42 protein-coding genes, 1 tRNA gene, 1 rRNA gene and 1 pseudogene (1 of these 45 only partly in view) are annotated in these 49,544 nt (G+C 63.3%); 21 read left to right on the top strand and 24 right to left on the bottom strand.

Annotation, left to right across the window (positions count from 1 at the left end):
* Positions 1-201 (bottom strand): 16S ribosomal RNA (locus tag PCJ49_RS14025); the annotation flags it as partial.
* 842 nt (positions 202-1,043) lie between these two features.
* Here PCJ49_RS14025 and PCJ49_RS14020 point away from each other — a divergent pair.
* Positions 1,044-2,183, top strand: a complete 1,140-nt coding sequence (locus PCJ49_RS14020; RefSeq protein ID WP_269911442.1) for a glycerate kinase — start codon at positions 1,044-1,046, stop codon at positions 2,181-2,183.
* A 13-nt stretch (positions 2,184-2,196) separates the two neighbouring features.
* Here the strand turns inward: PCJ49_RS14020 and hmpA are convergent, their stop codons facing one another.
* Positions 2,197-3,366 (bottom strand): NO-inducible flavohemoprotein, encoded by a 1,170-nt coding sequence (gene hmpA, locus PCJ49_RS14015; RefSeq protein ID WP_269911441.1) that lies wholly within the window; start codon positions 3,364-3,366, stop codon positions 2,197-2,199.
* A 232-nt stretch (positions 3,367-3,598) separates the two neighbouring features.
* On the opposite strand from hmpA, the gene PCJ49_RS14010 reads away from it, so the two are divergent.
* The gene (locus PCJ49_RS14010; protein ID WP_269911440.1) at positions 3,599-4,030 is read left to right on the top strand and encodes an Rrf2 family transcriptional regulator; all 432 of its coding nucleotides are present in this window, start codon (positions 3,599-3,601) and stop codon (positions 4,028-4,030) included.
* A gap of 14 nt (positions 4,031-4,044) precedes the next feature.
* On the opposite strand, the gene PCJ49_RS14005 is transcribed toward PCJ49_RS14010, so the two are convergent.
* Together PCJ49_RS14005 and PCJ49_RS14000 are read right to left on the bottom strand one after the other, a co-directional pair.
* On the bottom strand, positions 4,045-4,953 hold the full coding sequence (locus PCJ49_RS14005; RefSeq protein WP_143271177.1) for a LysR family transcriptional regulator: 909 nt from the start codon (positions 4,951-4,953) through the stop codon (positions 4,045-4,047).
* 96 nt (positions 4,954-5,049) lie between these two features.
* Positions 5,050-5,139, bottom strand: a tRNA-Ser gene (locus PCJ49_RS14000).
* 392 nt (positions 5,140-5,531) lie between these two features.
* Here PCJ49_RS14000 and rplU point away from each other — a divergent pair.
* The 5 genes from rplU to PCJ49_RS13975 all read left to right on the top strand — a co-directional run bounded on the left by rplU (position 5,532) and on the right by PCJ49_RS13975 (position 9,806).
* Positions 5,532-5,843 (top strand): 50S ribosomal protein L21, encoded by a 312-nt coding sequence (gene rplU, locus PCJ49_RS13995; protein WP_089290617.1) that lies wholly within the window; start codon positions 5,532-5,534, stop codon positions 5,841-5,843.
* 37 nt (positions 5,844-5,880) lie between these two features.
* On the top strand, positions 5,881-6,168 hold the full coding sequence (gene rpmA, locus PCJ49_RS13990; RefSeq protein WP_089290616.1) for a 50S ribosomal protein L27: 288 nt from the start codon (positions 5,881-5,883) through the stop codon (positions 6,166-6,168).
* Between the two features lie 168 nt (positions 6,169-6,336).
* Positions 6,337-7,392 (top strand): GTPase ObgE, encoded by a 1,056-nt coding sequence (obgE, locus tag PCJ49_RS13985; protein ID WP_269911439.1) that lies wholly within the window; start codon positions 6,337-6,339, stop codon positions 7,390-7,392.
* 105 nt (positions 7,393-7,497) lie between these two features.
* Positions 7,498-9,150: a M28 family metallopeptidase gene (locus PCJ49_RS13980; protein WP_269911438.1), complete on the top strand. Its 1,653-nt coding sequence runs from the start codon at positions 7,498-7,500 to the stop codon at positions 9,148-9,150.
* Positions 9,151-9,311: 161 nt separating this feature from the next.
* Positions 9,312-9,806: a hypothetical protein gene (locus tag PCJ49_RS13975; protein ID WP_269911437.1), complete on the top strand. Its 495-nt coding sequence runs from the start codon at positions 9,312-9,314 to the stop codon at positions 9,804-9,806.
* Positions 9,807-9,846: 40 nt separating this feature from the next.
* Here the strand turns inward: PCJ49_RS13975 and ubiM are convergent, their stop codons facing one another.
* A complete protein-coding gene (ubiM, locus tag PCJ49_RS13970) occupies positions 9,847-11,037 on the bottom strand; it encodes a 5-demethoxyubiquinol-8 5-hydroxylase UbiM (RefSeq protein WP_269911436.1) in 1,191 nt (396 codons plus the stop codon).
* A 280-nt stretch (positions 11,038-11,317) separates the two neighbouring features.
* Here ubiM and PCJ49_RS13965 point away from each other — a divergent pair, with 280 nt between their 5' ends.
* Together PCJ49_RS13965 and PCJ49_RS13960 are read left to right on the top strand one after the other, a co-directional pair.
* Positions 11,318-13,654, top strand: coding sequence for an Orn/Lys/Arg decarboxylase N-terminal domain-containing protein (locus PCJ49_RS13965; protein WP_269911435.1), 2,337 nt, complete (start codon positions 11,318-11,320; stop codon positions 13,652-13,654).
* 60 nt (positions 13,655-13,714) lie between these two features.
* Positions 13,715-14,350 (top strand): GNAT family N-acetyltransferase, encoded by a 636-nt coding sequence (locus tag PCJ49_RS13960; protein ID WP_269911434.1) that lies wholly within the window; start codon positions 13,715-13,717, stop codon positions 14,348-14,350.
* A gap of 66 nt (positions 14,351-14,416) precedes the next feature.
* Here the strand turns inward: PCJ49_RS13960 and PCJ49_RS13955 are convergent, their stop codons facing one another.
* From PCJ49_RS13955 to PCJ49_RS24695, 9 genes and pseudogenes are all read right to left on the bottom strand, one after another.
* Positions 14,417-15,034 (bottom strand): hypothetical protein, encoded by a 618-nt coding sequence (locus PCJ49_RS13955; RefSeq protein ID WP_269911433.1) that lies wholly within the window; start codon positions 15,032-15,034, stop codon positions 14,417-14,419.
* Complete coding sequence (locus tag PCJ49_RS13950) at positions 15,031-15,375, bottom strand: thioredoxin family protein (protein ID WP_200819932.1); 345 nt, start codon at positions 15,373-15,375, stop codon at positions 15,031-15,033. Before PCJ49_RS13950 ends, PCJ49_RS13955 begins: the two co-directional genes overlap by 4 nt.
* An 81-nt stretch (positions 15,376-15,456) precedes the next feature.
* Positions 15,457-16,923 (bottom strand): metalloprotease TldD, encoded by a 1,467-nt coding sequence (tldD, locus tag PCJ49_RS13945; RefSeq protein ID WP_269911432.1) that lies wholly within the window; start codon positions 16,921-16,923, stop codon positions 15,457-15,459.
* Positions 16,920-18,272 (bottom strand): metallopeptidase TldD-related protein, encoded by a 1,353-nt coding sequence (locus tag PCJ49_RS13940; RefSeq protein ID WP_269911431.1) that lies wholly within the window; start codon positions 18,270-18,272, stop codon positions 16,920-16,922. Before PCJ49_RS13940 ends, tldD begins: the two co-directional genes overlap by 4 nt.
* A complete protein-coding gene (locus PCJ49_RS13935) occupies positions 18,269-20,059 on the bottom strand; it encodes an ABC transporter ATP-binding protein/permease (RefSeq protein ID WP_269911430.1) in 1,791 nt (596 codons plus the stop codon). The genes PCJ49_RS13940 and PCJ49_RS13935 overlap by 4 nt, the downstream gene beginning before the upstream one ends.
* Positions 20,060-20,079: 20 nt before the next feature.
* Entirely contained in the window at positions 20,080-22,386 is a 2,307-nt protein-coding gene (locus tag PCJ49_RS13930; RefSeq protein WP_269911429.1) for a TonB-dependent siderophore receptor, read from the bottom strand.
* Positions 22,387-22,813: 427 nt separating this feature from the next.
* Entirely contained in the window at positions 22,814-23,779 is a 966-nt protein-coding gene (locus PCJ49_RS13925; protein WP_269911428.1) for a LysR family transcriptional regulator, read from the bottom strand.
* Positions 23,780-23,818: 39 nt separating this feature from the next.
* On the bottom strand, positions 23,819-24,124 hold the full coding sequence (locus PCJ49_RS13920) for an Lrp/AsnC ligand binding domain-containing protein (protein ID WP_347710436.1): 306 nt from the start codon (positions 24,122-24,124) through the stop codon (positions 23,819-23,821).
* A 42-nt stretch (positions 24,125-24,166) separates the two neighbouring features.
* Positions 24,167-24,223: pseudogene (locus tag PCJ49_RS24695) on the bottom strand (hypothetical protein); the annotation flags it as partial.
* Positions 24,224-25,141: 918 nt separating this feature from the next.
* On the opposite strand from PCJ49_RS24695, the gene PCJ49_RS13915 reads away from it, so the two are divergent.
* The gene (locus tag PCJ49_RS13915) at positions 25,142-25,831 is read left to right on the top strand and encodes a thioredoxin domain-containing protein (RefSeq protein WP_269911426.1); all 690 of its coding nucleotides are present in this window, start codon (positions 25,142-25,144) and stop codon (positions 25,829-25,831) included.
* A 34-nt stretch (positions 25,832-25,865) separates the two neighbouring features.
* Here PCJ49_RS13915 and PCJ49_RS13910 read toward each other — a convergent pair whose 3' ends face one another.
* Entirely contained in the window at positions 25,866-26,348 is a 483-nt protein-coding gene (locus PCJ49_RS13910; protein ID WP_089288371.1) for an Lrp/AsnC family transcriptional regulator, read from the bottom strand.
* A 226-nt stretch (positions 26,349-26,574) separates the two neighbouring features.
* Here PCJ49_RS13910 and PCJ49_RS13905 point away from each other — a divergent pair, with 226 nt between their 5' ends.
* The gene (locus PCJ49_RS13905) at positions 26,575-27,636 is read left to right on the top strand and encodes a PLP-dependent cysteine synthase family protein (RefSeq protein WP_269911425.1); all 1,062 of its coding nucleotides are present in this window, start codon (positions 26,575-26,577) and stop codon (positions 27,634-27,636) included.
* 73 nt (positions 27,637-27,709) lie between these two features.
* Here PCJ49_RS13905 and PCJ49_RS13900 read toward each other — a convergent pair whose 3' ends face one another.
* Both PCJ49_RS13900 and pip read right to left on the bottom strand, forming a co-directional pair.
* Positions 27,710-28,759: a hypothetical protein gene (locus PCJ49_RS13900; RefSeq protein WP_269911424.1), complete on the bottom strand. Its 1,050-nt coding sequence runs from the start codon at positions 28,757-28,759 to the stop codon at positions 27,710-27,712.
* A 99-nt stretch (positions 28,760-28,858) separates the two neighbouring features.
* A complete protein-coding gene (gene pip / locus PCJ49_RS13895) occupies positions 28,859-29,809 on the bottom strand; it encodes a prolyl aminopeptidase (RefSeq protein WP_269911423.1) in 951 nt (316 codons plus the stop codon).
* A gap of 206 nt (positions 29,810-30,015) precedes the next feature.
* Between pip and PCJ49_RS13890 the strand changes: the two genes are divergently transcribed.
* Both PCJ49_RS13890 and PCJ49_RS13885 read left to right on the top strand, forming a co-directional pair.
* Positions 30,016-30,261 (top strand): hypothetical protein, encoded by a 246-nt coding sequence (locus PCJ49_RS13890; protein WP_269911422.1) that lies wholly within the window; start codon positions 30,016-30,018, stop codon positions 30,259-30,261.
* A gap of 358 nt (positions 30,262-30,619) precedes the next feature.
* Positions 30,620-31,012: a MarR family transcriptional regulator gene (locus PCJ49_RS13885; protein ID WP_089288736.1), complete on the top strand. Its 393-nt coding sequence runs from the start codon at positions 30,620-30,622 to the stop codon at positions 31,010-31,012.
* A gap of 264 nt (positions 31,013-31,276) precedes the next feature.
* On the opposite strand, the gene PCJ49_RS13880 is transcribed toward PCJ49_RS13885, so the two are convergent.
* Genes PCJ49_RS13880 through PCJ49_RS13870 form a run of 3 tightly spaced genes read right to left on the bottom strand, consistent with a single transcriptional unit; the run spans position 31,277 to position 34,607 of the window.
* Positions 31,277-31,927, bottom strand: coding sequence for a TetR/AcrR family transcriptional regulator (locus tag PCJ49_RS13880; protein WP_269911421.1), 651 nt, complete (start codon positions 31,925-31,927; stop codon positions 31,277-31,279).
* Between the two features lies 1 nt (position 31,928).
* Complete coding sequence (locus PCJ49_RS13875) at positions 31,929-33,515, bottom strand: DHA2 family efflux MFS transporter permease subunit (RefSeq protein ID WP_269911420.1); 1,587 nt, start codon at positions 33,513-33,515, stop codon at positions 31,929-31,931.
* Between the two features lie 3 nt (positions 33,516-33,518).
* A complete protein-coding gene (locus tag PCJ49_RS13870) occupies positions 33,519-34,607 on the bottom strand; it encodes an HlyD family secretion protein (protein WP_269911419.1) in 1,089 nt (362 codons plus the stop codon).
* Positions 34,608-34,882: 275 nt separating this feature from the next.
* On the opposite strand from PCJ49_RS13870, the gene PCJ49_RS13865 reads away from it, so the two are divergent.
* Complete coding sequence (locus PCJ49_RS13865; protein WP_269911418.1) at positions 34,883-35,296, top strand: hypothetical protein; 414 nt, start codon at positions 34,883-34,885, stop codon at positions 35,294-35,296.
* Positions 35,297-35,389: 93 nt separating this feature from the next.
* Positions 35,390-36,757: a hypothetical protein gene (locus PCJ49_RS13860; protein ID WP_269911417.1), complete on the top strand. Its 1,368-nt coding sequence runs from the start codon at positions 35,390-35,392 to the stop codon at positions 36,755-36,757.
* A gap of 49 nt (positions 36,758-36,806) precedes the next feature.
* On the opposite strand, the gene PCJ49_RS13855 is transcribed toward PCJ49_RS13860, so the two are convergent.
* The 4 genes from PCJ49_RS13855 to PCJ49_RS13840 form a co-directional block, all read right to left on the bottom strand.
* A complete protein-coding gene (locus PCJ49_RS13855; RefSeq protein WP_269911416.1) occupies positions 36,807-38,300 on the bottom strand; it encodes an ankyrin repeat domain-containing protein in 1,494 nt (497 codons plus the stop codon).
* A 108-nt stretch (positions 38,301-38,408) separates the two neighbouring features.
* Positions 38,409-40,226 (bottom strand): potassium/proton antiporter, encoded by a 1,818-nt coding sequence (locus PCJ49_RS13850; RefSeq protein WP_269911415.1) that lies wholly within the window; start codon positions 40,224-40,226, stop codon positions 38,409-38,411.
* A 173-nt stretch (positions 40,227-40,399) separates the two neighbouring features.
* Positions 40,400-41,575 carry a GGDEF domain-containing protein gene (locus PCJ49_RS13845; RefSeq protein ID WP_269911414.1) on the bottom strand — a complete coding sequence of 392 codons (1,176 nt, stop codon included), beginning with the start codon at positions 41,573-41,575 and terminating at the stop codon, positions 40,400-40,402.
* 262 nt (positions 41,576-41,837) lie between these two features.
* A complete protein-coding gene (locus PCJ49_RS13840; protein WP_269911413.1) occupies positions 41,838-43,205 on the bottom strand; it encodes a pentapeptide repeat-containing protein in 1,368 nt (455 codons plus the stop codon).
* A gap of 296 nt (positions 43,206-43,501) precedes the next feature.
* On the opposite strand from PCJ49_RS13840, the gene PCJ49_RS13835 reads away from it, so the two are divergent.
* From PCJ49_RS13835 to trmD, 6 genes are all read left to right on the top strand, one after another.
* Positions 43,502-45,022 carry a PAS domain-containing protein gene (locus PCJ49_RS13835; protein ID WP_269911412.1) on the top strand — a complete coding sequence of 507 codons (1,521 nt, stop codon included), beginning with the start codon at positions 43,502-43,504 and terminating at the stop codon, positions 45,020-45,022.
* 291 nt (positions 45,023-45,313) lie between these two features.
* The gene (gene ffh / locus PCJ49_RS13830) at positions 45,314-46,672 is read left to right on the top strand and encodes a signal recognition particle protein (protein ID WP_269911411.1); all 1,359 of its coding nucleotides are present in this window, start codon (positions 45,314-45,316) and stop codon (positions 46,670-46,672) included.
* Positions 46,672-47,805, top strand: coding sequence for a GNAT family N-acetyltransferase (locus PCJ49_RS13825; protein ID WP_269911410.1), 1,134 nt, complete (start codon positions 46,672-46,674; stop codon positions 47,803-47,805). The genes ffh and PCJ49_RS13825 overlap by 1 nt, the downstream gene beginning before the upstream one ends.
* Positions 47,806-47,986: 181 nt before the next feature.
* Positions 47,987-48,340, top strand: coding sequence for a 30S ribosomal protein S16 (gene rpsP / locus PCJ49_RS13820; protein ID WP_089288579.1), 354 nt, complete (start codon positions 47,987-47,989; stop codon positions 48,338-48,340).
* A gap of 60 nt (positions 48,341-48,400) precedes the next feature.
* Positions 48,401-49,033, top strand: coding sequence for a ribosome maturation factor RimM (gene rimM / locus PCJ49_RS13815; RefSeq protein WP_269911409.1), 633 nt, complete (start codon positions 48,401-48,403; stop codon positions 49,031-49,033).
* Positions 49,034-49,037: 4 nt separating this feature from the next.
* Positions 49,038-49,544: the 5' portion of a tRNA (guanosine(37)-N1)-methyltransferase TrmD gene (gene trmD / locus PCJ49_RS13810; RefSeq protein ID WP_269911408.1), read on the top strand. Its footprint extends 345 nt past the window's final position; only the first 507 of its 852 coding nucleotides appear in the window; the start codon lies at positions 49,038-49,040; its stop codon lies beyond the right edge, outside the window.

Genomic DNA, 49,544 nt, shown 5'->3' with positions numbered 1-49,544 from the left:
GGGCTGCTCCTTTGGCGATAAATCTTTCCCCCGTAGGGCTCATCCGGTATTAGCGTTCGTTTCCAAACGTTATTCCGAACCAAAGGATACATTCCCACGTGTTACTCACCCGTGCGCCACTCATCTTGCGATGCGTTCGACTTGCATGTGTTAGGCCTGCCGCCAGCGTTCGTTCTGAGCCAGGATCAAACTCTCAGGTTTTATGCGACCAGCCAGTCACCGAAATGACCAGCGATCTCAAAGACGGGTATCGTACTAAACAACACCTTACCTAAGCATTCATCCGGCCATCCACTGTCACCAATGGACAGCGTTCAGAGCATGCTTGCTTGCAAGATGCACATTCAACGATACCCGAAAAACGAGCCTGACTTCCGCTCATTCCCCGGACACGCCGCCTGCGCATCCCTTCTCTCAATCGATTTACTTGTCCAAGAACCCGGCCCAAAAGCCGAAAACCCTTCATCCCGACCGGAAACCCAGTCGACACCGGCACCCACAAAAGCAGGAGGTTCATGCCGCGCAGCCAACCAGCGCACTCGCCAGAGACTGCAAATCCATCGTCGGCAGCGGCGCCGCCGTCGTTGGTGGAGCGCTTTCTAAACACCTCCAACCAACCCGTCAACCGTTTTTTTCACCGTTCCAAACTTTTTTCTCCGCAGCGCCGAAGCGCTACAAAAAGCACAGAACCAAACCGGTCAACGGACCATCAAGCAAAACATCCACCAGACCCAAGTCTGGCGAACAGCTCACCCAACAGCACGATAGATCATTCCACTTGTCCGAAGGCCGAAACCTTCCAAGAACCGTCGGTGATACTGGCCAAAACCACCACCACCCCGCCCCACAACTTGACAAACCATCCGGCCCGCCGTCGTGGGAGGCGCTGTATAGGCGGGGACGAACGACGTTGCAACAGGTTTTTTGAAGAAAATTGCTGCCCTTCTTTTTCGGCATCGGGCGACGGGACGGGAAGCGGAAAGCCGCCGTGGCGTTGTCGGTGATATAAGGAGGTGAAGCCCCCCATCAGGAAGGAACCCCCGATGAAAATCCTGATTGCCCCGGATTCCTTCAAGGAAAGCCTGGCCGCACAGGCCGTGGCGGAGCAGATCGCGGCCGGCATCCGCGACGCCCTTCCCACCGCCGACTGCCGGATCGCCCCCATGGCCGATGGGGGGGAAGGGACAGTGGCGGCCATGGTGGCGGCCCTGGATGGGCAGATCCGCCAGATCAGTGTCACCGGCCCGCTGGGGGAACCGGTCATGGCCTGTTATGGGGTGAGCGGCCAGACGGCCATCATCGAAATGGCTGCCGCCGCCGGTTTGGCGCTGGTGCCACCGGCCCGGCGCGACCCGTCGCAGACCACCAGCTTCGGCCTCGGCCAGTTGATCCGCGACGTGCTGGACCAGGGGGCCCGGCACCTGATCATCGGGATCGGCGGCAGCGCCACCAATGACGGGGGTGCCGGCATGGCGCAGGCGCTGGGGATCCGGCTGCTGGATGCCGAAGACAGGGATTTGCCATTTGGCGGCGGTGCGCTGACGCGACTGGCGCGGCTTGATATGACGGGGCTGGATGCACGGCTGCAGGCGTGCCGGGTGGAGGTGGCCTGCGATGTGGATAATCCCTTGATCGGGCCACAAGGGGCATCGGCCATTTTCGCACCGCAGAAAGGGGCGGATGCCGCCATGGTGCAGCGGCTGGATGCGGCGCTTTCCCATCTGGCCGAGATTATCCGGCGACAGAGGGGGCTGGATGTGGCGAATCTGCCCGGCGGTGGGGCCGCCGGCGGCCTGGGCGCCGGGCTGCACGCCTTCCTGGGCGCAACGCTGCGGCCAGGGGTGGATATTATCAGCCAGGCCATCGGCCTGCAGGACCGGATCGCCTGGGCCGATCTGGTCATCACCGGCGAAGGAAGGCTGGACGGGCAGAGCCTGCATGGCAAGGTGCCAGTGGGGGTGGCCCGGCTGGCAGCAGCACAGGGCAAGCCGGTGATCGCCATCGCCGGCAGCCTGGGGGATGGGGCCGAGCGGCTGCGCGAAACCGGCATCTGCGCCATGGTCAGTTGTGTGCCCGGCCCCTGTACCCTGGAAAAGGCGCTGGACGATGCGGCAGCGAATATCCGCCGCACCGCCCGCACAATGGCTGAGTTGTTGCGCCTGGGGGCGGGGATCAACCCCTGAGCCCCCTCACCGTTCAGCCCAGCGCTTCCGCAGGCCCGAAAAACTCAAAATGGCGGCGCTCCGCCGGCACGCCAATGGTGGCCAAAGCCTTATTCACCAGGGCCATGAAGGGTTTTGGCCCCAGGAAATAGGCATCCGCCGTTGCCGGCACCCAGGCGCGCAACTGCTCCAGGGTCGGCCGGCCCGCCGGGTTGCCAGGGGTGCCCCCTTCCTCATGCACCAGATGGGCGGTGAAACGGCCATGGTCCCGCGCCCAGGCGGCCAGCAGGGGACCAAAAGCCTGGACGGCCGGATTGCGCGCATAATGGATGAACAGCACGTCGCGCCCGCCAGCCGCCAGCGCCGCCTCTGCCATGGCCAGGGTGGGGGTGATGCCGACACCGCCGCTGATCAGCACCAGCGGATCGCTTCCCGGCTGCAAGGTGAAAGCCCCGGCCGGCGGGAAGACATCCAGCACATCCCCCACCCCCAGCACCTGATGCAGATGGGTGGAGACGAGCCCGCCTGGTTCCCGCTTCACGCTGATGCGCAGGTCGCGCCCATTGGCCGCCTGGGACAGGGAGTAATTGCGCCGCACCTCCTGCCCATCGATCACCAGCCGCAGGCCGAGATATTGGCCCGGCTGGTGGGCCAGCACCGGGCCGCCATCCACCGGTTCCAGATAAAAGGAGGTGATCTCGGCACTTTCCGGCTGCTTGCGGGCGATGCGGAAGGGCCGCGCCCCGCGCCAGCCACCGGCCGCCTGGGCCAGCTTGTCATATTCGCCGGCTTCCGCGCCGATCAGCAGATCGGCCAATTGTCCATAGGCCGCCGCCCAGGCATCAATCACCGCATCCGTGGCAATCTCCGTCCCCAGCACCTCCCGGATGGCGCGCAGCAGGCAGGAACCGACAATCGGGTAATGTTCGGCCTGGATCTGCAGCGCCACATGTTTCTGGATGATCTGGGCCGGCAAGGCGCCCAGCGCGCCCAAATTGTCGATATGCCGGGCATATTGCAGCACCGCATTGGCCAGGGCGCGCGGCTGGGTGCCGCTGGCCTGATGCGCCTGGTTGAACAGCGGCCGCACCGCCGGATGTTCAGCCAGCATGATCTTATAGAAATGTGTGGTCAGCGCCTCCCCGCCGCTTTCCAGCAGCGGAACGGTGGCCTTGATAATCACGGTCTGGTCGGGGGTGAGCATGGGGGTCATCCTTGGATTGCGGGCGCAAAAAGCCCGTTCCCGCCGGCACAAGGCCGAGGGAATGAAATGAAGCCAGGAAAAGCAGAAATGCCCGATCAGGGCGGATCGCGGCGGGCCGGTGGCGCGCCAATCATGGCCGCCCGCTTCATCCACACTGCAAATCATGCATCTGAGATGCTATATATCAGGAAGCGATATAAGATGCAATATAGATGCATGTTTAGGAGCGGCCGTGCGCCTGACCCGATTTTCTGATTACGCCGTGCGCGTCATGCTGTTTCTGGCGGCCCATCCCGACCGGCTCTGTTCCATCGGGGAGATCGCCAACGCCTATGAGATTTCGCAGAACCACCTGATGAAGGTGGTGAGCGATCTGGCCACCCATGGCTATATCCTGTCATCGCGCGGGCGCAGCGGCGGCATCCGGCTGGGAATGCCGGCCGGGGAGATCAATATCGGCAAGCTGATCCGCCATACGGAAGGCCAGATCGATCTGGTGGGCTGTGCGGAATGCAAACTGGCGGGGGCCTGCCGCCTGCCGGGGCCGCTGGATCTGGCGCTGGATGCGTTCTTCGCGGTGCTGGAACGCTATTCCCTGGCCGATGTGCTGGGGGATGATGCCGGGTCGCGGCTGCTGGGCCGGTTGGGGCCGCCGCATGATTAAGGGGAGGCCACCCCTTAAAAAGTACCGCCGCCTTCCACATGGCTGCGGGCAAAGCGCCGGGCCTCTGTCACCAGGGCAGCGGTCAGCGGCGTCATCGGTTCCCGGTTGGGCACCACCAGCCCGATCGTGTGTACGGCATCCGGCTCCACAATGGGGATGGCGCGAATCGGGTCGGTCAGGCCCAGGGTGCTGGCCAGCACCTCCGGCATCACGCTGGCCCATTTGCCGGTGCGCACATGGGAAAACAGCACGATCATCGAATTGCTCTCCAGCGTCGGCGCCGGGCGGGCCCCGGCGCCGAGCAGCAACCGGTCGATGATGCGGCGGTTCTGCATGTCCGGCGTCAGCAGGCAGAGCGGGATATGCCCCACCTCCGCCCAGGTGACCTGATCGCGGTCGCCCAGCGGGCTATCGCGGGAGGTGAGCAGACGGTAATGTTCGCGGTAGAGCGGGATGGAACGTACCCGGCCCAGCGGTTCATTATCCAGATAGGTCAGCCCGGCATCGATCTCCAGATTCTCCAACATGCCCAGCACCTCCTGCGAGGTGCGCGACAGGATGGAGAAATGCACCCCCGGATGGCGTTCCCGGTAAGGCGTGGTCAGGGCCGACACCATGGCCAGCGCGGTGGGGATGGCGGCCAGCCGCAAATGCCCCATCAACCCATGGCGCAGGGCATGAACCTCCTGCCGCATGGCGCGGGTATCACTGACGATGCGCCGCGCCCAATCCAGCACGCGGTCACCCTCCGGCGTCAGCCCCATGAAACGGGCACCGCGATTGACCAGCAGCACGCCCAGCGTGTCTTCCAATTGCTTGATGCCGGCGGACAGGGTGGGCTGGGTGATGCCACACGCCTCTGCCGCCTTGCCGAAATGCTGTTCGCGGGCCAGCGCGATGAAGAATTCCAGCTTGTCGATCACCGCAAAACGGCTCCGGTCGGGGGCGAAGGCGTCAGCGTGGCATCGCAAAGCCGCTGGGGCAAGCCAGGAGATGTAGAGGATAATGGCTGGATTGAATGGCGGAGAGGGTGGGATTCGAACCCACGGTACCCTTGCGGGTACTTCGGTTTTCGAGACCGACGCGTTCGACCACTCCGCCACCTCTCCGCATAACCCCGCGTGAGGCCGTATCGGGGATGGTCAATCCCGGCCGTCGCTGCGAAGTGGCGGGGAACCTACACAAAGCCAAAGGGTGATGCAACAGGTCTTTTCATGATATCTTCAATACGCTCCGATGCTGGTCGGTGGGGGCTATGACGCACCGTTACCATCGCGCCGATGGCTTCATGCGATCCTGCGGCGGCACCCCTGCATCGGATGAAGGGCCAAAACCCTAGGCAGAGAGTCGGTTCCCGGTTGACAGGGCCGTCATGGCGGGTATATTCCCGCGCCTCTGGAACGGGGCTCTTTCGGGTCGCCGATTTCCTTTGTGCGGCTACAATGAAAGGGACCGCCCCAATTGCGGGGTTTCCCGGATCTTTGAAGAAGTGGTGGTTAGAATGTTCGCAGTCATCCGCACCGGCGGTAAGCAGTACAAGGTCGCGGCCGGCGACGTCATTCGTGTTGAAAAGCTGGCCGGCGAGGCTGGCGCCTCGCTGAAGCTGGACGAAGTGTTGCTGGTGAGCAATGCTGGCACCACCACTGTCGGGTCGCCGCTGGTTGCCGGTGCCGCTGTGACGGCCGAAGTCGTTGCCCAGGACCGCAATGACAAGATCATCATCTTCAAGAAGAAGCGTCGCCAGAACTACCGCCGTAAGAACGGTCACCGTCAGGAAGTGACGGTGCTGCGTATCACCGGTATCCAGGCCTGAGCGCCTTCTTGAAGCTATCGTTTGAGGAGTAAGATCCATGGCACATAAAAAGGCAGGCGGTTCGTCCCGCAATGGTCGCGATACCGCTGGCCGCCGTCTGGGCGTGAAGCGCTTCGGCGGTGAGCTGGTTCTGGCTGGCAACATCCTGGTTCGTCAGCGCGGCACCAAGTTCCATGCTGGCGCCAATGTCGGCATCGGCAAGGACCACACCCTGTTCGCGCTGGTCGACGGCAATGTCGAGTTCAAGACCGGCCTGAAGGGTCGCACCTTCGTTGCGGTCAACGAGCTGGTTGTTGAAGACGCCCCGGCGATCGCCGCCGAGTAAGGTGTCCGCCGCCGGCCCCGGCCGGCAGCACCAGAAAAGAGTCCGGTCGGGGGAGCGGGAAACCGTTCCCCCGATTTGTTTTGTTTTTGATTATGCTTTCCAGCGTCCTCAGGCAGCGGTCCCGCGCCAAAGGCCTGTTCCTGCCGTTTTCCATCCCGTGGTGTCGTCATGAAGTTCCTCGATCAGTGCAAGATCTTCCTGAAAAGCGGTGATGGCGGGCCCGGTGCGGTGGCATTCCGGCGGGAAAAATTCATCCCCAATGGCGGCCCCGATGGCGGCAATGGCGGCCGGGGCGGCGATGTGGTGATTGAGGCGGTCGATGGGCTGAACACCCTGATCGATTACCGCTATCAGCAGCATTTCAAGGCCAAGCGCGGCGGCCATGGCATGGGCTCCTCCCGTTCTGGCGGGCGCGGGGAAGATGCGGTGCTGCGCGTGCCCGTCGGCACCCAGGTGCTGGACGAGGATCAGGAAACCGTCATCGCCGACATGACCGAGGTGGGCCAGCGAATCGTGCTGCTGAAAGGCGGCGATGGCGGCTTCGGTAACGAACATTTCAAGACCAGCACCAACCGCGCGCCCCGCAATTTCGGCCCCGGCTGGCCGGGGGAAGAGCGCTGGGTCTGGCTGCGGCTGAAGCTGATCGCCGATGCCGGGCTGCTGGGCCTGCCCAATGCGGGCAAAAGCACCTTCCTGGCGGCCGTCTCCCGCGCGCGGCCCAAGATTGCCGATTATCCTTTCACCACCCTGGTGCCCAACCTGGGCGTGGTGAAGGCCGGTGATGAGGAATTTGTCATCGCCGATATTCCCGGTTTGATCGAAGGTGCCCATGAAGGCCACGGCCTGGGCACCCGCTTCCTGGGCCATGTGGAGCGCACCCGTGTGCTGCTGCATCTGGTGGATGGCACGCAGGAAGATGTGCAGCTGGCCTATCGCACCATCCGGCGTGAATTGCGCATGTATGGCGGCGGGCTGGCCGACAAGCCGGAAGTGGTGGTGCTGAACAAGGTCGATGCACTGTCGGAAGAAGAGATCGAGTTCAAGCGCACCAAGCTGCGCCGTTCGGCCAAGAAGCCGGTGCTGGTCATGTCCGGCGCCTCTGGCCAGGGGGTGCAGGAAGCGCTTTATGCGCTGCTGAACCATATCAAGGAAAGCCGCGCCCAGGATGAGGAAGCGGCGGTCGATGCGGCCTATAAGGCCCGCTATCGGCCGATTGAAGAGTAAAAAGCAATAAAATCCCAGGGGCCGCGAGGCCCCTGGACCCCGGATATTTGCGGGGAGAGGCAAGGCCTGATAACAGGGACTGGGACCAAATGGAGTTTCCAGCCTATGAAGAAGCGTTTCCTGCTGGCATCCGTCGCCCTTTGCGCCGGTTTTGCCGCACAGGCCGCCGAACCCACATTCGATATGCAGCGGTTCAGCGGCGATATCCGCACCCTGTCCAGCGATGCCTTTGAAGGCCGCGCCCCCGCATCGGCGGGTGAGGTAAAGACCGTCGATTTCCTGATCCAGCGCATGAAGGAAGCCGGGCTGGAGCCGGGCGGGCCGCAGGGGGCCAACGGCGTGCGCAGCTGGACCCAGGATGTACCGCTGCTGAAATCCGACATTACCGGCGCACCCAGCCTGAGCCTGACAGTGAATGGTAAGGCGAAAGCCCTGAGCCAGGGCAAGGAAATCGCCGTGCGCGCGGCGCTGACCGGTGACACGGCCGTATCGCTGAAAGATGTGCCGCTGGTCTTTGTCGGCTATGGCGTCAAAGCACCAGAACGCGACTGGGATGATTTCAAGGGCGTCGATCTGCGCGGCAAAATCATGGTCGTGCTGGTCAATGACCCGGATTTCGAAGGGCCGGCAGGCCGATTCGGCGGCAAGGCCATGACCTATTACGGCCGCTGGACCTATAAGTTTGAGGAAGCGGCCCGCCAGGGGGCCATCGGCACCCTGATCGTGCATGAAACCGATGCCGCCTCTTATGGCTGGGCCACGGTGGCCAGTTCCAACACCAACACCATGTTCGACATTGTGCGCGACAAGCCGCGCAGTGCCCACAGCCCGCTGGAAGGCTGGATTCAGCGTGACGTGGCCGTCGAGCTGTTCAAGGCCTCGGGCCTGGATTTTGAAAAACTGCGCGTGGCCGCCCGCAGTGCCGATTTCCAGCCCGTGGCCCTGAAGGCCACGCTGGATGCCGCCTATCAGGTGAAGCCGGAAACCATCATTTCCAAGAATGTGCTGGGCCGGATCGCCGGCACCCTCCATGCCGATGAAACAGTGATCTATTCCGCCCACTGGGACCATCTGGGCGTCGGCGCGCCCGATGCCAGGGGCGACCGCATTTTCAACGGCGCCGTGGATAATGCATCCGGCACGGCCGCCCTGCTGGAACTGGCCCGCGCCTATAAGGCGGCCCCGGCCCCGACCCGGTCGGTGTTGTTCCTGGCGGTGACGGCGGAGGAAAAGGGCCTGCTGGGTTCCAGCTATTACGCCGCCAACCCGGTCTGGCCGCTGGCCCGCACGGTGGGTGTGCTGAACATGGACTCGGTGATCAGCCCCGGCCCGGCCAAGGATTTCACCATCTCCGGCCAAGCCAAGCTGGACCTGCTGGATCTGCTGATCGCGGAGGGGGCCAAGCGCCAGCGCACCTATACGCCCGACCCGAAGGTGGAAGCCGGCGGCTTCTTCCGCTCCGACCATTTCCCCTTCGCCAAGCAGGGCGTGCCCGCCATCTCTTACGGTGCCGGGGATGATCTGATCGAGGGGGGCAAGGCAGCGGGCAAGGCCTGGGGTGATGCCTATGTGAAGGCGAAATATCACCAGCAGGCCGATGAATGGTCCCCGGACTGGAACCTGGAAGGTACCCGCCAGGATCTGGGCCTGCTCTATGCCGTGGGTCGCAATCTGGCCGACAGCCGCATTTGGCCGAACTGGAGCCAGGAGGCCGAATTCCGCGCCATCCGCGATGCCAGTGCGGCAGAACGGCAGTAACATACCCACGGTCATCAATTATGACCGTGGGTACGGCGGCGACCGCCGCCGCGCGGCACGTGCCGCGTAGCCAAGTCGCCGGATGGCGACGCCGGCGATTGAGGGGCGGGAAATAGTGACCATCGGGCAATATTTCCCGCCACTTGTATAAGGAGAGAAAGATGACACCCGCCCCCTTTCAGACCCTGGTGCGTGTGGCCAAGGATACGCCCGGCGTGCCGGTGACGCTGGCCGATTTCAACCCCGCCTTCCTGCCGCGCTTTTTCAGCTTCGCGGTGGAAAAGGCGCTGGGTCGCTTTGCCTTTTGCCTGATCAACCCGCTGGGCCGGGTGGTGCTGTCCTATGCCGATCCTGCCACAGTGCTGACCGCCGACCGCACCGCCTTTGCCAAGGCCAGCACGGCGGTACAGATCGGCTATGGCTCCGATATCTGGGGCCAGGGTTTCAACCCGCAACTGGCGGGGATGCCGGGCCTGTGCGCCTATAAGGGCTCCCGCGCCCTGCTGGTGCCCAACGATCCGCAGCCGCTTTATCTCGGCTGTCTGGGGGTCAGCAGCGGGGCGGCCGGCGATGATGATCCGCTGTGCCAGACCCTGGCGGATTTCGTGCTGGAACAGGCCGCCCGCGCCCCGGCCAGCGTCATCGCGCTGGCATAAAGAAAACGCCCCCGGAAGTGCCGCTTCCGGGGGCTTTCTTTTACCGGTGCTGCATCAGCAGCCGGGTGACGCCCTGGCGGATCAGCGGCAGGCCGGCGGCGGCGCGCAGGGCGGCGTGGCGGACCAGCCGTTGCGGCAGCCTTTCATCGGTATAAAGCCCGACAATCAGGTTGGTGGCGGTGTAAAGCGGCCGGGTGGCCAGCCGGTGCTGCATCTCATACCGGCGCAGCAGCAGCGGTGCCGCGATATCGCGGCCCTTCTCCGCGGCCTCGCGGATCAGACCGGCCAATGTCTCCTGCCCCTGCAGGCCGAAATTGAAACCATGGGCGGTGACGGGATGCATCCCCACCGCCGCATCACCGATCAGCGCCGCACGGGTGCCGACGAAATTATGGGAATAGGTGGTGGCCAGCGGATAGACATAAGGCGCACTGACCGGGCGCATCCCCCCCAGCCGTTCCCGGTAACGCTGGGTCAAATCCTGGCCCAGCGCTGCCGGCGACAGCCGCATCAGCTGGTCCATCGCCGCCGTCGGCAGGGTCAGCACCGCCGAGGACAGCCGGCCGTTCAGCGGCAGCATGGCCATGGTGTGCCCATGTTCAAACCATTCGGTGGCGACCCCGCCATGGTCGCCATCATGTTCCACCCGGCAGACCATCATGGACCGGCCCAGCCGGTTGATCTCCGCCCCGATGCCCAGCCGCCCGCGCACGTCGGAGAAGCGCGAATCGGCCCCAACCAACAGCCGCCCGGTCAGACAGCGCCCATCGGCCAACCGCACCAGCCCCTGGTCACGGTCGGCCCGCACCTCCGTCACCGCCTGGCCGGTGATCAGGCTCAGCCTTTCCTGCCCTGCCACGCTGTGGAACAGGCTGCGGCGGATCAAATGGTTGGGCACCAGATGGCCCAGCCTGTTCTGCCCCTCCGCTTCCCCGCCAAAGCTGAGCGCGAAGGGGGAGCCGCCATTCAGCACCACCGCCTTGCGCAACGGGGCGATTTCCGCCGGATCAATGCGGTCCCAGGCGCCCAGTGCTGCCATGATGCCGGCGGACCGGTGGGTCAGGGCGATTTCCCGCCCGTCAAAGGCCGGATCGGCCAGGGCTTCCAGCGGCTGGCGTTCAATGATGGTGATATCCAGGCCACAGCCGGCCAGCGAGCGGGCAAAGGCCAGCCCCGCCGGGCCGCCCCCGATGATGATGACATCGTGATGGGTGCTGGCCTTGTCACGCATGTTCGCTCTCCTGTCCCGGCGCCGATCGATCATTCCTGAAAATCTTGTAGCGCGCGGCGGGGGGCGGGTAACTGCGTCACAGTCACCTTTTGATGCAGCGGGAAACGGTTTCAGCCATTGAACTTTTCCGCCCGTTCCGTCAGTCCTCTGCCCCAGCATTCCCGGTGCGCCGGCTGGATCATGAAGTTTCTTTGAAACTTCTTTTGCGATCACCGCCGCAACATGTTCCCCTCCTCCGCCGCGCCGGTTTCTCTAGCGTCAGTCCCACGGAGCCTCCCAGATGGATTTCTTCCGCCGCTTCAATTTCCTGGTCTGTGCCCCCGCCTTTGAGGCCGATGAGCTGGAAGGCACACGGCTGCACGACATTATCAGCGAGGTGGAGCGGCTGGGCTTTGAAGTCACCAAGGCGCGCCGCATCGAGGATGCCGAACTGGCCATCCGCACCGATGCTGCCATCGGCTGCATGGTGCTGGACTGGGGCAAGCGCTGGTCGGAAGGCAAGGCCGCCGCCCTGATCTCCCTGGTCCGGTCGCGCGGGCTGGAAATGCCCATCGTGCTGCTGGTGCGGCGCAAGCGGCTGGAAGATATCCCGGTGGAGGTGATGCGGGAGATTGACGGCTATGTGTTCCTGGCCGAGGAGACGCCGCAATTCATCGCCAAGAACCTGATCAGCCGCCTGCGCCAATATGCCGAAACCCTGAAGACCCCGTTCTTCGGCGCGCTGGTGGATTATGCCGAAGAAGGCAACCAGATGTGGACCTGCCCGGGCCATAATGGTGGCATCTTCTATAGCCGCAGCCCCATCGGCCGCATTTTCGTGGAACATCTGGGCGAGGCGATCTTCCGCGACGATCTGGATAATTCCGTCGTCGATCTGGGCGATCTGCTGGTGCATGAAGGGCCGGCCCTGCGCGCCCAGAAGGAAGCCGCCAAGATTTTCGGGGCGGAGCGCACCTATTTCGTGCTGAACGGCACGTCGGCATCCAACAAGGTGGTGCTGGGCGCGCTGGTGGCGGAGGACGATCTGGTCCTGTTCGACCGCAACAACCACAAGGCCGCCCATCATGGTGCCCTGCTGCTGGGCCAGGGCACGCCCATCTTCCTGGAAACCGACCGCAACGCCCATGGGTTGATCGGCCCGATCGATTATGAGGCGCTGGACGAGGAGAAAATCCGCGAGAAGATCCGCACCAACCCCTGGGTGAAGGATCCCGATGCCTGGAAGAAGCCGCGCCCCTTCCGCGTGGCGGTGATCCAGCAATGTTCCTATGACGGCACCATCAATAATGCCGATCTGCTGGTGCAGAAGCTGGGCCCGCTGTGTGATTACATCCTGTTTGATGAGGCCTGGGCCGGCTTCATGAAGTTCCATCCCCTGTTCCAGGGCCGTTATGGCATGGGCGTGAAGAATCTGGGGCCCGACAGCCCCGGCATCATCACCACCCAATCCACGCACAAGCAGCTGGCCAGCTTCAGCCAAGCCTCCCAGATCCATGTGAAGGACAAGCATATCGGCGATATTGAACGGCGCGTCGAACATCGCCGCTTCAATGAAAGCTTCCTGCAGCACGCCTCCACCAGCCCCTTCTATCCCATCTTCGCCTCGCTGGATGTCGGCGCGCAGATGATGAAGGGCAAGTCGGGCGAAGTGCTGTGGGACGACACCATCCGGCTGGGGATTGAGACGCGCAAGAAGCTGCGCGCCATCGCGCGGGAATTCCTGGACAAGGAAAGCGATCCCGCCCGCCAATGGTTTTTTGACCCATTCGTGCCCGATCTCACCCGCTTCGAAGGGCGGGACATGCGCTGGGAAGATGTGCCGACCGACGATCTGGCCCGCGACCCGTCGCACTGGATGCTGGAACCGGGGCGGAGCTGGCACGGGTTCAGCCATCTGGGGCCGGATTACGCCATGACCGACCCCAACAAGCTGACCATCCTGACCCCCGGTTTCGACCGGCGCACCGGGGCCTATCTGGAACAGGGCGTGCCCGCCCCCGTGGTGGCGGAATATTTGCGCGAAAACCAGATCGTGCCGGAAAAGAACGATCTGAATTCACTGCTGTTCCTGCTGACCCCCGGCGTGGAAAGCAGCAAGGCCGGCGGCCTGATGAGCGCTTTGATCTTCTTCAAGCGGCTGCATGATGATAATGCCCTGCTGGATGAGATCATGCCCGATTTCGTCCGCCGCCGCGCGCCGCGCTATAATGGCGTGCGCCTGGGCGACCTGTGCCGCGATATCCACAGCTTCTACCGCGAGCATAATATCAGCAGCCTGCAGCGCCAGCAGTTCCGCCCCGAACATCTGCCGGAAATGGCCATGCTGCCGCATGTCGCCGCCAAGCATCTGGTGCGCAACAAGGTGGATTTCGTGCCGCTGGATCAGGTGATGGGCCGCATCGCCACCACGCTGATGCTGGTCTATCCGCCCGGCATCGCCACCGTGCTGCCGGGCGAGCGGTTGACGGAACAAGCCAAGCCGATGATCGATTATATGCGGGTGTTCGAGAAGGGGGCCAACCTGTTCCCCGGCTTCGATAATGAAATCCAGGGCGTTTATCGCAAGCAGGATGCCGATGGCCGCATCCGCTTCTATACCTACGTCGTGCGTGAATAACAGGGGGCGGCCCCAGGGTATGGACCTGGGGCCACCAAGATATCAGGACCATCCTTATCCATGAATGAAACGCCAATACCAGCCGCCCCCACCCTGATCGTCCGCACCTCCACCGATGCGGATGTGGAGGCGATGCTGGCCATCTACAGCCATTACATCCACCGGGGCATCGGCGATTACGAGCCGGAACCGCTGGATGAGGATGATATCAAGCGGCGGCGCAAGAACATGCTGAACAAGCGGCTGCCCCATGTGGCGGCCGAGCTGGATGGCGTACTGGTCGGCTATGCCTATGCGGTGCCGTTCCGCAAGCGCCCGGCCTATCGCTATGCGGTGAAACATTCGATCTATGTGCATCCCGACCATCTGTCGGCGGGCATCGGCCGGCGGCTGATGCAGTTCCTGATTGATGCCTGCGCCGCAGCGGGATACCGGCAGATGATCGGCTATATCGATGCCGCCAATGAACGGTCACTGCGGCTGCATGAAAGCTTCGGCTTTGCCCGCGCCGGCTATCTGCCCGCCATCGGCTATAAATTCGGCCGCTGGACGGATTCGGTGCTGGTGATCCGACCGCTGGGCGAGGGCAGCAGCACCCCGCCGGCCCCCTTGCCGAAAAAGACCAAGGCAAAAGCCCCAGCCGCAGCGGCGGGCGGTGTCGCCCCGGAAGATGCTGTGGCACCGGTGGGTAAATAATACCAACGGTCATGATTTCATGCCGCAGGTATAAGGCGAGGGGGGGGGGCCGTGCCCCCCCCTCAATCAGCCGGCTGCCAACCGGTCCCTCAAGGTCTGAGAAAACTGGATGAAGGCATCGTTGGAGGCCGTCAACTGGCGGGTGAAACGGGGTTCCAACTCTGGCGCGGTCTTGGCGAACAGGGCCGGTATTTCATGCCGTGGCCGCTGTTCGCCATCCACATCGATGACCAGCTGATTAAGCACGGCGAAAGCCTGTTTATTATCCTCCAGCGTCCAGCCGGTGGCGCGGGATGCCTGGCAGGCCTGGACCATGGCGGCGGCGATATGCAGTTCGGTCAGGCCCGATTTTCCCGTAGAGATCGGCCAGGCTGCCGCTTCGGCCACCTGGACCAGCGCGTTCAGCAACTCATCTTCACTCTTCTGCAACAGCTGGGTCTGTTGCCGCACCCGCTGCCATTCCGCCGGGGTGGGGACATCGCCCTGGCTGTCGCGCCGATGCAGAGCCAGCAGTTCCGCCATCAGCGGGGCAATCGCATCCGGCCAGGGGTTCGTGCTTTCCAGCATCCAGACGGCCAGCGCCTGGGCAAAGCCGATATCCAGGTCTGGCCCCTGTTCCGGCAGGGGAGAGCGCAGCGCCGTCGACAGCGCCAACACGGCGGGGTGAATGATCCGTTCGTTCATGCCTGGGGCTCCTGACAGGCTTCGTCCAACATGGCGGCCAGTTTGGTGCGGGTCAGCACACCAACATGGCGCAGCTTGTCCTGCCCGCCGCGCCGCAGCACCAGCGTGGGCACGGTGCGCACACCGAACCGTTCCGCCAGACCCGGGGCCTGTTCGATATCAATGCGGGCAAAGGCGACACTGGGGGTGTAGACATCGGCGATATCCTCCAGCGTCGGCGCCAAGGCCTTGCAGGGGCCGCACCAGGTGGCACTGAAAATCAGCAGCAGCGGCGCATCGCCGGTTTGGGCTTCAAGGGGGGCGAAATCATCATCGCCGATGGTTTTGATGGTGCTCATCATGGTTCCGTTCTTGGCGGTGTTGTGTCTTGGATTGCGTTGACGCAGGGGCGTCTTTGAGGTGGTGACCGCCGACGGGGGCGGTCAGCCCCCGCGGCCCCCCACCAGCATGGCATCGATGCGGATGGTGGGCTGGCCGACGCCGACATCCAGCGATTGCCCCTGCTTGCCGCAGAGCGCGATGCCATTATCCAGCGCCAGATCATTGCCGATCATGGAAATCTGTTTCAGCGCTTCATGCCCGACGCCGATCAGGGTGGCCCCTTCCAGCGGGGCGGTCAGCTTGCCATCCTCAATCAACCAGGCCTCCGTGGTGGAGAAATTGAACCGGCCGCTGACAATATCGACCTGCCCGCCCCCAAAGCCCGGCGCGTAAATGCCGTTGCGCACAGAGGCGAGGATTTCCGCCGGATCATGCTGCCCGGCCGCCAGGAAGGTGTTGGTCATGCGCGGCATGGGCAGATGGGCATAGGATTGCCGGCGGCCATTGCCGGTGGGCTTGGCATTCATCAGCCCGGCATTCAGCCGGTCCTGCATCAGGCCGGTCAGGATACCATCTTCGATCAATACCGTGCGTTCGCCGGGCACCCCTTCATCATCGATACCCAAGGAGCCGAGCTTGCCGGGAAGGCTGCCATCATCAATGACGGTGACGCCGGGGGCGGCAATCCGCTCCCCCATGCGCCCGTCAAAGGCCGACAGGCGCTTGCGGTGATGGTCGCCTTCCAGCCCATGCCCGACCGCTTCATGGAACAGCACGCCGGCATAACCGGGGGCCAGCACCACCGGCATCACCCCGGCGGGGGCCGGCCGCGCCTCCAGATTGGTCAGTGCCACCTGCACCGCCTTGCGCACCGTCGCATCCACCCGCTCCGGGGTCAGGCTGCTCAGCGCATGGCGGCCGCCGACACCGGCGCTGCCGCGCGCCCGCCGGCCATTGGCCAGGGCCACCACCTCCACCATCATCTGCACCGTGGGGCGCACATCGGCGGCCAGCCGGCCGGCAATATCGGCCACCAGGATCACCTGATCGGTGGCCCGGATAAAGGCATCCACCCGGATGATGCGCGGGTCGGCCGCCCGCCCCACCTGATCGACCCGTTCCAGCAGGGCGATCCAGTCCGCCGCATCCCCTTCATTAACCACGCTTTCAGGCGGATAGACGGCATGATGCGGCAGGCTGGTGGCCAGCGGCACGCTGTTGGTGCCGCTGCTGCTGCGGCGCAGGCCGCTGACCGTGGCGGCCAGATCGGCCAGCGCGCCTGGATGCAGATCGGCCGAATGGGCAAAGGCGACATCGGCCCCGCTGGCCGCCCGCGCGCCCACCCCCTGGTCGATGCGGAACGATCCGGCAGCGACCTTGCCATCTTCCATCCGCCAGCTGCGGGAATGGACGGATTCCAGGAACAGGTCGGCCAGATCAATGCCCGGCCCCTGCAGCGCCCCCAGCGTGCGGGCAATATCCGTCAGGTCAATATCATGGGGGGTCAGCAGCCGCTGTTCAGCATAGCGCAGGCTGAGCCCCTGGGCCGGCGTGTCCATGGCGATCATGGCGCCCCTCCGATTTGCAGATCATGGATCAGGATGGAACCGGTCTGGAACGCACCCTGGCGATAAAGATCGCTGCCGATGGCAACGATGCCGCCGATCATGTCGCGCAGATTACCGCCGACGGTGATGCCGGAAACGGGGAAGGTCGGCACCCCGTCTTCCACCCAGAAGCCGCCGGCCGCACGGGTCCAGTTGCCGGTGACCGGATCGGTGGCACCGCCATTGAACTGTGTCACCAGCAGGCCGCGCCCCATGCGGGCGCACAGGGCCGCGCGGTCTTCGGCCGGGTTGCGGCTGGTGAAGCGCAGGTTCCACGGCCCATCCGCATTGCCGGTGGAGCGCATGGACAGCCGCCGCGCCGACCGGCTGTCCAGGAAATAGCCGCGCACCACGCCCGCTTCGATCACGGCGCGCTGCTGCCCCGCCACCCCTTCGCGGTCATAGGCACCGCTGGCCAGCCCATAGGGCAGGAAGGGATCTTCCAGCAGGTCAACATGATCGGGGGCGATCTGCGTGCCCACCGAATCCTGGAACAGGCTGGTCCGGCGGTGCTGCGCCATCCCCCCCAGCGCGCCCACCACATCGCCCAGCAGGGCAGAGGCGATGCGCGCATCGAACAGCATGGAAGCACGCTGCGTTGGCAGACTGCGGGCGCCCAGTTGCGACACGGCGCGTTCTACCGCCTTGGCGGCCACCCTCTCCACACTGTCCAGTGACTGGAAGCGCCGCTCCATCGACTGAGCAATATCAATGGCTGACTGGCCATCCTGCTCCGCCTTCACCATGGCCCACAGCCCATGCTGCGAGAAGCTGAAGGAGCGGCAGAAGCCCGCCGACGTGGCCAGCGCCACCCGCCCGTCGCTGGAGGCGACACCCGCCTCCGCCACCCGGATGCCGACACCGGGCGGGACGATGCTGCCACAGGCCGCCGCATCCACCGTGAAGGCCATTTCCGACAGTTCCGCCACCGTCAGGCCAGACGGCGACGCCAGTTCCGGCAGCGGCGTGTCATGGGCCAGCGTCGCCGGATCGGCCAGACCGGCATCAGGATCGGGGGCCACGCGGCCAGCCGTCGCCACCGCTTCAGCCGCCGCCCGGCGGATCGCCGCTTCTTCCAGGGAAGAGGTGCTGGCGGTACCCATGCGGCCCTGCTGATAAACCGTCACCACCAGCGACTGGGTCAGGTCGCGCAGCGCCTTGTCGGCGGTTCCCTGGGCCACGGTGACGCGCATCCCGCCGCCGATCCTGGCGGTGGCGCTGACCGCCACATCGCCCAGGGACAGCGCCTGATCGACCGCCAGCGCTGCCAGCGCCCGCAATCGTTCCTCGTTCAGTCGCAGATTGATCATGCGTTCTTTCCCGGCAAAGCGGCGGCCGTTGCCACACCATCGGCGATGGTCAGGCAGCGATCGTGATGGGCCAGCAACCGTTCATCATGAACGATGCTGATCACGGTGGAATGGGGCAGGTCGTTGCGCAGGCATTCATAGAAATGCCGGGCATTGTCCGGGTCCAGGGCGCTGGTCGCCTCATCCAGCACCAGCACTGACGGGCGGTGCAGCAGGATGCGGGCCAGCGCGATACGCTGCTGTTCACCCGGCGACAATTCTTCCTGAAGGAAGCTTGTCACGTGCAGTCGTTCTGCCAGATTGCCCAGCCGCACCCGCTCCAGCAACTGGATGATCTCGGCATCGGTATGGGCTTCGGGCAGGTCGGGGAAGCAGAGGGCCGCCTTCAGCGTGCCCAGCGGCAGGTACAGACGCTGCGGCACGAACATGGCGACCGTATCCGGCGCCATGGTGACGGCACCCTTGCCATCTGGCCACAGCCCGGCAATGGCCCGCAGCAGGGTGGATTTGCCGGCCCCCGACGGGCCGCAGACGGCCCAACGCTCACCCACCCCGACCTGCCATTCCCCGACATGCAGCAAGGGGGCGCCATGGGGCAGGAACAAAGCCAGATCGCGGGTGGCAACCACCTGACCAGGAGCCAGCGCACCGGCCCCGATGCTGATGCCACGCGGCCGTTCATAATCGATGGCGTCGTCCAGCCCCTTCAGACGGTTCAAACAAGCCAGCTGTTCACCGATACGCGGATAGGTCTGGACGAAATAGGAGAGCTGGTTGACCAGCCGTTGAAAGGCATCCCGCGCGCCCATCACCTGGCCAAAGCTGATTGTCCCGGCGAAATAGGAAGGCACCAGCAGGAACAGAGGCAGGATGCCGCCAATCCGTTCATAAACGCTCTGTGTCGCGCTCAGCCCCAAAGCGGTGATGATGATGGAGCGATAGTTGCGCCGGATCTCGGTAAAGGAATCCTTCAGGGCCTGGCGTTCCAGCCCCACCGCACCGGCCAGACCAATCTGTGGCGCGTTGCGGCGGACATGGATCAGGTTGGCACGGAAATCAGCCTCCCGGTGCTGCTGACGCATCGTCGCCTGGATATAGGGCTGCCCGATCTTCACCATCAGCAGGCTGCCGACCAGGGCGTAAATGCAGGCATACCAGACGGTGCTGCCGGGAATATGGATGGCCATGCCCATCAGGTCGAACCGGATCGGGTCGGCCGTTTCCAGCAGCACCATGGCAAAGGTGATGGCGGTGACCGCCGAGCCAAGAAAGTTCAGCAGCACGGACAACATGCCCAGGCTGGCATTGGTGACGGATTCCACATCCACTGCGATGCGCTGATCGGGATTGTCGATCAGCCGCAACCGTTCAATCTCCGCGAACCGGTTATGCGCCATCCAGCGGTCAATATAGCGTTCGGTGATGAAGCCGCGCCAGCGGATGGTCAACAGCCGGTCCAGCAGGCCATTCACCAGGACGGCACCAACCTGCATCGCCATGATGCCCACGAAGGCCAGCAGCAGGATGCCGTATTTTTCGACATTGCGCTGTTCAACACTGTCGAAGAAATCCCGTTCCCAACGATTGGCCGCCAGGAAGATATAGGCCGTGCCGAACTGGAAGCCGATCTGGATGATCAGGTTCGCCCAGGCGAATTTCCAGTCCTTGGATGTCCAATAGGCTTTGAACAGGCCGAACGCATGGCGCCAGCGTTCCCCGGCCGGCGGCGGGGGGACGAGGCCCGTCTCTCGACGGACCTCCCCTGTCTGCGTTGGTTGAGGATGCACAGGCTGATCCGATCACAGGTTTACAGGAAACGGTAACCGATGCTCAACCGCCAGGAACGTGGTTCCCCCAGCGGCACATAGCTGGTGCTGATGGTGGAGGCGTAATTCTGTTTGTTGAACAGGTTGCGCACACCCAGATTGATGTCGATATCGCCATAGGTCAGGAAGGCGTTGACATCGACCTGCACAGCCGACGGCACGCGGTTGATGGCACGCTGATCGACAGCGGAGCCGGACCGGCCATAGATGCCCGCCCCCAGGCCGGCCTTAATCTCGTCCGTCACATCATGACGGTAGGAGCTGTAGAGGCTGTAGCTGTTCTTCGGCTGCGCCGTGACCACATTGCCCAGGCTGGTCTTGGTCAGGAAGCTATAGTCGGTATGGACAAAGGTGGCGACGACGGACAGGCCGGGGATCGGCTCACCGGTGATGTTCAGATCATAGCCTTCGCCCAACTGGCCGGGTGCAGCAATCTGGAAGCGCGGCGCCGCCGGGTCGGTGATCAGCTTGTTGCTCTCCCGGATGCGGAACCAGGAGGCATTGACCAGCACCTTGTCATCAAACAGGTCCAGCTTGACGCCAACCTCGGCATTGCGCGTCTTGATGTCGGGCAGACGCTCCCGGTTGCGGTCAGTGATGAAGGTCGGCTGGAACCCGTAAGCCAGGGTGCCGAAGGCGGAGATATCAGGGGTGATATCATAGACCGCGCCGAAGTTCGGCGTTGTCGCCTTGCCCTTGCTCCTCGTGATCGAGCGACCGAAAATGTTGGAGACCACGTCCGTCATGTTCCGGCGCACGCCGGCCAGCAGATGCAGATCCCAGGCACTGACCAGATATTGCCCGTAATAGCCCCGCTGCTCGCTATCCACCGTAAAGCTGGGCTTATACTGCGTGGTCAACGGCCTCAGGGCCGGTGTCTTTGTCAGGAAATTATAAGGCGCCATCCCGCCGGTCAGCGGCTCATCGGCATCGACATTCATCTTGGTATAGGTGAAGCCGCCAACGAACTTGTGTTCGAACGCGCCCGTGGTGAAATTCACCCGGGCGAAACTGTCGACCAGGTCGTTGGTGCCGCGCTGCTTCACCCCGCTGCCGGATACCAGCAAGGTGCCATCCCCGGCTAGAACGGCAAAGGGCGAATATTGCGAAAGCCGGAAGTTGATCTCCTGATGCTGACCACGGGCAACGACAGACAGCCAGTCCGTCACATCCTGATTGACCTCAGCATTGATCTGCTTGGTCTTGATCTCGATCCCCTGATCCTTGCCGCCGATCAGCGGTTTGGAATAATCCACCGCGAAGGGCTGCTTGGTGGTCGGGCTGAAGACGGCATAGGGAATGACGCCGCTGGCCTGCTTGCTGAGCGTGGCACTGAGGATCGCATCGGTGCCCAAATTCTTGTACCGGAGGGACGGCGCGATCAGATATTCCTCGTCGCCGCGATAGCCGCCGAAATTGCGGTCGGCCTTACCGGCCGTGCCGATGATGCGGGCCGTGATGGTCTTGTCATCGGTCAGGGCGCCGTTGGCATCCACCGTCCCCTTCCGCAGACCCCATTTGTCAGTTTCAGCCAGGCCATAGATGCGGGCGTTGGCGCTGGGCTTCTTGGTGACGATATTGACGGTACCGCCCATATTATTGCCACCCAGCAGGATGGCATCCGGCCCCTTCAGCACTTCCAGCCGTTCGATATTGGCTGTTGGCTGGGTCGCCCCCACCGGGAAGGTGCTGCTGCCCGAGGTCGGCATCCCGTTGACGGAACCGTTGGAGACGAAGCCGCGCACGGAGTAATTCACGCCGCCCTGTACCGTGGCGCTGTTGACGACGACACCGCCGGCATTGCGCAAGGCATCGGCCAGGGTCTGGCTCTGCTGTTCGGCCATCAGGCGGGATGAAATCACCTGATTGTTGCGCGCCTGCTCCCGCAGCGACAAGCCCAGGCGGGAGGAGGTGGAGGTGGAGCGGACCAGGATGCTGGTCTCCGCTTCGTCGCGCCGCGCCAGCACGATGATGCCGTTGACGATCACCAGCGAACCATTATCGCCCGGCATGGTCAGCAGCGTTGTATCCTTGGTCGCCCGGTCAATGGCCTCTTCGGCCGTGCGGGCCCCGCTGACCGGCAGGGAGGTCAGGCCCCGCACGGCATCCGGGTCCATCTCGATCTTGGTGCCGGACTGGGAAGCGATCTGGCGCAGCGCCTCGCCCATATCCATGGCCGGCACGCTGATCGTGCGCTCCTGCGCCATCACCATCTGGGGCGCCAGAACCATCGGCACGGCCAGCATCGTGGCCGTGCTCAGCAGAAAGGATGTGATTTTGTTGGACATGCAAAGCCCCCTTCGCAGAAAATTGTTGTCGCCTACGCCCGTTCATTTTTATTTCTCCATCAAGATTGATGGAGTTTTGGTTTATTCGACTGTGGATTTTTGACGTCCAAGCCCGTTCTCTCCCCCCACGGCAGAAGGGGGAAAGTTTTTGGTAACCCTGTTTCCGGATATTTATTCATGCGTGAATGCACGCATGGCGTGAATACCGGTTGCTTATCTACGCGTTATTTTGGGTGAAACCGGATCATCGTCCATTTTACCGCCAGTGGCGGTATGATTACGGCCCCATCTGGGATTATGCTGGGGCTGACTCTGGATCAATGCAAATCAATAATGATGATTGCACCATCAATCTGATTGATGGTGCTCTGTTGGAAAGGCCAGAGGTCAGAACGGCGCCGCGCCAATGGCGGGGCGACGCGTTTCACTAACCCCGACCGGGTATGACCTCGCCCCCCATCCGATACCGCGCCCGCCAGGATAGACATTTGAAGAACATATCGATGATCCAGCGGATCTTCGGTTCGTCCGCCCGGTGGCGCTGCCACTGCGCCACCAGGGGGGTGGGTTTCCTGGCGACAGGCAGGGTGACCACTTTGACCGGCAAGTCGTTGGCATAGTGTTGGGCCAGCCAATCGCTGGTGGTAACGATCAGGTCGCTGTTCATCACCAGACGCGGCAGCATGGAATAATGGGCCGTGCGCACGACGATACGACGCTGCCGCAGCAGATCGTCTGGTTCATGCATGGCGAACATGGCCTGTTCGATAGTGTCGAACAGGGCAGCATGGCGGCCCGCCAGATAGGTTTCGCGCGATATGTTACCGCCAGGGTCGGTAATGGGGAAATTGCGGCAGACCAGACCGGTCAGCCCATGATCAAACAGGGGTTGCGAACAGAATTCCCCGTCGGCCATCGCCACCGGGACGATGGCCACATCCACCCCGCGTTCGAACAGCCGATCCGTGCGGCCATATTCAAAGGGCAGCAGCTGGATATCCAGCCCCGGCGCCGTCAGTAGAATCTTCTCCACCACCATGCTGAGGAAGATCAGCTCAATCGCCTCCGGTGCCGTCAGAATGACGCTGCCCTTGGCGTGCGCCGGATCGAAATCCAGCGACAGATGGAACGTGTCGTCAATTTCCCGCAGCAGCCGCCCCACCCGTGGCCGCAGCGCCGTCCCCAGTGCCGTTAATTGCCGGCTGGGGCCATAGATCACCAACTCATCGCCGAAATGGTCGCGCAGCCGGCGCAGCGCCATGCTCATCGCCGGCTGGGTCAGCGCCATTTTCTGCGCCGCCTCCGTCAAGGTCGGCATTTCCAGCACGGCATAGAGCGCGTAGAGCAAATTGGCGTTCAGCCGGCGCAGGCGGGGCAACTGGTCAGACGACAAGGGACATCACCGGGACAGGGGGCGGAAGGGCGCGCACCATCATCCCTGACTGGCGGCATTGCGCAAGACCGTCAGCGGCAATGCTTCCACCGATTTCACCGTCTCCATGGAAATGAAGGCGCTGACATCGGTCATCTTGATCCGCCGGATCAGTTGCTTATAAACCCGATCATAATCCTCCACATTGGGCAGCACGATTTTCAGGATGTAATCGACCGATCCGGTCATCCGGTGCGCCTCGACAATTTCGGGGATTTCGGCCACGGCCTGGCGGAAGCGGCTGGTCCATTCCTCACTGTGCTCCCCGGAACCCACCGTGACAAACAGGGTGGTGGGCAGCCCCACCGTGGCGCGATCCAGCAGCGCCACATTGCGGCGGATGAACCCCGCCTCCCGCAGCTGTGCGATACGGCGCGAACAGGCGGAGGGAGAAAGATGCACCTTCTCCCCCGTCTCGCTGGCGCCCCTCCGATTTGCAGATCATGGATCAGGATGCAAGCGGTCTGGAACGCTCCCTGACGATAGAGATCGCTGCCGATGGTGATGCCGGAAACGGGGAAACTTGCCCCCCCTCTTCCACCCAGAAACGCCCGGCGAGGCGGGTCCAGTTGCCGGTGACCGGATTGGTGGCACCGCCATTGAACTGTATCTAACACTCGTTAAATCCGACTTGACATTTCTTCTTTTAGGAATTACACACCGATAGATATTTTACGCACAATGAAACCCATCGAGTCCAGAGACATCCCCTTGATGTCAAGAAGTGGATGGCAATCCCTATATTCGTCGTCTGAGAGGGGATGAGAGAGATGCTTGGTTCTTGACGATCTACACTCTTGTTCTTGGTTTGATTTGTATCGAATCACCTACTTGCTCTGGAGGTTCAAATGGCAAGAATGCTTAGTGTGGTCGCAATTCCTTTTGCTGTGGCTATTATGGTCTCAGCTTTTGGCTCAAAACCCGCAGTGGCACAGCAGTGCGGAGGTGTTAATGGGCCTTGTCCACATTATGAAATGTGTTGCAGTATGTGGAATCACTGTGGGAGGGGGGCGAATTATTGCGGATATGGTTGTCAATCTGGGCCGTGTTGGTATGATGATGGATATCGTTCACAAGCACCTTCTCCTGTTAAGATTAAGCTGCCACAGTCCGTACGGAAAGATAGTTCTGCTATGATTTGGCGTGACGCGACGGGCGTTAGAATCTCATTGATTCGTGCGGCTCGGTAGTTTTCATGGCTAAATTTACTGTTTTTCTGTGAAGGCCGAGACGAGAGAGGCATCCCCCTACCTTTTTGTTCGTTCGCAACAAAAAGGTAGGGGGTCGATTCAATCTACTGTAATTTTTCTTGAGGGTGATAAGATGCTTAAATCGCGTTTGGCGCAATATTTCTCTTTCCCGGTAGCTTTGTGCGCCTTGGGTATTTCTGTTTACGGATTTTTCAATCAACAAAAAATTGTTTATGAATACGTTATGAGACATCCAGAAATTATCGCTGAATCATTGATTCGCCTATCTGAACAGCAGGATCAAGAGGCACTCAATAAAAGTTCCCTTGCCATTAAGGATGGTGAGAAACAATTACAGCAACAGCCCTACGATCTTGTATTAAATCCTAATGGAAAATATACCGTCGTCGAGTTTTTTGATTATAACTGTCCATATTGTCACAAAACTAACGTTGAAATAAAAGAGTTCGCGCAAAAAAATCCGCATGTAAAATTCATTCTCAAAAATCTACCAATCCTTGGTCCTGATTCGGTATTGGCAGCCACTGTGGTTGCAAAGGCAATCTCTCAAGGGCAGGATAAGGCGATAATTTTGCACGATCAATTTATGGCACAGAAGAATGACGCATCCAACATCAAGGTATTAGCAAAGAATAATAACATTGACTTATCTGAAGCAGATTTGAAAATAGAGTCATCCTTTGAAGATAATAAGAAATTGGCAAAAAATATTGGCACGGGTGCAACTCCTTCTTTCATATACAATAATAAGATGTATATGGGGGGTGATTTAAAGTGGTTGGATGAAATACCAAAAACATAAGATAAGGATCAATGCGGGAAGTTGGCGCACACCATCATCCCTGACTGGCGGCATTGCGCAAGACCGTCAGCGGCAGTGCTTCCACCGATTTCACCGTCTCCATGGAGATGAAGGCGCTGACATCGGTCATCTTGATCCGCCGGATCAGTTGCTTATAAACCCGATCATAATCCTCCACATTGGGCAGCACGATTTTCAGGATGTAATCGACCGATCCGGTCATCCGGTGCGCCTCGACAATTTCGGGGATTTCGGCCACGGCCTGGCGGAAGCGGCTGGTCCATTCCTCACTGTGCTCCCCGGAACCCACCGTGACAAACAGGGTGGTGGGCAGCCCCACCGTGGCGCGATCCAGCAGCGCCACATTGCGGCGGATGAACCCCGCCTCCCGCAGCTGTGCGATGCGGCGCGAACAGGCGGAGGGGGAAAGATGCACCTTCTCCCCCATCTCGCTGAGGGACGTGTCGCTGTCGCGCTGCAGAATGTCGAGAATGGCAATATCGCGCGCATTGATCATGGGCATATCCTGACAATCACCGGCATGGGCTTGAGCCTTTCCGACCAGGGCGCAAAATTTTTGCGCCAATCTCTTCTATCATACACTCACGTTGCGCAGGGTCCAGCACCCCCACATGACATTGCAAACACATCCCGCCCGTCTGCGGTTAAAAAGAAGACCCCTGCCCGGCCGCGCAGGCGCCATGGCGGGGACAAGAACAGGATCAGGCACAGGACAGGGTAGCATGAACACGCAACGCGAATGGCTGGCCAGGGCGGTGGAGATCATCCGGGCCGAACAGCACCGCTCGGCCGACACCCATCTGATCGGCGTGCCGCTGGCCCATGCGCCGGGCATTGATCTGTATCTGAAGGATGAATCCAGCCACCCGACCGGCAGCCTGAAGCACCGGCTGGCGCGGTCCCTGTTTCTGCACGCGCTGTGCAATGGCTGGATCGGGCCGGAAACGACGCTGGTGGAATCCTCCTCCGGCTCCACCGCCGTGTCAGAGGCCTATTTCGCCCGGCTGCTGGGCCTGCGCTTCATCGCCGTCATCCCCGCCGCCACAGCGGCGGAAAAGGTGGCGGCCATCCGCCATCAGGGCGGGCATTGCCATATGGTGGATGATCCACGGCAGGTCTATGATACGGCCGAACGCATTGCGCGGGAGACGGGTGGCCATTATCTGGACCAGTTCACCTATGCTGAACGCGCCACCGACTGGCGCGGCAATGGCTGCATCGCCGACAGCATCTTCGACCAGATGGCCCGCGAACGCCATCCGGTGCCGGCCTGGATCGTCTGCGGTGCCGGCACGGGCGGCACCTCGGCCACCATCGGGCGCTTCATCCGCTATCGCGGGTTCAGCAGCAATCTCTGCGTGGCTGACCCGGAACATTCCGTCTTCCACCGCCATTTTGCCGACCGGTCGGTGCTGACCGTGACGGGCCCCGTCTCCTGCGTGGAAGGCATCGGCCGGCCCCGGGTGGAGCCCTCCTTCATGCCGGAGGTGATTGACCGCATGATCGCCGTACCGGACAGCGCCAGCATCATGGCCGCCCGCCATATCAGCCGCGTGCTGGGGCGCGGCTGCGGCCCCTCCACTGGCACCAATATTGTCGCCTGTCTGGAGCTTATTGGCGAGATGGTGGCGGCGGGGGCAAGCGGCTCCATCGTCACCCTGCTCTGCGATCCGGGGGAGCGCTATGCCTCCACCTGTTTCGACGATGCCTGGGTGGCCGCCAAACAGCTGGATACCCATGCCGGCGCCGCCCGGCTGCAGCACTTCCTGCCGCTGGCGGTGTAATACCAACCCGCCTAAAGGTTAACCTTTAGGCGGGTTGGTATAAGATGCATGGGGCGCGCGGCGCCGCGACCCCTCAGGCCTCGTTGGCGGCCCCGTCGAAGGGGGAGAGCTGTTCGGGGAACAGGTCGGCCAGGGCGGCGGCATCCGGCCGGCAGATGCCCCGTTCCGTCACCAGCCTGCTGACAATATCAGGGGGCAATAAAGCCAGATCGGGGGCGGCGATGGCGCTGGGCCGCGCCGCCCGCCAATGGATGGCCCCTGCCGTCAGACAGGCGATGACCGGCACACCGGCGGCATGGGCGGCCTGTGCCAGTGCCGCCTGATCCGGCCGTACCGCAAGATCGCCAGCGGGCGTGGCCCGCTCCACCGCCAGCCAGACCGCACTGACCGGCCCTGCCGCCAGCCGGGCCAAGGCGGTGGCCTGATCCAGTTCCTGATGGGCAATGCCCGCCTCTGCCAGTTCCCAGCCGGTCAGCGGGCTGGTGGTCAGGGCCAGGGGTGGCGGGGCCGGGGGCTCTGTCCCCTGTCCGATCCGGCCGCCGCTGATCCGCCAGAGATCATATTGTTCCTGCGCCAGGAACAAGGCGGCCGTGGCCGCACCCCAGCCGATGGCCGACAGCCAGCCTGCAGGGGCGGCCAGCATCAGGGGGGCAGCTGTCCCGTCCCCGTCGCGCAGCAGCGGCAGGGCGTGGCGGCCGATGGAAAGATGGTTTTCCTGATCCTCCTGCGCGATGGCGTCGGCCTCCGCCATGGCATTATCGGCCCGTTCTGACGGGGGGCTGATATCCAGCGCGTCACGCACCCGGTCCAGCGCCCCGCGCAGCAGGGGGCAGCGGTGGTCCAGCACCGCCAGCGTATAGAAAGCCGCCATCACGGCTGCCATGTCGGGGTCGCGCCGTGCCGCCAGGGCCAGCCCATAGGCGGCGGCCACGGCGCGGCGGGCCGGCCCCTGCACGCTGCCTTCCCGGATCGCCGCCAGGATATCCGCCACGGAGGCAGCCGTGCGCAGCGCCAGCCGCTGCGGCAAGGCCCGCTGATCGATCAGGACCAGGGATCGATCATCCTCCCCCCGCCAGATGGAGCGGTGGCGGGTGAGGGATGAAAGCTGTTGATCGGCCGACATGGCTTTCCTGCGCCGATGGACATTATCTTCAGCATTAACGCCCATCAGGAGATGGTCAAGTGACGCTTATCTGCATGTCGTGCAGAAAATTCCGTCCCTTCAACGCAAGGTTTTGAACCGTTCCGTCGCCTGCACCAAAGCCGTGCGAATGCCCGGTTCCATGGCGCTGTGCCCGGCATCCGGCACGATGATGTAATCCGCCTCCGGCCAGGCGCGGTGCAGCGCATCGGCCGTATTGATGGGGCAGACCACATCATAGCGGCCCTGGATAATCACCGCCGGGATATGCCGGATACGATCGACATCGCGCAGCAGCTTGTCTTCCGGGGTCAGCATGTTGTTGCGGAAATAATGCGCCTCAATCCGGGCCAGCCCCAGCGCATGGGTATCCTCGCCCGAGGCGGAAACCAGTTCCGGGCTGGGCAGCAGGGTGGAGCAGGCCCCCTCATACATGCTCCACACGCGGGCGGCCTGCATCCGCACCGACGGGTTATCGTGGGTCAGCCGCTTCCAATAAGCTTCCAGCAGGTCGTTCCGCTCTGCCACCGGGATATAGCTGACGAAATTGTGCCAGGCTTCGGGGAAGAACTGGCGCATCCCATAAAGGAACCAGTCAATCTCCGTCTGGCGCATCAGGAAGATGCCGCGCAGGATCAGCCCGATCACCCGATCGGGATGGGCCTGGGCGTAGGCGATGGAGAGGGTGGAGCCCCAGGAGCCGCCAAAGACCAGCCAGCGCTTGATCCCCAGCATTTCCCGCAGCTGTTCCAGGTCGGCCACCAGATGCGGGATATCATTATCGCGCAATTCCCCCAGCGGGGTGGAGCGGCCGGCGCCGCGCTGGTCCAGAATAATGATGCGGTAATGGGTGGGATCAAAGAAGCGGCGATGGGTGGGCGATGCCCCCGCCCCCGGCCCGCCATGCAGGAACAGCACCGGCACCCCTTCCGGGTTGCCGGATTGCTCCCAATACAGCGTGTGGAGATCGTCCACCTTCAGGCGGCCGGTCTGAAAGGGCTCCAGCGGGAAGAAAAGATCGCCACGCGGCATGGTGGTATGGATCCGCTTGCTTGGGTTGTTTTGTGACAGTCTATGGCAAGCAAGGGGCCATTGGCAAACCATCCGACAGCATGGAAAGGGTCGGGCGGCCCCGCCCTGGCATGGACGGTTCGCGTTCCACGCAGGGGCTGCCGGCTTGACGCAAATCATCCGATCGCGGATGTTTTGCGTCAACGCATGAATAAAGGATCATTCCCATGAGCATCCCCCTGTTTCTGGCCCGGTTATTGGGCTGGTTGCGCCCTGTGACCCGGCCCGACGATCTGCCCGCCGTCATCCTGCGGGAATTTGATGGCGCCGGGCGGCATTTCACCGAAAGCCTGAGCAGCGGCCGCCATCGCCGGCCATTTTCGTTCCGTATGCATCCGATCTCGGAACTGACGGAGTACCGGGACAGATTGTTCCTTGCAACCTTCCCGCAGATCGGCGATAGAGTCCGCTGAACCCTTCCCGCCACCCCCCAGCATAAGGAGCCAATTCGATGGACATGAATTCACACTTTACCGGTACCGGGGACGCTGTGCGTTGCCGAACCGGCGCGCGACTGGTCGCCCAAAAAATTCCCCTCAACCAACAAACGATCTTTCGAACATTCGAGGGCTGTGATGAGCTTCTTCTTCTCTGTGGCCAAGGGGCCGAAATTATTCATTGAACTGGCCCGCTGGGCCGATCATGGCGCCCCCGGCGGACGCCGTTACGACCTCCGCCGCGAGAATGGCGAGCTGTTGATCTGGCTCGGCCGCCTGCATTTGATTTACACGCCGGCCCGTTGGCGGCCGCCGGCACGGGGACCAACAATACATGGCCGTAAACCACCCACAGACTGCCGGTTGGCATCCTGACGCGCTGGACCCGCTGGTCCGCGTCTTGGAGGCGTTGCGCGTGCTGGATCCGGATCTGCCGATCCAGTATGCGCTGTCCTTTCTGACCATCGCGCAGAATGAGGGTCTGTCGATCCGCGATCTGTCTGAACGGCTGGGCATTGCCCAGTCTTCCGCCTCCCGCAACGTGGCCGCCTTGTCGAAATGGCACAGTTTCGGCAAGGAGGGCCACGATCTGGTACAGGCGGAGGAAGACCCGCGGGAGCGGCGCCGCAAGATCATCACCCTGACCGACAAGGGTCGCGCCCTGGCGGCCCACCTGTCTGACCTGATCCAACCGGAAGACAGCCCGCCGATCCGCCGGATGGCTTGAGGCTTGGGTCAAGTTTATGGGGCTGCTGGGATGGCCCCCATCGGCCTTTTCCGGAGTGTTTGTCCGGAAAGTTTTCGTTCTTTCTCAACACGTTAATGTTCTGATCCCGTCACCCCGGCCTTCGCCGGGGTGACGGTAGCGCTTAAAGATAAGACGTGTAAGACGTTGAGATGACGTGAAACTTTCCGGACGGGTACTAAACTCTTTTTAAGGCCACGTGACAGTCGGAAACGCGGCCTCCCTACAAAATATTTGCCTCTATCCTCAATCCTTCGGCCCATAGGCGGCCATGAAGACCTGCACGGCGGCCTGGGCGCGGGCGCGCATCTGATCCGGGGTCATCTGCGCATTCTGCCCCAGCAGGGTGCGCAGCTGCAGCTGGCCGTTGACCAGCCCGAAAAACTGTTCGGCCGCCAGCGCCGGATCGGCAATCCGCAGGTTGCCGGCCTCGTTCTGCCGACGCAGGTAATCGGCCATGCGCTGCAGGGTCAGCAGCGGGCCGTTTTCATAGAAATGCGGGCCGGCATCGGGGGATTGGGCCTGGGTGCTGGCGGAAATGATCACCCGTACCAGACAGGGGTAATGCGGCCGGGTCAGCAGGTCCAGAAAGCGCATTCCCTGGGCTTCCAGCACGGCGGCGGGGCTGGCATTGGCGCCCATGCTGGTGATGGGTTCCACCAGTGCATCGCTGCGCCGGCGGACCATGGCTTCGAACAAGGCATCCTTGTTCTTGAAATGTTTATAGATCGTCTGTTTGGAGACGCCGGCCACCACGGCGATCCGGTCCATGCTGGCGCCATGGCCTTCCTGGATGAACACGGATTCCGCCGCCTGCAGAATGGCTTCCCGCTTGGCCGGGTCCATGGGGCGTCCGGCCCGGCGGGGGCCGGCGCAGCATTCCGCTTCCATCACCATGTCAGTGCGCCCCGGTATCCGGCGCCCCGCGCAGCACGGGCCGTTTGACAAAGGGCAGGGTCAGCAGGGCAAGCGTGAACAGCAAGGCCATCACCAGGAACAGGTCGGAAAAGGTCATTACATAGGCCTGTTTCTGCACGATACCGGATAAAACCGCCAGCGTGCCGGCATCATTGCCGGTGCTGACCGTCAGGCGGTTACCCACCTGTTCCATCCAACCCTGCACCACGGGCCGGGTCGGGTCCACCCAATCGTAAAGCACACGGGTGTGCAGGGCCAGCCGTTCGGTGATGACGGTATTGATGCCGGCCAGCCCGAAGGCCCCGCCCAGATTGCGCATCAGGTTGAACAGGCCCGAGGCGTTCTTCACCGCCTGCGGCGGCAGGGTGCCCAGCGCCAGGGTGGTGATGGGGATGATGCAGAACATCAGCCCCGCCCCGCGCAGCATCTGCGGCAACAGCAGTTCATTGAACTGCCAGTCCGCCGTCACCGGCACGGAGATATAGAAGCTGGCCGCCAGCAGGAAGAAACCGATGGCCAGCAGCTTGCGCACATCCATTTTGGCCGACAGTTTGCCGACAATGGGGGATGACAGGAACTGGCACAGACCAGTGACCACCATGGTGGCGCCGATCTGCTGGGCGTTCAGCCCGCGGATCTGGCCCAGATAAAGCGGCAGCATATAGACCGAGCCATAAAGCCCGATGCCAATGATGAACCCATACAGGCTGCCAATGGCGAAATTGCGATCGCGCAGGGCCGACAGATCGACGATGGGTCGGCGATATGTGAGCATCCGCCAGAAAAACAGCACGCCCGCCACCCCGGCCAGGATAGAGAAGCGGACAATTTCCTCATCCTCGAACCATTGGTTCCGGGCCCCTTCCTCAATCACATATTCCAGGCTGCCCAGAAAGGTGGCCAGCAGCACGATGCCGATCAGGTCAATCCCGCTCAGCAGGCTGCGATCACCCTTGTCGATATCGATGCAGTTCCACACCACGGCGCTGACCACCAGCCCCGGCAGCAGATTGATCAGGAACAGCCAGTGCCAGCTGAACTGTTCAGTCAGATAGCCGCCCAGGGTGGGGCCGATGGTGGGGCCCAGCGTGGCGACCAGCCCCACCACCACCGTCACCACCGCCCGCCGCGCCGGGGGAAAGGCGGTGAAGCTGGTGGCAAAGACAGTGGGGATCATGGCCCCGCCGATGAAACCCTGCAGGGTGCGCCACAGCACCAGTTCGCCGATGCTGCCGGACTGGGCGCAGAGAAAGCTCATCAGCGTGAAGCCGAGGGCAGAGGCGGTGAACAGCACGCGGGTGGATAACAGCCGCGACAGAAAGCCCGAAAGCGGGATCATCACCACTTCGGCGATCAGATAGCTGGTCTGGACCCAAACAATCTCATCGGCACTGGCGGCCACGCCGGACTGAATCTGCGACAGGGAGGAAGCGACGATCTGGATATCCAGGATCGCCATGAACATGCCGAACACCATGGCGACGAAGCCGATCACGGTCCGCCGGTTGATGGCGGCATCCGGGGGGGAGGCAGCGGCGGCCCCCCCTGTCACAGTCATGTCCGTCATGGCTCAGCGCTCCGCCACCTGGCCGTCGGCTTGGGCATCCGGCCCGTCGACGCCGATCAGATCCTTGCCGCCGGCGCGGGTATCCACCGCCACTTCCACCGACAGGCCGGGGCGCAGCCGGCCCGCCATCGGGCCGGTCCGGGGCAGGGAAATCCGCACCGGCACGCGCTGCACGATCTTGGTGAAATTGCCGGTGGCGTTCTCGGGCGGCAACAGGCTGAACTGCGCGCCCGAGGCGGGGGACAGGCTGGCGATGCGGCCGGTCACCGTCAGATCATGATAGGCATCCAGCTTGATGGTCACCGGCTGGCCGACGCGCAGCCGGTCAATCTGGGTTTCCTTGAAATTGGCGGTGACATAGGCCTCACTCACCGGCACCAGCGCCATCAGCTGGGTGCCGGCATTGACATATTGGCCGACGCGGGCGTTGTTGCGGCCGATGACGCCGGCCTTGGGCGCGCGCAGCACGGTCTTTTCCAACTCACTTTCCGCCAGCACCAGGGCGGCCTCTGCCTGGGCCAGATTGGCCTCTGCCTGCACCCGTTCGGTGCGCAGCACAGCGATCTGGTCACGCTCAGCCGCCAGGGCGGCCTGGGCGCGCTTCACCGCCGCCCCGGCCTTGGCGGCATCGGCCTGGCTGGTGGAAAGCTGCTGCTTGCTGGCGAAATCACGCGTGGCCAGGGCGGTATAGCGGCTGGCATCGGCGCCGGCCCGCTGCTGTTCGGCCTGGGCAGAGGCCAGGCTGGCCGTGGCCTGGGCGATCAACGAATCTTCCAGCACCAGCCGGCTGTCAATATTGGTGATGGCCGCCGCCGCCGCATCGCGCTGGGCGCGGGCCTGATCCAGCCGGGCGCGGAAATCACGGTCATCCAGGCGCAGGATGACATCGCCCTCCTTCACCTTTTGGTTCTCCACCACCGCCACCTGATCGATATGGCCGGCGACACGGGTGGAGAGCGTGATGATCTCCGCTTCCACATAGGCATTGTCGGTGCCCTCGATGAAGCGCCCCTCGCTCCACCAGTGCCAGCCGGCATAACCCGCCCCCAACAGCAGCGGCACCGCCAGGATCAGCCCCAGCTTCTTGTTCATGATCGGTCCCCCGGACGAATTACGGAACTGGACGGTCCAGTTTTGTTGTGAGGGTGCCTTGGGACCGGCCACCCGTCAAATGAATAAATGGACTCATCAGTTTGATAATGGCGTGAGCAGCCATGCCGGCGGAACATGCTGACCGGAAGGTCATGGGATCGCCCTATCCGGGTCGAGGGGTTCTTTGCTAGACAGGCAAGGGCGCAGGCGAACGGCAGAAGTCGGGACGGCAGAGAATGCGGCGGCAAGATCAGGGTGGTATGATGGGGCAGCGATTGACGGATCGCCGTCGCTTGCTGCGCGGTCTGCTGGCCGGCGGCCTCTGCCTTGCCCTGGTGGATACGACCCCGGCACAGGCTGCGGAAGCGGTTGACCCGAAAATCCGCTTCATCAAATTCCCGCCCATTCAGCTGCCCGGCAAGGATCGGCTGGCCTATCTGCGGCTGCGCTTCACCCTGGTGGTGCGCGAAAGCGAACAGATGCAGCAGGAAGCCGATCTGGTGAATGCCTATAAGCCGCGGATCATCGGGCTGGTCACCGAACGGCTGCCGCAGGACAATCTGGTGGACCGGGATTCCGGGCCGGAACAGGTGAACCACCTGAAAGAATGGCTGCGTGATCTGGCCAACAATGTTGTCGGTCAGCCGGTGGTGGAAGAGGCGCTGATCGTCTCCATCCTTACCGGTTAACGGGCCGACCTCCTGCTCTATTGCGCACAGGGGCTTGCGCTGAAAGGTTAATTGCATTTCAATGGGCGAAATATCCCATTGATTGTGCTGCCCTTGCGCCCCCTTTTCGCCCTTGCCCTGCTTTGCTGTCTGCTGCTGGCCGCTTGTGGCGAGGGCATTACGCCCTTGCCACGCGGCACCGGTGGGCCGCCTTTGCCGCTGGCGCTGGGCACCGTTGTGGTTGATGTGCCGCGCGGCGGCAGTGTTGGTGGCTATGGTTTCGGCCTGCTCTGCCGTCCGCCCTTCAATGAGATCGCCTGGAATCAACGGCCTTCCTGGGATACGCAGCTGTCCGTGGCGGTGCGCGACGGCATGGCGGCGGGCGGCGCCCCGCTGGCCGATGACAAGCGCCATGGCCCCCTGCGCCCGGCCCAGCCCTGGGAACTTTCCGCCCGTATCACTGCGCTTACATTCGATCTCTGCCGCGCCAATGATTTCTGGTTCGATAAACCGATCGGGGAGACGGGCACGGCGACGGTATCAGTGGAATGGACCCTGCGGCGGGATGGAAGGCCGCCACAAGTGCTGACCAGCCATGGCCGGGGTGGGACCGATATTCCAGCCTCCGACGATGGCAAATTGCTGATCCTGGGCAATGCCCTGGCCGATGCGGCGCGCCAGCTGGCCAGCCGGCCGGATTTCCGGCGGGTGCTGGCCAACCCCGCGGCTGAAGATGGGGTGGCGGCGGCAGGCACGCCGGCAGCGCCCCCCACCCTGCCCGCCTCTGTTCTGCCGCCGCCTTCTGCTCCAGTTCCAGCACCGGCCATGATGGCGGCTTCCCTGCCCCCGTCTGTGCCGTCTCCCGCCTCCTTTGCCGAACCGGGTACGATGGATGGTGAGGGAGAGGCCGTGATGGATGCCACCCCGCCGGCCGTTGCCATCGGTGATCCGTTGCTGACGGTGCAGACGCCTTCCCGCCAGCGTCCGGCCCTGCTGCTGGGGCTGGATGGGCTGGCCCTGATGCCGCTGGACATGCAACCCGACTGGCTGGCCGCCGGGGCCGCCCCGGCCCTGCCTGTGCGCGGGGCGGGCGATGCCGGGGGGCAAGCGGTGCCGCTGGCCTGGGATCGGTTGGCGGCGGCCATGTTGTTGCGGGTGGAGATGGGTGCCCATCCCCTGCCCGGCCTGGCGCCTGCCCGCCCACGCAGCCCGCCGGTGGGCAGCCTGCTGCATCCGCCCGGCAAGCCTGACCGCACGGTGATGATCACCGCCCGGCGGGAGGAAGGGCCGTTGCCCGTCTTATTGCTGGATCTGCCGCCGGGGCTGGCCCCGCCCCCCTTCCTGCTGGATGATACGGGCCGGCTGGCGGCGGTGATCGCCGGTCCGGCCCTGCCGGGCGACCTGCAGCCCTATCACCCCGCCGGCCCGCTGCTGACGCGCTTGCGGGAAAAACTGCCACCCGCGGGCGCGCCATCAGGATAAGGAAGCAGCCCGTTGAAGCGACGCCATCCAGGATGGATGGTCACTGCCCTCAATGCTTGCCAAGAAGGCCCCGTACCCGGTCCAGTTCTGCGCCGGCAAGGTGGGGATTGGGGGGGACAGGGCCCTTCCCGTTCAGATAATCCAGCGGCGTGGCCCCTTCATCATCCTTGACCGCAGGATCGGCCCCGGCCCGCAGCAACGCCTCAATCACGGGAAGGCCAGCATTGGCAGCGGCATAATGCAGGGCTGTCCGTTGACCATGTTTGATATCGGCCCCTTCCTCCGTGGCCTCTGTCGTGGCGCCGACATCGGCCTTGTTGGCCAGCAGCCAGGTGACGGCGGGCAGAAGATCGAACTGTGCAGCCGTCATCAGCGGCGTTTTGCCAAAATCGTTGCGGCGATCGACCCCGCCAATCAGGGGATGTGCGGCAATCAATGCCAGCACGTCCGGCCGGGCCACAGCGATATGCATGATGGGATCGATCCCGGCATCGGTGGCGCAGGCAAGCACTTGCTTTGATTCAAGGGCTGACTCATCGCTCATGGATGCGCTGCTGATCGCGGCCAGTTTTGCTTCAATGGCGCCAGCCGCTGCACCGTCCAGCAGGGCTTCCCGCAGGCTGTCACCGTGGGGCGCGCTGGGGCAGGCCCCCAATGCGACGGACTTCAACGCATTGGCGATGGCCTGCACGGTGGCAGGCGTCTTTTCCCCATAGTAACGGGCAATATCATTGACCGATTTTATGTAGGATTCCCCGATTCGCTGGTCCAGCCGATGATTATATAAAGAAAGATAGCCCCATGCTTTGTAGGGGCTTTGCAGGACGGGCATTTCGACACTGTCGGCTTTAATCTGGATCAGTTTCAGTTTTATGCGTTCAATCAGATAACTTTGTTGCTTGGCCATGCCGTACCGTATGCTGCCGGCCAGGGGTGGCAGATAGATGACGTCCGCTTCATCAGCCAAATCCCGGAACGCCGCCACCGCCTGGACGGGAAACCCCTCCACAGCACCACGGCCCCATTCGCACCCTGAACGGGGTGTATGATTATCCAGGCTGGATCCGAACATCGCCTTGGCCGCATCCAAAAGATCAGGTCTTTTCAACAGGACCGGGCAGGGAATCAGATAGGAGGCAAAGGCGTTTTCGTTGGCGATCCCGGACAGGGAGGCAAGCTGCAGCGTCGGGATCAGGCTTTTGGATGTCCCATCATAGACCGGCGGCCGGCCGGGAAGCCGGGCAGCAGAATTTTCAGGGATATGTGTCCAGGCCTCCTGCGCGATCGCCTGGCTTAAACGGTTGATTTCGCTATCCCGTTCCGGGCTGGTGGCCCGGAAACCATGCAAGAACAGCATCAGGTCCAGCTTTGCCAGCCAGACATCCTGATGTGTGCGCATCAAGGCTTCCGCCGGCTCCGGCTGGCGGTCCATATTTTCAATGGCCGGCTCATATTCAGGGGGCAGAGCATTGTCCTGCCCGTGGGCAATAAGGGCGGCCCCCATGCAGAACAGGCCGGCGGCAGCCAGCTGGCGCAAACGCAAAATTGCCATCCCCTGGAAAAGAGCAGTGCCCTTCTTGTATGTTTTATTCAGATTGATTTCAAATGACTTTTTACCTCTTTTGAGAAGGGAAAGCGGACCATAAGCAACCTATTCCGCTGCATCGGCGGCGGGTTTTTCCGGTGGGCGGCCTCGGCTTCGGCGTCGGGGCAGGCGGCGGCGCATTTCCCGCCAGCGGCCGCGCAAGGCATCCAGCCCACCGGTGGGCGGGGTCAGGTCGATGCCGATCAGGCTGGCATGGTCGCCTTCCATGGCGGCGACGATCAGGTCGATTTCCCCCACCCGCACCCGGTCGCCCAGGGCCGGGGTGCGGCCCAGCCGCTGGCGGATGTAATCGGCCAGGGTATCCCTGCTTTCCCCGCCCGTCTCAAACCCATACATGCCGCCCACGGCGGCGGCCGGCATATCGGCCTGGATTTGGAAATCACCGGCCGGGCGTTCCTGCAGGGCCTTGGCCCGCCGGCCAAACAGCCGGTCCATCACGGCCAGCGCCTCCTGATCGCCCATGGCGAGCACGGTGTCGCCTGGTTGCAGGCCCACCGCATCTTCGGGGCGCACCGGGCGGCCATTCTGGATCAGCGCCAACAGCTGCACGCTTTCCGGGATCAGCAGCCGGCCCCGCCCGCGCAGGGCCGCCTCGCTGTCACGCGCCACGGTAAAGACGGCCAGCTGGCCGCTGCCATCGGGCAGGTCCACATCGGCGCGGCTGGGCGGGTCCGGCTGCGGTGGGGCCAGCAGGCCCAGCAGCCGGGCCGCCGGCCCCACCGTCCAGCCCTGGATCAGCAGGGACAGCAGCACAACCACAAAGGCGACGGCGAAATAGGCATCGGCCCCCGGCACCCCGGCCAGCACGGGAATGGTGGCCAGCACGATGGGCACCGCCCCGCGCAGCCCCACCCAGGACACATAAATCCGTTCCGTCAGGGTGAAACGGAAAGGGGCAAGACAGAGGAACACCGCCAGCGGCCGCGCCAGCAGCATCAGCCCCACCGCCACCAGCCCGCCCGGCAGCAGATAGGGTTCCAGCCGCGACGGGGTGACCAGCAGGCCCAGCATGACGAACAGGCCGATCTGGGCCAGCCAGGCCAGCCCGTCATGAAAGCGGCGGATCAGCCGGTCGGCCTTGTGCCGGCGATTGCCCAGGATGAATCCTGCCAGATAGACGGCCAGGAAACCCGATGCCCCCGCCGCCTGCGCCCCACCGAAGATGAACAGGGAGAAGGAGACGGCCAGGATGGGATAAAGCCCATCGGCCAGATCCAGCCGGTTGACCAGCCAGACCAGCAGAAAGCCGCCAGCCAAGCCCAGGGCCGCCCCGCCGATCAGCTGCTGCAGGAATTCCAGCGCCAGCATCGGCAGTGACAGGCCGGCGGGGGTCATCACCATTTCCACGGCCAGCACGGTCAGCAGCACGGCCATTGGATCGTTCAGGCCGGATTCCACCTCCAGCGTGGCGGAAACCCGCCCGCGCAGCGCCATGCCGCGCAGGTTCAGCAGGAAGAAGACAGCCGCCGCATCGGTGGACGCGATGATGGCCCCGACCAGGAACCCCTCTGCCCAGCCCAGCCCCAGCAGGAAGGACGCGAGCGCGCCCGTGCCCACCGCCGTCACCAGCACGCCCAGGGTGGCCAGGCTGAAGGCGGGGCCACGGGCCAGCTTGAACGTTTCGGCCGGTGTGCGCAGGCCGCCATCGAACAGGATGACGGCCAGCGCCATGCTGCCCATCAGATAGGCCATATGGAAATCATGGAACTGGATGTTGCCCGGCCCATCCTCCCCCGCCAGCATCCCCAGCCCCAGGAAGACCAGCAACAAGGGCGCGCCCAACCGGGAGGAGACGCGGCCAGCCAGAATGGACAGCAGCAGCAGCAACCCCGCCAGGAAAATCGCCTCGTTGATGGCTTCCACTGCCGCCCCCCCTTCCACCGGTCCCGCCCGCGCATCTTATCGGATCGTGGCGTCGATGATGGTTAAAACATCACGATTGTGGCGGAAGCGGCACAGGGGCGGCACCTGTGCAAAAGGACAGGAGGGAAGAAAGTTCGTCCCTCTGCGCGCTTATACCAATCTCCCTGGATTGGTCACGGATGAAGGGAGATTGGTATTAGGGGGGGCACCGCGATGGGGCCAGCCAGCTGCACCCGGTTGCGCCCGGCCTGCTTGGCGGCATACAGCGCCATATCGGCGGCATGGTGCAGATCCTGCCAGTCGCGCCCCGCCCGGTCGCAACGGGCCAGGCCGATGCTGGTGGTGACGGGGATCGGCTGGCCGCGATAGGAGACGGCCAGCGCGGCGATGGCCGCGCGCAGCCGCTCTGCCACCAGCAGGGCCTGTTGCTCCTCCAGTTCCGGCAGGAACAGCACGAATTCTTCACCGCCCATGCGGGCCAGACAATCCCCTTGCCGCAGGCTGTCGCGCAGCAGGCTGGCGACAGCCACCAGTGCGACATCGCCGCCGGCATGGCCGTGGCGGTCATTGATCTGCTTGAAATGGTCCAGATCAAGGCACAGGACCGTGTCGCCGGTGCGCAGCGAGGTGGGCAGGCTGGCCGCCAGCCAGCGCCGGTTGCCGATGCCGGTCAGGGCGTCCAGGTTGGCCTGCCGGCACAATTGTGCCTCTGCTCGGTCGGTGGCCATGCCGCTGACCAGGATGACCAGGGTGAAGTTGCCCAGAATCTGCACGCAAAATTCCAACGCCAGCCAGGGAACAAAATCAGCCACCCAAAGGATGATGGCCGCCCCGGCGGCGAATGACAAAGCACTGCCCCCCAGCACCAGGGCCAGGGGGCCGCGGGACGGCAGCGGTTCCAGCCGCCGGCCCCGCTGGATGACCCAGGCCGCCAGGGCCAGCCAAAGGGCCGCATTCAGATGGAAGATGATGGCACGCAGATGGTTTTGCAGGTGGAACTGCGTCAGCAGGGCCGCCAGCCAGAACGGCAAAGGCCATAGCAGCGCCAGCAGGCCCCAGCGCCGTGGCGGCCGCCCCCGGTCCAGACAGGCCAAGCCGACCACCAGTAAGGCATGACCCCACAGGCCGGAAGTGAGGCTGCCCAGGGTCCAGAATTGCAGCGGCAAAAGCGCCTGTTCCCCCAGGCTGGCCAGCAAGGCCCCTGCCCCCAGCAAGCCCAGGGCCGCCGACAGGATGCCCAGCCCCCGCGTCGACCCTGTCTGGCGGCGATTCAACAGAAATGCCAGCGCCCCTACCAGCAGCGATGACTGGTAGAGAAACAGCACGGTGGCAATGTCGAGCGTGATCATGGCCGGCAGCGCAAAAGGGGGAATCCAAGGGCGAGGACGGTATATTCCCGCATGGAACCCCAAAGGGCCAAGCAAATCGACAGAGATGCTGCCAGAGGCCTGTTTTTAAACAATATTCAGCGACAATGCTGGAAAATTTCCAGGGTCTGTCTGGAAGGTTATCCTGCCTTTCAAACCTTGCCCTTTCTCCACCGTCATTCCCGCGAAGGTGGGAATGACCGTTAATAAATTAGAAAAGAAGTGAAAGTTCCTGGATGGACACTTAAAGAATCGGCAAATCCTGGGCACCCTGCAAACGGGCGTCCCGCAGGTCGCAATGGGTAAAATCCGCGCCCCGACAGAGGGCGCCGGACAGATCGGCACCAACCAGATTGGCATCGGCCAGCTTCGCGTCGCACAGGATGGCGCCGATCAGGTTGGCCTGGCCCAGCACGGCGCGGCGCAGGTCGGCCCCGGTCAGGTCGGCCCCGTCGAAACGTGCCCGCAGCAGATTGGCGCTCCACAGCCGGCTGGCATTGCTCTGTATCTGCACCGGCCCCAGCTTCCCCCCTGGCAGTTTGGCCCCGGACAGGGTGGCGCGTTCCAGGGAGGCACCGCGCAGATCGGCCTTGGACAGATCAGCGCCCCGCAGATCGGCCAACGACAGATCGGCCATGGGCAGGGTGGCCCCGGCCAGCGTGGCGCCGCGCAGCATGGTGCAATGCATCAGGGCGGCCGACAAAACCTGCCCCGACAGATCCTGGCCGCTGAGATCGACGCCCGACAGGTCGGCCCGCAGGCCGGCCTTGCCATTGCTGTCCACCCATTGCCGGTGATCGGCCAGGATGCGGGCCAGATCGCGCCCATCCGCCGCCAGTTCCCGCGCCGTGACGGCACCGGCCAGATTGGCCGTGCGTCGGGTGGCATCATCCATGATGACGCCGATCAGATCGGCATTGATGAAGCGGGTGGCATTCAGGTCCGCCCCGGACAGCTTGGCACCGGCCAGCTTGGCCCCGGACAGGTTGGCCTCCCGCAGGTCGGCCCCGGTCAGGTCACAGCCGGTAAGGTTGGAATTGGTCAGGTTGGCGCGGATAAATTTGGTGCCGCGCATGATGGCATCTGTCAGGTCCGTCTGCATGACGAAGGCATTGGACAGGCGGGCGCGCGACAGATCGGCCGCGCGGATGGTGGCCACCGACATTTCGGTCGCCACCTCGATCGCCTCGAACTCATGCAGGGAAATGTCGCCATTGCCGCGCACATGCATGATGGTGCCGTCGCGCAGATCGCTATCAACCAGCAGCGCTTCCGACAGCACAGCCCCGCGCAGACAGGCCCCCCGCAGATCGGCCTTGCGCAGGTCCGCCCGTTCCAGATTGGCCAACCGCAGATCGGCGGCATAGAGATTGGCCTCGGACAGATTGGCCCCCACCAGCCTGGCGCCAAACAGCTTGGCCCCCGACAGGTCGGCATCAGAGAGATCGTAACCCGACAAATCCATATGGCTGAGATCGCGCAGCTTCAGGCTGGCGCGCGTCCCGCCGCTCTGCCGGCGCAGAAAGGCCAGATGCCGGCTGTGCACAGCCTGCAGCTCCGCCGCAGTGATCCGCGTCCTGTCCGGCCCTTGCCCTATCGTGTGCGTCATCATGCCCCTGCTGCCCGATCAGTACGGGTTACCCAATGTGACTATAGCCCGCCTGGGTTTCAACAGAGACTTTGAGTTCAAAGGGCAAAAGCACAAGCAAAGATCGCAAAATGCACCCCCCCCAACCTCTCTCATTCAAAAGTTGTCATGCCTGTTTTGCCGCAGACCGAATGGTTACGACTATATGCATATTATACGAATGGGTGGTACCCGGCCCATTTCCTCCTTCCCCGTTCTCCGATACTCGACGGGGAGTAAATGACGGTCCCAGGGGGGCCGAAGGAAGCCAGGGGGAACGCATGTTCTTTAAAAAGTCGGTGTCAGCTACGCAGTTCGACGACGAGGCCGCCAAGCAGATGACCCTGCTCAGCCAGTTCGCCGGGGTCGGTCTCTGGGACGCCGTGCTGTATAATGGCGACCCGATGCACCCGCAAAGTCGCTGGCACTGGTCAGACGAATTGCGCCGCCTGCTTGGATATGCACATGGGGATCAGACCGGCTTTCCCAATATAGTCAGTTCCTGGAGCGACCGGCTGCACCCGGATGATGCCGGCCCCACCTTCGCATCGTTCAGTGCTTGCCTGAACGACCGGACCGGCCGGACGGGATACGATGTCGTCTACCGGCTGCGGATGAAGGACAACCAGTATCGCTGGTTCCGTGCGGTCGGTGGGGTGGCCCGCGATGCGCAGGGGCGGCCGCTGCGCGCCTGCGGCTCCCTGATCGATATCCATGATCAGAAAAGCCAGTTGGAACGCATGGAGCTGCTGGATCAACATGCCGGCGTCGGCCTGTGGGATGCGCTGCTGCATGAAGGCGACGCCATGCACCCGAACAGCCGCTGGCGCTGGTCCAACGAATTACGTCGCTTGGCCGGCTTCCGTGACCAGAATGATTTTCCTGACCGGGTCAATTCCTGGTCTGACCGGCTGCATCCGGAAGATGCCGGCCCCACCTTCGCGGCGTTCGGGGCCTGCATGGCCGACACGACCGGCCGGACACCCTATGATGTCATCTATCGCATGAAGATCAAGGACGGCAGCTACCGCTGGTTCCGCGCTGTCGGCGGGGTGGCACGCGATGCCCAGGGCCGGCCGTTACGCGCCTGCGGCTCCCTGATTGACGTGCATGATCAAAAAATGGCCGAGTTGAAGCAGCTTGATGGGGAGAAGGAACGCCGGCGCACCATCCTGGATATTGCCGATACACTGACCAAGCGCGTGGAAAATTCGGCTGATCGGGCCAACAGCAACACCCAGACGGTGGCATCGGCGACAGAGGAACTGTCCGCCTCCATTGCCGAGATCAGCGAGCGCGCCAACAATGCCGCGGCGGCGGCCGCCAATGCCTCCACCGAAACCGGCCGCACCAACGAGGCGGTGCAGGCCCTGGTGACGGCGAGCGAGCGGATCGGCGTGGTGGTGAAGCTGATCAATGATATTGCCAGTCAGACCAACCTGCTGGCCCTGAATGCCACCATCGAGGCGGCGCGCGCTGGCGATGCCGGCAAGGGCTTTGCTGTCGTGGCCACGGAAGTGAAATCCCTGGCCAAGCAGACCGCCAGCGCTACCGATGAGATTGCCGAGCAGATATCGTCGGTGCAGCAGGAGGCCAACCGCGCTGTTGCGGCCATCCGCAGCATCGGCGCCATCATCAACGAGGTGCAGGGCATTTCTGCCACCATCGCCTCGGCCGTTGCCCAGCAGGACGCGGCCACGCGGGAAATTGCCGGCAGCGTCAGCCATGTCGCCCGCGATATTGGCGAGGTGACGGAGAATGTGCGCGAAGTCACCCAGCAACTGCGTCGCTCCGGCCAGTGAGTCGGTTGCGAGCGCTGAACCTGGCAGGAAGCACGCGCAGGAGTGCGGACGGCAAGGCCAGCCAGGGCGGGGATGCAGTTCAGCATCTCCGCCCGCATGGTTGACTCATACAGCCCGTCCCTGTATCACCCGCTCATCATTCCGGAAGAGGGTTGGCCTTTTCCGGTACGGTCTATCGGCGCCAAGGCGCCCCGCCAGTCCGCGAGTGTCGCGCACTGGCGCTTTTGCGTTTGGGGATACCCCATCTGCAAAGGCAGGGGTGCGGCGGTAAGGGCGACCAGGAGGATTTGGATGTTCGATGGTCTGACGGGACGGCTTGGCGATATCTTCGACCGCCTGCGCAAGCGCGGGGCGTTGTCGGAGGATGACGTCAATGCGGCGCTCCGCGAAGTCCGCATCGCCCTGCTGGAAGCCGACGTCGCCCTGCCGGCCGTGAAGGCCTTTGTGCAGGGCGTGAAGGAAAAGGCCATCGGGACGGAGGTGCTGCGCGGCATCAATCCGGGCCAGATGGTCATCAAGATCGTGCATGACCACCTTGTGGAACTGCTGGGCAACACGGTTGAGGATATCAACCTGTCCGCCGTGCCACCGGTGCCGATTCTGATGCTGGGCCTGCAGGGCTCGGGCAAGACCACCACCTCGGCCAAGATCGGCCTGCGCCTGAAGAACCGGGAAAAGAAAAAGGTTCTGATGGCGTCGCTGGATACGCGCCGCCCCGCCGCCCAGGAACAGTTGAAGGTTCTGGGCGAACAAACGGGGGTGGCGACGCTGCCCATCGTCAAGGGCCAGACCCCGGTGGAAATCGCCCGCCGCGCCATGGAAACGGCGCGGCTGGAAGGCTATGACGTGGTGCTGCTGGATACGGCCGGCCGCCTTGCCATCGACGAGGAGTTGATGGACGAGGTGGTGGCCATCCGCGACGCCACCCAGCCGGTGGAAAGCCTGCTGGTGGTGGACGCCATGACCGGCCAAGACGCCGTGACCGTGGCCACCAATTTCAATGACCGGGTGGGTATCACCGGCATTGTCATGACCCGTATCGACGGTGACGCGCGCGGCGGTGCCGCGCTTTCCATGCGCCATGTCACCGGCAAGCCCATCAAGCTGATGGGCGTGGGGGAAAAGACCGACGCGCTGGAGCCGTTCCACCCTGACCGTATCGCCGGCCGCATCCTGGGCATGGGCGACGTGGTCAGCCTGGTGGAAAAGGCCGCCGAGAGCATCGACAAGGAAGAAGCCGAAAAGCTGGCCAAGAAGCTGGAAAAAGGCGGCTTCGACCTGGAAGACATGCTGACCCAGATGCGCCAGATCACCAAGCTGGGCGGCATGGGCGGAATGCTGAACCTGCTGCCCGGCGTGGGCAAGATCAAGGAACAGCTGAAAAACGCCAATATCGACGAGAAGATTCTGAAGCGGCAGGAAGCCATCATCCTGTCGATGACCAAGAAAGAGCGCAAGAAGCCGGAAATCCTCAACGCCTCGCGCCGCCGCCGCATTGCGCTGGGGGCCGGGGTGACGGTGGCCGACGTCAACCGCCTGATCAAGCAGTATCAGGATATGTCGGAAATGATGAAGAAGATGAAGAAGCTGGGCCAGAAGGGCCTGATGCGCCAGGGCCTGGGTGCCCTGATGCCCAAAGGTATGCGCTGATGGTTCTGCCGGTGGGTCAGGATACGGGTGTGGCGGCCTCTTCCCCCGATCATGCGACGCTGATGACGGCGCGGCTGGTGCTGCGTCCGCTGTCGCGTGCCGACCTGCCGGCCATGCATGGGCTGCTGTCCGACCCGGACAGCATGAAATACTGGTCCCATCCGCCCCATACCAGCCTGGACCAGACGGAAGCGTCGCTGGACCGGGCCTTGGTGGAGGATGGCACCTGCCGTACCTGGGCCATCACCACCGACGGGCAACATTGCCAGGGCTGGGCCACCATCTTCGCCGTGAAGGACCGGATCGGCTGGGTCGGCTATATCCTCTCCCCTGCCCTGCGTGGCCATGGCCATGCGGAAGAGGCGATGCGCGCCGTGCTGGATTACGGGTTCGAGGTCTGGGGCCTACACCGGCTGACCGCCAATATCGACCCGCGCAACCATGCATCCGGCGGGCTGCTGCGGCGTCTGGGCTTCACCCAGGAAGGGCTGCAGCGCCGCGATTATCTCTATGACGGGGATTATCTGGATACTGGCGTGTTCGGCCTGCTGGCCGATGAATGGCGGGTCAAGCGCAACCTGCCCGGTCGCGTGCCGGTGCTGCATGAGGGGCCGGTGGTGCTGCGCCCGCTGCGCAACAGCGATGCCGACGCGCTGCACGCCGCCTATGGTGATGAAGACAGTATGCGGTACATGCCGCACGCCCATTATCCCAGCATCGACCAGACCCGCGCCAAGATCGCTGGCATCGTCGCCGGTGTGACCGGCAGCCGCAATTGGGCCATCACCACCGATGGCGGCGAATGCCTGGGCTGGGCGCTGCTGCACAAGGAAACCACGGCGCAGATCGAGCTGGGCTATATCCTGGTGCCGGCCGCCCGCGGGCGCGGGCTGGTGAAGGCCGCCGGGGCCGCCCTGCTGCGCCATGCCTTTGTCGATCTGGGCAAGCACCGGGTGGAAGCCGTGCTGGACCCGCGCAATCTGGCCTCTGCCGGGGTGCTGCGGGCGCTGGGTTTCACCCTGGAAGGCGTGCGCCGCCAGGGCTTTGCCCGCGACGATGAATTTGTCGACAGCGCCATTTACGGGCTGCTGGCCCCGGAATGGGCCGACACGCAATTGCGGGGGAAGGGCTGATGCGTCACCCCCGCTTTCCCATGGTGGCCGAAGGGGCATTTACCTGCCCCGGCCTGCCATCCCGTGATGCCGGCATCCGGCGTCACATCTCTCCCGTCTTTCGTGCCCGATCTGGACGGGCACAGGCTTCAGACGGTCTGTCCCATCCAGAGAACAGCTTTTAAACCAAGGAAGTAATCAAATGTCCGTGAAGATCCGTCTGGCCCGTGGTGGTTCCAAGAAGCGCCCGTTCTACAGCATCGTCGTTGCCGACAGCCGCGCCCCGCGCGATGGCGCCTTCATCGAGAAGGTTGGCACCTACAACCCGATGCTGGCCTCCGATCACCCGGAGCGCGTGGTGCTGAAGGAAGAGGCCATCAAGGGCTGGCTGTCCAAGGGCGCGCAGCCGACCGACCGCGTTGCCAAGTTCCTGGGCAAGGCCAACCTGATCGAGGCCCCGGCCATCATCGAAAGCCCGAAGAAGTCCGCCCCGAAGGCCAAGGCCCAGGAGCGCGCCAAGCTGGCCGCCAAGGCCGCTGAAGCCGCCGCCGAGTAATGAGGCGGGGGACCGGCAGCCCCTGGCCTGCCGGTCCCCGGTTTCATCAAGGAATTTGTAATGACCGATCGCGTTTGCGTCGCCCAGATCATTGGATCGCATGGGGTTCATGGGCGTCTGCGGGTGAAGAGCTTCACCGCGGACCCGGAAGCCGTGTTCGATTACAACCCGCTGACCGACGAGACCGGCACGCGCCAGTTCACCCTGCGCATGACCGGCATGGGCAAAGACCATCTTCTGGTCGAGGCCAGCGGCGTGAAGGGGCGTGATGCCGCCGACGCGCTGAAGGGCGTGCGCCTGTTCGTTGACCGCGACCGCCTGCCCGCGATCGAGGATGAGGACGAGTTCTACCATACCGACCTGATCGGGCTGGTGACTGTCACGGAAGGCCCGGAAGGCGATGTCGCTTTCGGGACCATCAAGGCCATCCATGATTTCGGCGCTGGCGACATGTTGGAGATCAACCATGTCTCCGGCAAGACCGTCTTCATCCCCTTCAGCCGCGCCTGCGTGCCGCTGATCGACGTGAAGGCTTCCCGCGTCGTCGTCGATCCGCCCGTCAACCTCTTCACCCCGGCCAGGCCGGACCCGGAAGAGCTGGCGGAAATGGGCGGCAAGCTGGACCTGGATGACGAACCGGTGACGAGCGACTCGGGCGAAGAGACCGTGGAGGAGACGGGCGAGGCCCGTTGATCCCATGTCCGACGCGCAAAGCCCCCATACGCCGGCTGAACAGCCGCACTTCCATGTCAGTGTCTTGACCCTGTTCCCGGAGATGTTTCCGGGTCCGTTAGGGTTATCCCTGGCCGGAAAGGCGCTGGAACGCGGCACCTGGGCGCTGGAAACGCTGGACATCCGTGAATTCGCGCGCGATAAGCATCGCTCCGTGGACGACACCCCGTTCGGCGGTGGCCCTGGCATGGTGATGCGGGCGGATGTGCTGGATGCAGCCATCCGGGAAGCATTGGCCCGGCAGGAAGCCAAAGGCATCAAACGGGGTCGGCTTGTCTACCTCTCCCCGCGCGGTCGCGTGCTGGATCAGACTCTTGTGCGAGAGATCGCGCAGGAAGGGTCTATCACCGTGCTGTGCGGGCGGTATGAAGGGGTGGATGAGCGGGTCATCGAGGAACATCACCTGGAGGAGGTTTCTCTGGGTGATTTCGTGCTGTCCGGTGGTGAACCGGCGGCCCTCTGTCTGATCGAC

The organism is Niveispirillum sp. BGYR6, from assembly GCF_027568365.1.
GTDB lineage: Bacteria > Pseudomonadota > Alphaproteobacteria > Azospirillales > Azospirillaceae > Niveispirillum.
The sequence above is the reverse complement of the archived record's forward strand: the minus strand, read 5'-3'. Positions and strand labels throughout refer to the sequence as shown.

Excerpts from the sequence above, each read along its gene's own strand:
- rplU (WP_089290617.1), top strand. The coding sequence starts at position 5,532 with ATGTTCGCAGTCATCCGCACCGGCGGTAAGCAGTACAAGGTCGCGGCC.
- PCJ49_RS14020 (WP_269911442.1), top strand. The coding sequence starts at position 1,044 with ATGAAAATCCTGATTGCCCCGGATTCCTTCAAGGAAAGCCTGGCCGCA.
- PCJ49_RS13975 (WP_269911437.1), top strand. The coding sequence starts at position 9,312 with ATGACACCCGCCCCCTTTCAGACCCTGGTGCGTGTGGCCAAGGATACG.
- ffh (WP_269911411.1), top strand. The coding sequence starts at position 45,314 with ATGTTCGATGGTCTGACGGGACGGCTTGGCGATATCTTCGACCGCCTG.
- PCJ49_RS13875 (WP_269911420.1), bottom strand. The coding sequence starts at position 33,515 with ATGACGGACATGACTGTGACAGGGGGGGCCGCCGCTGCCTCCCCCCCG.
- PCJ49_RS13835 (WP_269911412.1), top strand. The coding sequence starts at position 43,502 with ATGTTCTTTAAAAAGTCGGTGTCAGCTACGCAGTTCGACGACGAGGCC.
- ubiM (WP_269911436.1), bottom strand. The coding sequence starts at position 11,037 with ATGCGTGACAAGGCCAGCACCCATCACGATGTCATCATCATCGGGGGC.
- rimM (WP_269911409.1), top strand. The coding sequence starts at position 48,401 with ATGACCGATCGCGTTTGCGTCGCCCAGATCATTGGATCGCATGGGGTT.
- PCJ49_RS13930 (WP_269911429.1), bottom strand. The coding sequence starts at position 22,386 with ATGTCCAACAAAATCACATCCTTTCTGCTGAGCACGGCCACGATGCTG.
- PCJ49_RS13915 (WP_269911426.1), top strand. The coding sequence starts at position 25,142 with ATGCTTAAATCGCGTTTGGCGCAATATTTCTCTTTCCCGGTAGCTTTG.
- PCJ49_RS13880 (WP_269911421.1), bottom strand. The coding sequence starts at position 31,927 with ATGGTGATGGAAGCGGAATGCTGCGCCGGCCCCCGCCGGGCCGGACGC.
- PCJ49_RS13870 (WP_269911419.1), bottom strand. The coding sequence starts at position 34,607 with ATGAACAAGAAGCTGGGGCTGATCCTGGCGGTGCCGCTGCTGTTGGGG.
- PCJ49_RS13965 (WP_269911435.1), top strand. The coding sequence starts at position 11,318 with ATGGATTTCTTCCGCCGCTTCAATTTCCTGGTCTGTGCCCCCGCCTTT.
- PCJ49_RS13825 (WP_269911410.1), top strand. The coding sequence starts at position 46,672 with ATGGTTCTGCCGGTGGGTCAGGATACGGGTGTGGCGGCCTCTTCCCCC.
- PCJ49_RS13890 (WP_269911422.1), top strand. The coding sequence starts at position 30,016 with ATGAGCATCCCCCTGTTTCTGGCCCGGTTATTGGGCTGGTTGCGCCCT.
- rpmA (WP_089290616.1), top strand. The coding sequence starts at position 5,881 with ATGGCACATAAAAAGGCAGGCGGTTCGTCCCGCAATGGTCGCGATACC.
- hmpA (WP_269911441.1), bottom strand. The coding sequence starts at position 3,366 with ATGCTCACCCCCGACCAGACCGTGATTATCAAGGCCACCGTTCCGCTG.
- PCJ49_RS13910 (WP_089288371.1), bottom strand. The coding sequence starts at position 26,348 with ATGATCAATGCGCGCGATATTGCCATTCTCGACATTCTGCAGCGCGAC.
- obgE (WP_269911439.1), top strand. The coding sequence starts at position 6,337 with ATGAAGTTCCTCGATCAGTGCAAGATCTTCCTGAAAAGCGGTGATGGC.
- PCJ49_RS13960 (WP_269911434.1), top strand. The coding sequence starts at position 13,715 with ATGAATGAAACGCCAATACCAGCCGCCCCCACCCTGATCGTCCGCACC.
- PCJ49_RS13900 (WP_269911424.1), bottom strand. The coding sequence starts at position 28,759 with ATGTCGGCCGATCAACAGCTTTCATCCCTCACCCGCCACCGCTCCATC.
- PCJ49_RS13905 (WP_269911425.1), top strand. The coding sequence starts at position 26,575 with ATGAACACGCAACGCGAATGGCTGGCCAGGGCGGTGGAGATCATCCGG.
- PCJ49_RS13955 (WP_269911433.1), bottom strand. The coding sequence starts at position 15,034 with ATGAACGAACGGATCATTCACCCCGCCGTGTTGGCGCTGTCGACGGCG.
- PCJ49_RS13940 (WP_269911431.1), bottom strand. The coding sequence starts at position 18,272 with ATGATCAATCTGCGACTGAACGAGGAACGATTGCGGGCGCTGGCAGCG.
- PCJ49_RS13845 (WP_269911414.1), bottom strand. The coding sequence starts at position 41,575 with ATGATCACGCTCGACATTGCCACCGTGCTGTTTCTCTACCAGTCATCG.
- tldD (WP_269911432.1), bottom strand. The coding sequence starts at position 16,923 with ATGATCGCCATGGACACGCCGGCCCAGGGGCTCAGCCTGCGCTATGCT.
- rpsP (WP_089288579.1), top strand. The coding sequence starts at position 47,987 with ATGTCCGTGAAGATCCGTCTGGCCCGTGGTGGTTCCAAGAAGCGCCCG.
- pip (WP_269911423.1), bottom strand. The coding sequence starts at position 29,809 with ATGCCGCGTGGCGATCTTTTCTTCCCGCTGGAGCCCTTTCAGACCGGC.
- PCJ49_RS13980 (WP_269911438.1), top strand. The coding sequence starts at position 7,498 with ATGAAGAAGCGTTTCCTGCTGGCATCCGTCGCCCTTTGCGCCGGTTTT.
- PCJ49_RS13885 (WP_089288736.1), top strand. The coding sequence starts at position 30,620 with ATGGCCGTAAACCACCCACAGACTGCCGGTTGGCATCCTGACGCGCTG.
- PCJ49_RS13950 (WP_200819932.1), bottom strand. The coding sequence starts at position 15,375 with ATGATGAGCACCATCAAAACCATCGGCGATGATGATTTCGCCCCCCTT.
- PCJ49_RS13840 (WP_269911413.1), bottom strand. The coding sequence starts at position 43,205 with ATGATGACGCACACGATAGGGCAAGGGCCGGACAGGACGCGGATCACT.